The sequence below is a fragment of the Williamwhitmania taraxaci genome, from assembly GCF_900096565.1.
Taxonomy (GTDB): domain Bacteria; phylum Bacteroidota; class Bacteroidia; order Bacteroidales; family Williamwhitmaniaceae; genus Williamwhitmania; species Williamwhitmania taraxaci.
In genome coordinates this window covers 1-43,576 of the sequence record NZ_FMYP01000034.1, presented here as the reverse complement: position 1 = coordinate 43,576, position 43,576 = coordinate 1, and the positions used below count along the sequence as shown (strand labels likewise).

Below are 43,576 nucleotides of genomic sequence, written 5' to 3'. Positions count from 1 at the left end.
CAGTAATCCTGCCAAAGTGAAACCTTTTTCAACCCGTGTATGGGCGTTCCGGTAAGCATAGTAAAGGTCTTGCCGCACGTTTTGCACTTGGAGCGCTGCCTCCCATTGAACATGCTGTGCTTAATGATCCTGCTGCTCGAGCAGTGGGGGCAGACTTTCGCCTCCCCCAGCTGAGCCGTAAGTGATGCATCCGTATTTTTCAGCTCCCGCATTACCGTAACGCGCTCTTGTTCTGTCAACTGTTTTGCGAGTTCTCGGATTTGTTCAATTATTGTCATATCATAGAGACTTTCCACTAAGATAAGCAAATTTTTGCAACAACATTATCACTGAATAGAGCCAACCAAATTAAAAAAGAATTGGAAGTTAGCATTAAGCCTTCCCTATTTAGGTAGCGGAGAGGACGTGGATACGATCGAGAGCAAACAATGTAGCATTAGCTATCAAGAAGACGCCCGTTCTTTTAACACAGTGGAGTACAAGAGTCCCATGGCTGAAAAGAAAACCAATGACTCAAACACGTAGTTCTTTCTAAAACACAAACGAACTAGTTCTATTTCTGGACCTTTGAGGTTAACGGGTATTTTAGGTTTTTCATTCCGATTACCCTTCCTCTTACAGTTCCAACCTTAATGGGCGATTCAATATAAATTGGAATTTTATTATCGTCGTCGGTAACCCATAGCGTTAACTCTTCTTTACCACTAAAGACAGATCCTTTTACAAGGCCAATCCCAAACTTCAAACAACGAAAACGTCCCAATCCTTTCACATCAATCTCCTCCTTACCTTGATAACGGTATAATACAGTATACAGTTCGTCGTCGAGTGCTAACGAAATTGGGAACTTCTGATTAATCTTAGCGCTTGAATAATCGATATTCCGGCAATAGTAGAGAACGCTAACAATATCGATGGAGCAAGGAAGCACGGCAAGCGTATCATGCTTTTCCGGTCTATTCTTACGTTTGATATAGGCGTAAAGTAAGTTAGTTTTCCAATCGAAGGTGTAGATATTATTAATGGTATACCCTCCCTCATCGACCTCCCTATTGAAATAAAACGGTTTTAAGGTTTTGGGATGTACCCATGCCTCATACACATCTCTAACTTTGAAAAAATTATCGTAAAATGGATACGATTTGCCAACCGCACGAAAGTGAAGCGCATCCTTTCCTAGGTAAGTATCGTCGGTAGCGGTAAAAGTAACTTCCCCAACGTCGGTCCAAATAAACATAAGCGTATAGCTCATAGCGTAAGTTAACGACTCGCCCGAAGCAAAAGAACTATTGGCGAAGGTATAGTTTACGCAGGTGTTTTTGGGTGGAGTAGTCTTTTTCGACCCAGTGGTTTGTCCTGAGCAAAAGATCACAAGACCGAGGGCTATGGCAAGAAGGCTAATTTTTTTTTCCATGGTCAACTTATCTGACTAAAATCGTAAGAATCTCGCCCTTTAAAGCGAGTTAATTCGGCCTTTAATATACGATTTTTATCCATATCGAGCAGTGGGTCCTCATCCACAATCTCTTCGGCCACATTGCGAGCCCAACTAAGTATTTGTCCATCCTTGGCGATGTTGGCTATTTTGAGATCGAAGGCCATTCCGCTCTGCATGGTTCCTTCCATATCGCCGGGGCCACGTAAGGCAAGATCCACCTCCGCAATCTCAAATCCATCGTTGGTGCTTACCATGGTGGACATGCGTTTTCGGGAATCGGAAGAGAGTTTATTGCCAGTCATCAGGATACAGAAGGATTGATCAGCCCCACGACCGACTCTTCCACGAAGCTGGTGGAGCTGCGACAGGCCAAAACGCTCGGCGCTCTCAATAATCATCACAGAGGCGTTTGGAACATTTACTCCAACTTCAATCACCGTTGTAGCCACCATAATCTGGGCCTTACCTGCAGCAAACTGCCCCATGGAGAAGTCTTTCTCATCGGGTTTCATTTGTCCGTGGACAACAACTACTGTGTATTCGGGCGGAGGAAATTCCAAAACAATGCTCGCATAACCATCTTGAAGATCCTTGAAATCCATCTTCTCCGACTCCTTAATAAGCGGATAAACAAGATAGATTTGCCGTCCCAGTTTTATCTGTTCACGCATAAAGCCAAAGACTTTTAGGCGCTTGCTATCGAAGTAGTGCATAGTCCTGATTGGCTTTCGCCCAGGAGGAAGTTCATCAATTACAGACACCTCCAAATCGCCATAAACGGTCATGGCCAACGTGCGAGGTATCGGAGTAGCAGTCATCACCAGCACGTGGGGAGGATTTGTATTCTTCTCCCACAACTTTGCCCGTTGAGCCACACCAAAGCGCTGTTGTTCATCAACGATAACCAGCCCCAAATCTTTAAACTGAACAGTATCCTCAAGAAGAGCATGAGTGCCAATAAGCAGTTGCAATTCGCCACTCTCAAGTAGCGCAAATAGTTTTCGCCTCTCCGCTTTTTTAGTCGAGCCCGTCAGCAAACCAACCGAAACGCCTAGTCCATCGAGGAAGTCTACAATAGTTTTATAGTGCTGATTGGCTAATATTTCCGTAGGTGCCATCAAGCACGATTGAAAACTATTATCACTAGCCAGTAGCATGGCCATTAGCCCCACGAGTGTTTTTCCGCTACCCACATCGCCCTGCAAGAGTCTATTCATCTGGCGGCCCGAACCAAGGTCTTTTCGGATTTCCCTTAATACGCGCTTTTGAGCCTCCGTTAAGGAAAAAGGAAGATTGCTAGAATAAAAATTATTAAAGGACTCCCCAACCTTAGAGAATACGTGACCATTAATCTTCTTTTGACGATATTTTTTTTGGGCGAGAAGGTTTAGTTGTATGTAAAACAACTCCTCGAATTTGAGCCTAAGCTGAGCTTTCCGTAGAAGATCGGCACTTCGTGGAAAATGAATATTCAGGAGAGCATCCCGCAACGGCATCAACTTGAGAGAGCCAACCAAATCCTCCGGCATGCGCTCCACTATCTTTGGCCCAATAAGTTTCTGCAAATTCTCCTGTAATTTTGCAACTGCCTTGGAATTCAAGAAGGCAGATTTCATCTTTTCCGAAGTATTATAGTAAGGTTGCAAACCACCCGATATGGTTCCATCCTCCTTAAGAACAACCTCCACATCGGGATGCACAAAACTAACCCTGCCATTGAATATGGTTGGTTTCCCAAAAACTATGTATGGCGTATTTACAGCAACCTTTTGCTGAATCCATTTAATACCCTTAAACCAAACCAACTCCGCGATGCCTACCCCATCCGAAAAAAAGGCAACTAACCGCTTCCGATTCCCTTCGCCGGCAAAGCTAAAACTAGTAATGCGCCCCTTGACCTGAACAAACGACATATCCTCCTCTATTTGAGCAATAGTCAAGAAACGGGAACGGTCGATATACTTAAAGGGGAAATAGTACAGCAAATCGCCAAAGGTGGCTAACTTCAACTCTTTTTTGAGAAGTTCAGCCTTCTTTGGTCCCACACCCGGAAGAAATTTCAAATCGCTATCCTGTAACTTATCCACACTACAAAAATAAGGGATTTCCAATGCAAAAACAGGCGAAATCCTAACGCTCATAAATTATATCCAAAACTAAGTAGAATAAGGGTTCATTAAAACCTAAATATAGGAAAACAGAAGCATCAATTGGAAGTTTTACAAAAAGCAGTAGAAATGTCCTGCATTTTTTACCTTTACTGCCAAATTGATCAACATGACTAGAGCAAAAAACCGTTTTAAACTATTTCGGAAACTAATTGTCTATAAACTGAAATCACGCCATCGCAAGGGGTTTGGAATTCACTCTCCTGCCATTTTTTCGCTGGTGAACAAAGGCTTCAGCGAAGATTGCGATATCTCAGTAAAGATTGGTGCTACAGCCTATAAGCAAACATTGAAACGCGTAACCAAAAGCATCCCACGCAGCACCTTTGGAGCAGGTTCTTTGTTATCGCCAAACACAAAGCCCACAACACCGGCAGCAATAAACCGGGAGATTGGGATTTCTAAGAAGCATGGAGAGTTGCTTTATAAGCTCTCTACGTTTTATGGAAGGGATGGAATTCTTGAACTAGGAACTGGGCTAGGAAGCGCAACTTACTACCTTGCATCGGGATCGCCAACCTCAAGAGTTATAACGGTGGAAGGCCACCGCGATTATGCCGAAACGGCCAAAGCAGTTTTGGAACAAATAGGTATTACGAATATAGACATTCGCGTAGAAACGTTCACAAATGAGACAAAAAGGATAAAGGAAGAAAACGGTCGTTTGGGGCTGTTTTTTATTGACGGGGACCACAGTTACACTCCAACACTCGAACACTTCAAGCAGTGCACAGAAATAGGCACAGAGGACGCAGTTATTATTATTGATGATATCCACTGGAGCGACGATATGGATAGAGCGTGGAAGTCCATCAAAGAATACTCCAGTTGCAGAGTTTCAGTAGATTTGTTTAGATTTGGGATAATTTTCACCAACAAGAAGTTGCAAAAGCAGCATTACACTGTACGCTACTAACACATTAATGATATGTCACGAAAAAATTTGATTTCAATAGAAGGAATTACAAAATACTACAAAGTTGGGACACAAGTAGTAAAGGCTCTTAACGGGGTTACCATTTCTATCTCGACCAACGAATACGTAGCCATAATGGGACCATCCGGCTCGGGAAAATCAACCCTTATGAATATTCTGGGATGCCTTGACACCCCCACCTCGGGTGTATATATCCTAAACAATACGGATGTGAGCAAAATGAGCGATGACCAGCTTGCCGACATTCGAAATAAGGAAATTGGATTTGTATTCCAAACATTCAACTTATTACCACGCTACACCTCTCTTGAGAATGTAATGCTCCCGCTTATTTACGCTGGCATTCCTAAAGCAGAACGAGAAAAGAAAGCCACGGTGGTTTTGGGTAACGTTAGCCTATCGGACAGAATGGACCACAAACCAAACGAACTTTCCGGTGGTCAACGCCAACGGGTTGCGGTTGCCAGGGCACTGGTGAACGATCCGTCAATTATTCTTGCCGACGAGCCCACAGGTAACCTCGACTCAAAGACCTCAATCGATATTATGAATCTCTTTGAGGACATCTACAATCAAGGAAATACCATAATTGTAGTTACCCATGAAGAGGAGATTGCCATGCATGCGCGTCGCATCATTCGCCTCCGAGATGGATTAATTGAATCGGATAAAATAAACAACGAACCCGTGGGAATTCGTAAAGTTAAACAAATGATGTAATCTTGCGCTTCAAAAAATCACCAATTAGCATCAATGAAGATATACACTAAAACTGGAGACAAGGGAACAACTTCATTAATTGGGGGAGTGCGTGTTCCTAAATACCACCCACGGATTGAGGCTTACGGAACGGTAGATGAACTCAATTCTTATCTTGGTCTTATACGCGATCAAACCATTGACGAACACAGTTTCAACGTTATCGTAGAAATACAGGAAAGGCGAATGGCTTGTGCCTCGATTCTTGCGGCCGATTGCGAAAACTGCAATGCAAAAATCCCGCTAATTTCCGATGAAGACGTGCTCGCACTAGAGCAGGAGATTGACGTTATGGATCAGCAACTGCCACCGTTAACTTCATTCATTCTTCCGGGAGGCCATACAACAGTTTCGTTCTGCCACATTGCACGAAATGTATGCCGACGCTGCGAAAGGATCACCATAAAGCTGGCCGAGGACACTCCAATTCAAGAAAATGTAATTCGATACCTAAATCGACTCTCCGATTATCTTTTTATATTGGCTCGATATCAGTCACTTAAGTTAAATGCAAAAGAAAATTTATGGAAACCAAACATATAAGAAAAAAAAATTTATATTTTTGCGAGCTTATAACTGAAAAATCATAAAAAAATATCTATAAAAACAGAGCGCTATGTATTGGACACTAGAATTGGCATCAAAGCTTGAAGATGCTCCTTGGCCTGCAACAAAGGAGGAGCTTATTGACTATGCAGTTCGTTCTGGAGCACCTATGGAGGTCATTGAAAACCTCGAAGAAGTTGAGGATGAGGGTGAGATATACGAAAGCATCGAAGACATTTGGCCGGATTACCCCAGCAAAGATGACTTTTTCTTCAACGAAGAAGAGTATTAAGGTTTAAAAAAAATCCCGCTTAGGCGGGATTTTTTATGTTCGTCTCCAATAACTTATTTTTTTTGCTTTTTCTTGTTATCGTCTTTTACATTCTTAGGCGTTACCACTTCACTCTTCTGCTTAACGGCAACCCCAGGCATGGTAACCACATCACCTACATTCCTTATTGTTCGTAGCGTGACATCTCTTTTCGACTGAGGTCTTCGACTGCCTCTCCAATTTAGCCCTTTTAGTTGCGCTTCATCCTTATTGAGTTTATCTAAAGGCATCATGCGCGAATCGGGCTTAGAACGAAAAGATATCTTCTTAATTTTACTGTCGGCAAAATACAGGGAAAGATTTTGGCTTTCAGTGATATTCACTGCAACCACCTTCTCCTTATCCTGCATATAGTAAACAGTTTGCCCATTTCCGATGGCATCAAGCCTCGTTATTTGATTTTTGGCAAAGAAAGCAGTCATTGTCTTTCCTCTAACTTGATTAAAGCTAATACTATCTACCCGCTGTGCAATAAATGGATCGCCGATAAACTCACCTCGAACAAGTTGCTTGTCTTTGGAGATAAACTTAAGTTCATTCGCCGAAATCTGGGTAATATCGCTCCATATCAATGGCTCATAGAACATGGTAACAGTAGAGTCGATTCCGGAAACAAACATCGAATCACAACTCGACTGCATATCTTTCCCATAACTTCTCACATTTCGATAGGCAATCATGCTACGAATGGTATCCCCAAGAGCGTTGAAAGAGATCACCGACATTAAGGTATCAGCACGCAAATAAACAGAATCACTCTTCTCGGAAATCGAAATCATTACCGGATTATCCGTAACAAACATCTCTTCTGGCTTTCGATTGAAACGGGCAAAATCGCCTAAAAGATAATTTTTACGTGCCGAATCGGCAATTTGAACATTCCCAAAGAGTTTTGCCAATCCATTATCACGATAGTACTCAATAGAATCGGAAAGCACTTCGCGGTTATGCTCATCGAGCAGGTAAACCGAACCAGAGGCAATCATCAACCCCGATTTCCGAAAGTATCGTCCCCTGTTGAACGTCATATGCTCCTTGGGTGTTGTTACATCGGTGGGAGCAATAAAAACAGCGGTTTGTGTCGCGACCAAATACATTAATGAGTCCGACTTAATAATGCTCTCCCCCGTTTTCAGCACTACACTCCCCTTAAAAACAGCCTTCTTTTGTTCTCTATAGTAATACCCGTATTGACTCACAAGATCACCATCGGGACTGGTAATGGTACCACCTGTAGTATATTCAGCAACGTTTAACTTAGTATCAAATTTGATGGAATTGGTAACCAAAACGGTTGAATCGTCAACCAGTTTAACCACTCTCCCGGTTACTACCCCTTGTCGAGTGATAGCATCGTAAACCAACTGCTCGCCGGTAAGGGTAACGCCATCCCGAATAACCCGAACATTCCCATTTGCAGTAATCCTATCTGAACTATAACGATTGGCAACGTCGCAAAGCATAACCGTTCCATCATGAATAAGACGTACGTTGCCCGTTAATCTTTCTACCGACTGTCCACTTGCATCTGATTGTGAGGTTAAATAGTCGGCATAATCAATACGTAATCTACTCTGTGCAGCGCCCACAAACGCCACTCCCGCCACTGCAACTATTGCTAAAACAACAACCTTACCAATTTGCATACTAAAGAATAAAGATCAAAAAAACTACTACTTCACCCAACCTTCTCCTTTGAAATCACATTTGGCAAACTGGGGATCAATACGAATAAACATGCCCTTTTTCTTCTGATCGAGCCACTTAAGGAAGAATTCTTGTTGAAGTTTCCGAAGGGCAATACCCTGAATTACATCATAGTCGTCCTTAATATTGGCCTTGTGCGCAGGGAGAATCCGCTTTACAGAAACTATTTTATAAACAACATTTGCTGTTTCATCGCGTGATTCAAAGGCCGATGAGATTTCTCCCTCCTTCAATTCCTTTAGTGCGAAATAATCGGCAGGCATCAATTGATCCTTCTCGAATTTAGAAGATCCTGCTTGACTATTCACCAACAGACCACCATTAACCTTGGTGTTTTTGTCATCGGAATACTTCATAGCTGCACGAGCAAAGGTAATGCTATCGTGACGAATAGCAGTGGCGATACTGTCGAGTGATCGAATAGCCTCCATCTCCTCGCCAGGAGCAAATTTTACCTTCATTAGGATATGGCGCACATTCACCTTGTCATCCTTCTTTTCGATGAGTTGAATAATATGGTAACCATATTCCGATTCCACAATTTGTGAAACCTGACCTGGTTTTAGGTTAAATCCTGCATCGGCAAACGGTTTTACCAACTCGCCCCGAGAACGAAAACCCAGCTCACCACCACGGCGGGCAGAACCTGGATCTTCAGAATAAAGTATAGCCAAGGAGGAGAATTTTTCCCCATCCACAATACGCTGCCTTAGTTCCAGCAACTTCTCCTTTACATTAAATTTTGCCTGCGAAGCAGCAGAGGGAGTTTTAACTATTTGAAGTATCTCATATTGTTGGTTAATCATTGGCAAAGAATCCGATGGCATCTGCTTGTAAAAAGCCTTCACCTCCGAAGGGGTAATGGTTACCTTTTCAGAAACTTTCGACTGCATTTGCTGCGTTTGGATTTGATCGCGGAGCGACTCCTTCAAATCGGCCTTAATATCATAGATAGACTTTTTGAAATACTCCTCAACAGCCTTTTGCGATCCCAACTGGTTCGAAAAGAAAGCCAAGCGCTGCTCCAGTTGAGACTCCACCTGTGCCATATTCGGAATAATCGAGTCAATCCGAGCTTGATTTAGAAGTATTTTCTGAATCATCATATTCTCTAGAATAGTGCATCGGCTGGTTTCATTCACCGGTAAACCTTCGGCCCGCATCTGCATTACTTCCTGCTCAATTTCGGAAAGTAGAATAGCGTCGGAGCCGACCACGGCGACAACTTGGTCTACCGAGACTTTCTGAGCCACTGCAATAGCAGCCGTTGAAAGAAGTGCTAATGCAAAGCAAGAGCTAACTAATACTTTTGTAACTTTATTCATATTTTTCTCCTCTATTGAACAAACACTTTCAACTGACCGCGATTAAGTGCCTCGTTATACATTTTAATTTCAAGATCTTTAATAAGAACTTGTTTTCGCTGATTTAGAATAATGGACTTAATATTTTCTCTCTCATAACCCAAAGGAGCCAATTCTCCCTTCAGCTTATAATCTTTAATATTCAAAAGATAGGTAAAAAGGCTATCCTTAAACTCCAAACTTTGATTTTTTCGTAGAAAATCTTCCTGACTGTCGGGCTGATACGGAACCTCACCCAAAACATAATTAAATGACACCCACTGCTCGTTGAAGTAATCGTATTTTGCTGCTCCCTGTAAGCATAAATCATCTAGGGCTTTAATCTCCTCATCCTTATTCGATCGATAAAGTTCTTTCACTTTTTCCAACGCTTGTGAACTATTACTTATCTTAACAAAAAGTGCTTTTACGATAGAGTTCATCAGCACAAGATTATCCTTATTGCTATCATAAAAAGTGCGAACCTGATCTTCGGAAATAATCGTATCGAGCTTCTGCGACAAGTATTTCTGTTCATACTTATAAATAAGCAACGAAGTACGGTAATCCTCTATCAATTGATCCACATTCTTTTGATCGCTGGTGAGATTACTTTCGGCACGCTGCAAAATCACTTGTTTGCGAACCCATCCTTCAAGGTAGTTCTTAAGAATCTGAACAGAATCCTCTTTCCCCATTCCTGGAGGAAATATCTCTAGAATTTGGGAAAGATAGAGTTCCTTACCATAAGCCTTTGCCACCGGTTTCTCTGATTCCTTTCCGGAAAGCAAACTACAACTTGCAAAAATCGAGAGCATAAGAAAACTGAACAAACAGGTTTTCATTCTAATGTGATTTTTAGCACTAACCAACCCTGACAGAAATATCTGATAACGGAACCAATCCGTTTTACTACTATTTACAGTTAAAAATTTCATGGTAACTATTTCTTTACTAGTGTGGAGATCACAGCCCAATTGACTACAACCGGATACTGCAACCTCAACTGCTTCACCCAAAGATGGTCGAGTTCATCCTGATAACCTGAAATAACGACTCCACGAATTTCATCAAGAGCAGGAACATAATCTTTTTCGACACTTTTTACAATTATCAAGCAACTCGTTTGGTTGCCGGTTTCCAAGAAATGAATTCCGGGAACTAAAGGAATAACCTTCGAAATAAGTTGATGATCGCTAGGGTTATAACTTCCACTTGAGAAATTGGTCGCTTGATATTTATTCAGCATAAGTCCCTTCAATGAATCCAGAACCATCGAATTTAAATCCATCTCCATTAAGTCTGCCTTTGCATACATGGCAGTGGTGCTATCGGAGAATATTGCAACCGCAGCATTAGCAATCAAGGGGCGAAGGTAATTTGCCTTGTTCCGCTCATAAAATGCCACTAGACCCGAACTATCCTTTGATGCTTTGCTCCAAACGGTTTTGTCCGATATATCAAAAAGCAAAATACCATCGTGGTACTCGTTCATCAAGAAGCGAAAGTTCGGATAAGTCTTTTCCAGTTTCTCCGATTGGTAGGCTAATAACTTCTCAGCCGACAGGCCAATTAACGCCTCGTTTGCAAACAATTTTGCATCTTCAATAGGCTGACCTTGCTTGGTTTGTAGATATTGAGCAAACTGATACTGCGATACCTTCTGATTTGCAAATGCGAACACGATTTTCTTCATCTTCAGTGCCGCCTCAGCACTCCATTTACCTACTGAGAATGTTGTATCGAGAAGATTGGCAACGGCATCGATGTTTTGCTGGTTCATCTTATAACCATATTTCTTCTTCAGCGTGGCAACAAAACTAGTTTGCCCTGCAAGAATACGCTCATCACGCGATATTTTTTCCTTCAACTCTCCCTTCACGTCACTAAATGAGCCAACAGGATGCTTTTCGAGTAATTTAATTAAATGCCAACCCGCCTGTGAGCGAATAGGCATGCTAACCTCGCCAATGGTGGTAAGCGCAAAAGCCCCATCCGCAAACGTGGGCAATATACGACCAATCCCAAATTGCGGAAGAACGCCCCCACTCTGTGCAGTTCCTTTATCATCGGACACTTCTGCAGCCAGCTGGCCGAAATCGGCACCCCGCATTATCTTTTCTCTAACCGAACTAATGCGAGCCAGCCCATTGTCCCAATCGGTCTCACTGCCAGTTCTTGGAATTAGAACCATAATATGGGCAACTTTCACCTCGCCCCTAGCCTTACGCTTATCTGTTAATTTAATAATATGATACCCGAACTTAGTCCTCACTGGAGGCGACACTTCACCAACCGATAACCGATAGGCCGCGCGTTCGAAAGGATATACCATACGGAATGCAGTAAAATATCCAAGATCACCTCCGTTGGATTTTGCCGATGGATCGGTTGAAAATGCTCTTGCGAGTGAATCGAAAGGAGCATTGGCCAGAATCATTGCGCGAAGTTCAAGAGTTCGGTTATATGCGGTCAAAGTATCGGAAGGTGTTGCCCCAGGACTTAATGCAACAAGGATGTGCGACGCCCTTAGATCATACTGCATAAAACCATACGCTTCGTTGAGCACCCTAGCGTCCGCGGTGGTATCAGTAAGGTATTGTGACGCCAGTTGCACCCGATATCCTGCCAGTTCGCTGCGAAAGGCCGAGGTGGTATCCATCTTTTTAGATAAAACTGCCTCAACCTTAAGCTTGTAGTCAACAAAAAGTTTAACATAATCGGCCAACTGTTGGCTATCGACTGCTGCGTTTGCTGCTCTATTTTTGGTAAAAAGGTAGTTGAACTCACCAAGAGTAATAGGTTTTCCATTAATCTTCAGGGCTATCTTATCCAAAGACTGAGACCGAGCAATTACTGCTAGGCTAAAGGTCAAAATAGTGACTACAAGAATTTTCTTAATCATATCCAATTATCTAAACGATCCAGCTTAGGTAACGCTGGAATTAAGAATTAATTCTACTAACGAGAATAATTTGGTGCTTCCCGGGTGATAGTTACATCGTGGGGATGGCTTTCCAATATTCCGGAGTTAGTGATACGCACGAATCGAGCACTCATTAAGGCTGTAACATTAGCAGCACCGCAGTAGCCCATGCCTGCACGTAATCCACCAATAAGTTGGTAGAGAACTTCGCTGAGCGTTCCCTTGTATGGAACCTGTGCTGCAATACCTTCGGGAACTAACTTGCTTACATCATCCTCCACATCTTGGAAGTAACGGTCCTTAGATCCTTGCTGCATGGCCTCAACGGAACCCATCCCTCTATATGACTTAAACTTTCGTCCATTAAAAATAATCGTCTCGCCCGGTGACTCCTCTGTCCCTGCAAATAACGATCCAGCCATTATGGTACTGGCACCAGCAGCAATTGCCTTAACAATATCACCAGAGTAGCGAATCCCTCCGTCGGCAATGATAGGAACATTTTTACCCCTAAGCGCCTTTGCCACATCGTAAATGGCTGTAAGCTGCGGTACACCAACACCTGCAATAATGCGGGTGGTGCAAATAGAACCTGGTCCAATGCCCACCTTTACCGCATCGGCACCCGCCTCAGCAAGCATAAGGGCGGCCTCGGCTGTAGCAATATTCCCTACCACCACGTCAATGTTAGGGTATTTAGCCTTAACCTCCTTGAGCATGGTTACCACGCCCATAGTATGGCCGTGTGCAGTATCAATAACAAGAGCATCAACCTGAGCATCGGCAAGTGCATCAACGCGGAGCATGGTATCGAAAGTAACTCCCACACCAGCAGCCACTCTTAAACGTCCCTTTGAATCTTTACTAGCCCGTGGATTATCCTTAATTTTAGTAATATCCTTAAAGGTAAGAAGCCCTACCAACTTATTATTTTCATCGACAACCGGCAACTTCTCGATTTTATGGCGCTGAAGAATTGCCGAGGCACGAACTAAATCCGTTTCAATACCGGTAGTAATAATATTCTCCTTAGTCATTACATCGATAATAGGACACTTAAAGTCCTCCTGGAACCGCAAATCGCGGTTGGTGACAATACCAATTAGCCGTTTGTTTTCGTCGACAACCGGTATTCCACCAATTTTGTAGTCGCGCATAAGCGCAATGGCGTCGCCAACATTGGAATCTTTATTAATAGTAATTGGATCGTAAATCATTCCGTTTTCGGCACGCTTCACAGCACGAACCTGAGCAGCTTGCTTTTCGATGCTCATATTCTTGTGAATCACACCAATACCACCTTCCCGAGCAATAGCAATGGCCAAGGCCGATTCGGTAACAGTATCCATTGCTGCGGAAACAATGGGAGCCATAAGCTCAATATTGCGGCTAAACCGTGTTGATACATCAACGTTTCGCGGCAAAACCTCTGAGTAGGCAGGAACAAGCAGTACATCATCGAAGGTGAGTCCTTCGCCTACCAGCTTATCGTTTAGGAATGACATGGCGTAGCGTTATTATTGTTTAAAAATTGCGCTAAAGTACAAAAAAATACCCAAAGGAATTGGCCTTGCGCTTCAAATAGCACTCCAACCATGGAAAATAGCTGTTTTTAACGGAAAATAGTAAGAACAAAAAAAGTAAAAAGGCAAAGTTAAAAACAGGAAAAACAAACAACCTGACGGGCGAATTGCAAAAATGAAAGCACAATAATGAGAGCGAAATAAACAAAATCAATCAGAACCCGATCAATTGAAAACACCATTTAAAGCTGAATATGTAGCAAATGGTAAGATAGATAGGCAAAGAAAAGACTAAAGGGCATGTTATAACGGCAAAAAAAGCCTTTTAAATTATTCATCAATCAAATCAATATTCTTTTTGTAGTAAAAAGTCTTGCCTCACAGCAGTTCGATTCTTCTTGCAGATTACGTCAGCAAGCAATACATTTGTGAACGATGGAACAATTCAACGAAATTCTTCTCCGCTATTGGGGATACTCCCAATTTAGGCCTATGCAAAAGGAGATTATCCAATCTGTGTTCGAAGGAAAGGATACGCTGGCCTTACTGCCAACCGGCGGAGGAAAATCCATTTGCTTTCAAGTGCCAGCAATGGCAATGGAGGGTATTTGCCTTGTGGTATCCCCACTTATTGCACTCATGAAGGATCAGGTTGAGAATCTGGAAAAGAAGGGAATAAAGGCACTCTCAGTTCATTCGGGCATGAGCCGACGGGAGATTGATATTATTTTGGAAAATGCTACCACCCAGCGCTATAAATTTCTTTACCTCTCACCGGAACGTCTGAGCACCCAACTATTCACCGACAAACTTCGGGGGATGACCGTAAGCATGATTGCCGTAGACGAAGCGCATTGCATATCACAATGGGGCTACGACTTCAGGCCAAACTACATGAAGATTTCCGAAATACGTGAATTGCTGCCCAATGTCCCCATCCTTGCACTAACAGCAACGGCTACGCCTGCCGTGGTAGAAGATATTCAGGAAAAGCTCAGGTTTCGAAAGAAAAATATAATAAAGAAGAGTTTCGAACGAAAAAACTTGGTTTACGTGGTTCGGGAAACCGAGGACAAGCAGAAGTTGCTCGTGAAGCTCATTGAGAAGATTCCTGGTTGCGGTATTGTGTATGTTCGCAACCGGCAATCGGCAAAGGAAACGGCAGCACTCTTGGTAAAGAATGGTTTTTCGGCCGACTACTACCATGCAGGACTTGGCTATGAAGCGCGAAGCACAAAGCAAAACAACTGGAAGCAAGGAAAAACCCGAATCATAGTTTCCACTAACGCCTTCGGGATGGGAATCGATAAATCGGATGTGCGGTTTGTGGTCCACACCGATCTACCTGACTCTCCCGAAGCCTACTTTCAAGAGGCTGGAAGAGCTGGCCGTGATGAAAAAACAGCCTTTGCCATTTTACTATTCAGCCCATCGGACCGAAACAAGTTGGAGCAGCGCATCGAAACCTCCTTTCCTCCCATTGAAGAGATCAAACTCACTTACCAATCGCTGTGCAACTACCTCCAAATCCCCATTGGAGCAGGAAAAGATTCGGTGCACGACTTTAAATTACAAGATTTTGCAGCCCACTACAAATTCAATGCGCTGCGAGCCTACAATTCCTTGAAAATACTCCAAATGGAGGGCTACCTCGAACTCACGGATGAGGTAAATAATCCATCGAAACTCATGTTTATTATGGAGCGTGATGAGCTCTATAAGCTGCAAGTGGCCAACCCCGACATCGATAAAATAATAAAACTCCTACTGCGCACCTACCCCGGACTATTCTCTGGTTTTGTTAAAATAGAGGAAGAGACATTGGGCAAACGAGCCGGCATTGCCGGCGAAAAGATGCAAGAACTGCTAAAACAGATGGAGCGGATGCGTGTAATTTACTATTTTCCAAAGAAGCGTACACCACTGCTCATCATGATGGAGGAGCGGCTCGATCAGAAAAACATAAGAATTTCCCCTGAAACCTATCTCGACCGCAAAACAAGGTTTAAGCAGCGTATTGAAGCCACCCTTCAGTATGCCGAGTGCACAACCGTATGCCGAAGCCAACAGTTACTTGCATACTTTGGGGAAACTAGCGGCAAACCTTGCGGGCTTTGCGATGTGTGCAAGGCATTGGCAACGGTAGGTTTAACAGCAGAAGAGGAGCGTCAGATTAAATCCGCTATACAGAAATTACTCCTAGACCAACCTATATCGGCAGAAGCACTAGTAGATAGCATACCATTTTCGCCCGAAAAAAGTTTGGAAATAATACGCTGGCTGCTCGACAAGAGCATGATAAAAACCGATAACGGGCTACTTTATTGGAGCGATGCACAATAGTTTATATCTTTGCAGCGATAAAACCGATTAATCTATGACAGAATTAGAGGATGCAGGACAGGTTGTTTATTCCAAACCCGTTCTGGAATTCACTACCGTGGCAAACGAGGTGTGTAAATTTTTAGAGGCTCCGTCCTCCACCGAAGTTCAGCCGCTGCTTAGCACCCTGCAGAAAGTATTGCCTTTTCTTTACATGAAGGCAACACTTTTGCCCAACACACAACTCCTATTTGACGATGGTAATGAGAAGTTTGTCACTGAGGAGGATTGGAATGCAGTAAGGGATCGACTTCAATCCATTATTGGAAGGCACGACGCATATCCAGAGACAGTAGCCGAGGAGGGACAAACGGATGAAATGCGCACTGCCAGCATTTCGGAAAACCTCGCCGATATATACCAAGATACTAAGGACTATAGCCTGCTGTTTCAAGTAGGGGCAGCCGAGATAATGAACGATGCCCTATATGAGGTAAAACAAAACTTCGACCAATACTGGGGACTAAAAGTATTATCAACACTCACCGCCATTCACCGACTCCTCGCATTGCCAGAAGGGTTAGACAATGCCGATGAGGACGAAAATTCCGAACTGAATACGAAAGACTGGATCATAACAAAACGGCAAGAAGAATTTAGGAAGTCACTGGACGAAAAGGATGTTTAAACAAAGTATTAGTAAAGAGGACATTGAACGCCTACCTGGCTTTCATTTTGAAGGGAAGATTGTAACCATCAACACCCCAGAACAAGCAGAACAAGTTGCCCAGTTCCTCCTTGCCCAAAAAGTGCTAGGATTCGACACAGAAACGAGACCGTCGTTCCGCAAAGGGAGCAGCAATAAGGTAGCATTACTGCAAATCTCGACCGCCAACGAAGCATTCCTATTTCGCTTGGGATCAACGGGGCTACCCATATCATTAAAACAAGTGCTATCGAGAGCAATCCCCTTGAAAATTGGCGTTGGAATCACAGACGACATTCGGTATCTCCGAAAATTATCGGAATTCAATGCATCCGGATTCGTTGAATTGCAGAACTTTGTAGTGAAGTATGGAATTGAAGACAAGAGTCTTAAAAAACTCTCTGCCATTGTGTTGGGCATAAAAGTTTCCAAGTCACAACAACTCTCAAATTGGGAAAACCCCATTCTTACTGAAGCGCAGCAACGATATGCCGCAACGGACGCATACGTATGCCTTCAAATATTTAACAAGCTAAATCATCTCAAACCAATAGAAAAAGCGCAATGGGATCAAGAATAATACTTAAAAAAGGCAAAGACCAATCACTACTTAGATTCCACCCTTGGGTGTTTTCTGGTGCCATTGCCCGCATGGAGGGAAGCCCCGCCGAAGGAGATGTGGTGGAAGTGATCTCGGCCGAAGGCACACTTATTGGCTCAGGCCACTACCAAATTGGTTCGATTACGGTGAGAATGCTTTGCTTCGAGCCAGAGAAATACACCCCAGAATACTGGAACATAAGAATTAACGAGGCCTTCCTAGTTCGAAAATCGTTGGGATTGGCAGGCAACGCTCATACAAATTCGTATCGTTTAATTCATGGTGAAGGCGATGGGCTACCTGGCCTTATCGTCGATATCTACGACACCACAGCGGTAATGCAAGCCCATACCGTAGGAATGTACCTAAATCGAATGTCCATAGCAGAGGCAATATTGGCTATTCCCGATGCTAAAATTACGGCTATTTACGATAAGAGTTCAACTACCGTTCCATACAACGCAGGGTTGAATGCGGTAGATGGTTACCTTGTGGGAGAATCCCTCTCAACGTGGGCTACCGAAAACGATCTTCAGTTCAGCATCGATTGGGCCGAGGGTCAAAAGACAGGGTTCTTTATTGACCAACGCGAGAACCGAATGCTCCTTGAAAAATACAGCAAGGGAAGGAATGTGCTTAACATGTTCTGCTATTCTGGAGCATTTTCCGTTTACGCCATGCGGGGTGGTGCCAATTTAGTGCACAGTGTGGATAGTTCGAAAAGGGCTATCGAATTCACCAATGCCAATATGGAGAAGAACTTTGGCCAGGACAACCGCCATCAAGCATTTGCCGAGGATGTATTCAACTACTTCCGTAAGGATGAGGAGAAATACAACCTAATGATACTCGACCCGCCGGCGTTTGCAAAGCACAACAAGGTTCTTGGAAACGCATTACAAGGCTATAAGCGTCTGAACACTATCGCTTTTTTAAAAATCGAACCGCGCAGCATACTTTTCACTTTCAGCTGCTCACAGGTTGTGACTAAAGAGCAATTCCGCAATACCATTTTTACAGCAGCGGCCATTGCCGGTAGGAAAGTTAGGATTCTCCACCAGCTGTCACAGCCGGGCGATCACCCAATAAATATTTACCACCCCGAAGGAGAATACCTCAAAGGGCTGGTAGTATATGTAGAGTAGTAAGAAGTTGTGATGAAATATATAAATGGGGTAGCATGCGCTACCCCGTTTCTTTTTATCGAACAAATGCCCATTGGTCTCCTTTTGACAAAGGCTCACTAAAAAGATAACCCTCAGAGGTAAACGCCTTCAGGTGGTCAGGATTGGTAATCCTTTCCTCTATAACAAATCGGGTCATGAGGCCACGTGCTCGCTTAGCATGAATAGCCACCATCTTGGCCTTCCCTGAAGATGTTTCATAAAAAGATGGCGTAATGACCCTCACCAGCTCCGAAATAGATTCCACAGCCTTAAAATACTCCTGAGAAGCAAGATTAACAATCACGTTCGACGGTCGCCCATTTAGTTCGGACAACAGATATGAGGCAATTTGCTTGTCCCAATACCGGTATAGGTTATGGCCCTCACCAACCTTTAATTTAGAGCCCATCTCCAACCGGTAGGCTTGCATCAGATCGAATGGGCGCAAAACGCCATACAAACCAGAAAGTATCCTAACCGATGACTGAGCAAAAAGCGCTTCATCTTTCGAGAAAGAAGCGGCATCCAAACCCTTGTAAACATCGCCCATAAAGGTCCATAGTGCAGGCGTTGCATTTGCCTCAGTAATCGGCAACGTCCACTGATGAAATCGTTCGTAATTAAGTTGAGCCAATGCAGGACTGATAGCCATTAAATGACTAATTTCTTCGAGACTGAGTTCCTTCATTCGGTCAACAATAACCTTAGATTGATCTAAGAAAACAGGCAATCCCCAAACAATTTTAAAATCTATCGGTGTAAATTTTAAAGTTTTTGCAGGCGATAACAGTATTAACATTGCTTTTTTCACTATTTTGCATCATAAATTTAACAGGAACTACTTTCATCATGGTAAACCAATTTCCATTCCGAAAGTTAACGAAAACCAAACAATTGAAAACTTATCTCTTTCAAAAGTGCCAACCTTCCATTTTGCTGATTATTGTCTTACTTCTGAGTTTTTCATCAACCCAAGCAGAAGAGAAGGTGAAATTACTTTTAAAATGGAAGCACCAATTTCAATTTGCCGGCTACTACATGGCAAAAGAAAAGGGCTATTATCAGGAGGCTGGTTTAGATGTTGAGATCAAAGAGGCAGAATCAGAAGCCTATACTATTGAGAAAGTGCTTAAGGGCGATTATGATTTTGGGATTTCCAATTCGGGTATCGTTGTTCACTACCTCAATGGAGAGCCAGTAGTCGTTCTTTGTGCCATCTGTCAACGCTCACCGTCGGTCCTTATTGTAAAGAAATCATCGGGAATCACTACAGCAAAGGATCTTAAGAACAAAAACATAATGCTAGGCGAAACGGCCTATGCTGGAGAGATTTACGCTATGCTTAAATCGTCCGGATTGACGATGAAAGATTACAACATTTCTGCTCCATCCTTCAGCCTCAACGAACTACTATCTGGAAAAATAGATGCGCTAAACGCATACCTTTCCAACGAACCATATTTCCTACAAAAATTCGACATCGATTATACGGTTATTTCACCAGAAGATAATGGCATTAACTTTTACGCCGACTGTCTCTTTTCATCAGAATCCTATATAACAAATAATAAAGCCACAACAGATAAATTCCTCGAAGCCAGCTTAAAGGGCTGGAAGTATGCACTAAAACATAAGGATGAAACGGCAAACCTCATTCTCGAAAAATATAACCCAACCAAAATAAAGGAGCATCTACTCTTCGAGGCCCAAATCCTAAACACGATGATTATGCCGGACTTGATAAAGATTGGGCATATGGATGGAGAGCGTTGGCGGAGCATCGCGGAAAGTTATGTAAAGCTAGGTTTATCCAAGCAAATAAAACCCTTAGAAAATTTCATATACACGCCACAAATAAGCGAAAAAAGCACGAATCCAATATTTCTCATCATACTTGGCATTCTGTTCCTAGCAGCCGCTGTAACATCGGGTTACTTTCTATACTTCCTTCAAAAGGCAAAAAAAGACCTTAGGCACGCCATCGCACTGTTTAAGGTTGAGCGGAAAGACCGAGAGAAATCGTCGGCAGAACTATTGGAAACAAGAACTCAACTTAGCCTCCATCTGCATGAGGGGAAAAAATTCGCCGAACAACGAGACGTTTTTTTGGCCAACTTATCGCATGAAATCCGAACCCCGATGAATGCAATTGTTGGTTTTTCAAACCTAGTTCAAAAGGGGCAGATTGAAGAAGAAAAATACAACGAAGTTTTCGAAATCATTCAAAAAAATAGTCTAAACCTGCTAAAGGTTATTGACAATCTCGTTGATCTCTCTAAAATACAAACTGGAAGTTTAAAAATTGCATCGACCCGAGTAAATATTGCTAAGTTATTGCAGGAGAGTATTGAAACCTTGCAAGGGGAAATACTGCCCAATCTGCGAGAAAAAATACGGTTCAAAGTGGAAATGCCGTCCACTTCCATCTTTATTAGAACCGATGAGAAAAAACTAAAACAAGCAATTTGCGGCTTAGCGGGTTCATTTTCACGCATACTCGAGGAGGGAGAGATCACCATTTTTGTAAAAGAAGAAGGCGGAACCCTACTTTTTGTACTCCGAGAGGAAAATAAGGAGATCTCGGAAAACGAAATGAGACAGTTAATTGAAGATCAAGACGTTTATACCGACTCTTTTCAGCCACTATCGGAGGGAATTAGCCTCAACATCTCCCTTTCGCGAGAGATTATCAAACTGCTAAATGGTAACCTTTGGTTTGAGGTGAGTAGAGACGATGGCACCTCAATTTACATTTCCATTCCATTTATTGCAGTTGCACCAATACGAACGAACAACAGCGAAACCATTCAAACATATAAGATGCTTGAAAAGTTAGTCGTTCTTGTAGTTGAAGACGACCCCAGTAATAGTTTACTACTAAAAGCCATACTGGAGAAGAGAGGTGCCACTGTTATTATTGCCCGAAATGGTCGCGAGGCCATTAATTTGGCATTAAACAACTCACAAATTCAGCTTGTGCTAATGGACATCAAGTTGCCAGAGGTGAACGGTCTGGAGGCGACAAAAGCCATAAAAAAGGAGAAGCCGAACCTTCCAATTATTGCGCAAACTGCATATGCCATGGAGGAAGATCGCTACCGATGCCTAGAAGCTGGCTGCGACGATTACATTGTAAAGCCGATTATCCAAGAAGAGTTATTCCAAAAACTTCAAGAGTTCTCAAAAAAGATTTAACACACTAAAAAACCATGCGAGCCAGTGGGGCGATATCAAGGCTCGCCCTATTACCTTTAAGATAACTATAGTATCCAGCGATGGCAATCATGGCAGCATTATCTGTTGTATATCTAAAATCAGGTATATACACATTCCAGCCGCGCTTCGCACCTTCGTCAATCATTCGTTGCCGCAAGCCTGAATTAGCGGACACACCGCCAGCCACCGCAATCTCAGTAACGCCATATTCCTTAGCAAGTTTAATAAGTTTATCCATTAAGATATCAATAATGGTTGCTTGCAGGGAGGCGCAAAGATCTGCCTGATTTTCCTCAATAAAGTTTGGGTTCAGCACTAATGCATCGCGTAAAAAGTAGAGAAACGATGTCTTTAGTCCACTAAAACTATAATTATACCCTTGAATTACAGGCTTATTGAATTTAAACGCCTTTGGATTTCCCTCTTTGGCCAACTTATCAATGAGGGGCCCACCGGGATAGGGCAGACCCATAACCTTGGCACACTTATCGAATGCTTCGCCGGCGGCATCATCGAGGGTTTGACCAACAACCGTCATTTCGAGATAATCTTTCACCAAAACAAGCTGGCTATTTCCACCCGATACAAGCAAGCAAAGGAAAGGAAAAGCGGGATAACGCATCGGCTTACCCTCCTCACGAAGGAAATGAGCCAAAACATGTCCTTGCAAATGGTTCACCTCCACCATGGGAATATTCAATCCTAATGAAAAGCCCTTTGCAAAAGAAGTACCAACAAGCAAAGAGCCCAGCAGCCCAGGACCACGCGTGAAAGCCACAACATCAATCTCCTTACGGGTTACCCCAGCAACAGACAACGCCCTATCCACCACAGGAATAATACTCTGCTGGTGAGCACGAGAGGCCAACTCAGGAATTACGCCACCATATAACTTATGCACATCCTGATTTGCAATAATATTTGAAAGTATATACTCATTCCGGATCACCGAAGCCGAGGTGTCGTCGCACGAACTCTCGATACCTAGTATTACTAAACTCTTTTCGGCACTGCTCATAGCTCGGATTAGTATTTTTGTGCTTATTTTGTAACAGATTAATGAGGCGAAATTATCAAAAAATTCCTTAAAATAACAGGGTTATCCATTGGCGCTCTATTCCTGCTGCTAGCAGGAGCTGGTATTATTATACTCAATAGTGCTCGTGTTCAAACTTTTCTGACCCAAACTATTGCCGCACGACTAAGTGATAACTTGCACACATCCATCACTATTGGTGCTGTTCAATTTCGCCCGTTCAATAGCATTCTCCTCAAAAATGTATTTATTGCAGACCAGACAGGCGATACTCTTTTATTTACAAAGGAACTCGAAGTAAAAATTTCCCGATTCAGTTTTGGGAAACAAACGCTTACGATAAGTAATCTTTCCCTTTCGGAAACCACCGGAAAACTTTATTCAGATTCGCTAGGCCACGCAAATTTCGATTTTCTGACAGAGAAATTTTCATCTACCGATACAACAACAACTTCACCGGACAGTACAAACTGGAAAATAAAGGTTGAGAACCTTACCATTTATAACCTAGCATTTCAATACAAGCAAGAAAATAACGAGATACAAACCAAAGGCGTGAACTACTCCGACTTGAGAGTTGATAATTTAAACCTGTTAGTATCCAACTGCAAAATTGAAAACGACAGCCTAACGGCCAACATCGACCGCTTAAACTTCATCGAAAAATCAGGATTTCAGTTAAACGATCTCAGCGGCAAGTTTATAAAAACGGCAAAATCGATGGAACTAAATGAATCACAACTAATTGCCGGAAGAACAACCCTTCACCTACCGCAGGTAAAGTTTAGCTACGAACGCATGTCCTGCTTCAGCAGTTTTGTGGATAGCATCAATATGTCGGTCAAGATTAAGCAATCGGTTTTAGACATAAAAACACTTGGTTATTTCGTGCCCCCTTTCCTATCCATCAAGGGGCTATTTTTCGTAGATATAGAGACTGAGGGCCCAGTGTCTAACCTAAATGCCAAGAGGGTTCACGTTGGAACAGAGAAGTATACGCGACTCGAAACCTCCTTTATGATGAGAGGACTGCCCGACATTGATAGTACGCTTATCCTATGCAAGATAGAGTCGTTAAAAACCACTCCGTTGGAAGTGGAGCAGATACTCAACAATCTAATGCCTGGAACATCCATTAAGTTTGCAGAAACATTACAAAAAGATAGTCCCATAGACATAGCCTGGAGCTTTAACGGATATCTTGAAAATTTCCTAACTTTTGGAAGCCTATCCAGTCAGGCGGGTGTTGTAAGCGCTGATCTTTATATGAAGCCCAAGAATAATCGAACTGTTTTTGATGGTAGCTTTCAATTCAGAGATCTGGATGCAGCGAAACTTTTAGCAGACTCACTGCTTGGTAAAGTATCAGCAAAAGTAAAAGCAAATGGGTCTTATGATCGGAAAGGCCATATTGAAGGAAATATTTTAGCCGAGGTAGAAAGAATCGACTTTCATGGCTACAGATACAATCAGATCACCTTTAATGGCAAAGCAACGGAGAAATCCTTCGATGGAAACATCGAAAGCAAAGATCAAAACTGTAAATTTGTTCTTGCAGGAAAAATAGACTTCTCACAAACCCTACCTGTTTTCGACTTCTCCCTGTTTCTTGCTCGCGTAGACTTATTTAAGCTTAAACTTTACGAAAAAGACTCTATCGCGCTACTCTCCCTTTCACTCAAATCGAAAATAACAGGCAATAACCTTGACAACCTAAATGGCGAATTGAGCATACTTAACCCAATTTACCGCTCCTCCACCGCCATTCATAAGTTAGGCAACATTAATATAAATGCAGTAAGCAGCAAATATAGCCGGAGCCTTTTCATTAAATCGGACATGGCCGACGCCGAATTGAGAGGAAAATATAGCTATCAAAACATCACGATTTCCCTAACTAAATTGCTGGAGAAATATATCCCGGCCATCAAAGACGAGGGTCTAGCAACGGCTTCAACGTTTGAGGAAACCGACACAGATAGTGATGCCACCAATCAGAGCTATATCCTTAAGGTTAAAGTTAAAAAAGCTGGCAGCGACTTTCTTGCCGATATTATACCAACCCTCTTAGTTGGAAACAACTCTACGATCTTCTCCATCTACAATCCTGTTCTTCAAACCGTCAATATCCGGGCACGATTTCCGGAAATAGGCTATGGCGAGAATAAGATGAAGGAACTTTCGATAATAGCACAAACGTCCGATTCATTGCTCGAAATTGGCCTTACCGCAAACCAGTTCAATGCAGGTGGATTAGAGATGGATCAACTTACATTTTCGGCAATTACAGGGAATAACCTTACAAAATTCGACTTCAGTTGGAACAACCAAAGCGAGAGAAAAAATTTAGGTCAAATTGCAGGAATAGCGACGATTTTCCCGCATAGTGATTCTACACTTATATCAGCGCAGATTAAGTTCACCCCAACAACCTTCGCGATAAACGACACACTCTGGAGTATTGGCTCCTCTAATATCATGGTAAGTAAAAACAAGATAGTGATAAATAACTTTAACCTTTTCAATAAAAATCAGAGCGTAAACATTTCGGGGAAATCGTCAGGCAGTAAATCCGACTCCATCAGAGTTTCATTAAACAACATTGATATTTCTAACATTAACTTTATCACCCAACCAAACGGGTATAAGCTCAACGGTTTAATATCCGGTATGGCGCAAATTTCTAATATGGTGGAGAATCCCATCTTCATCTCCGACATCTTCCTTAAAGATCTAACAATCAACGATAGACTTGTAGGAACAACCCAAGTGAACAGTACTTGGAACAACCAATCTGAACAATTCGACGTGGGCATAAATACCCAGCGCAACGACACCTCCATCTTTAAAATGGAAGGCTACTACAAACCAAAAGAAGACTATTTAAAACTAAAGGTCGATCTTAATTCGTTAATGTTCGAACGGTTTAGTCCATTCCTTGAAGGTGTTCTCTCAAAGGCGGAAGGTTATCTCACTGGGAATATCGACATAACCGGAAAACTCAAAAAACCGCACATTAATGGAAAACTGCATGCAAACAACGTTGGTTTTACCGTTGATTTCTTAAATACTCACTTCTTATTAAACTCCCAAATCGACATCAAGGAAGGCCAAGCCACCATAAGAAATGGAGAATTAAGCGATTTAAAGGGAGGCACTGCCACCCTCGATGCATCATTCAATCACAATCAATTTAAGGATATCAAATACAAGATCAATGTGTATCCGGACAATCTCCTTTGCTTAAAAACTACGCAGAAGGAGAATGAACTCTTCTATGGAACAGCCTATGTAACGGGATCGGCAACCATTGCCGGAAGTGGTGATGCGTTAAGTATCGACGTGAATGCAGTGACAGAAAAGAACACTAACATGATGATTCCCCTTAATACGGCAAATGAAGTAAGCTCCTCCGATTTTCTAATCATTAAAAAGCCCAAAACGGATGAAATCATAATTGAAGAAAAAAAACAAGAGGAGATTGACAAACAGATGCAGTTGGATATTAATATTCAGTTGAAGATCAACACGAATGCTGAGGCACAAATCATTATCGATCCAAAGGTGGGCGATATTATCAAGGCAAAAGGAAACGGGAACCTTAAGATGGAAATTAATCCCAACCAAAATATTTTCAAAATATTTGGGGATTACACCATCTCAGAGGGAGATTACCTTTTCACGCTTCAAAATATTATTAACAAACACTTCAAGATCGATAACGGTAGCACCCTTAGGTGGAATGGAGATGCAGCCAATGCGAATATTGACATTAAGGCAGTTTACAAATTGAAAGCGGCCCTGAGTGAACTACTAAACGATACGAGTGCCCAGTACAAGCGAAGAATTCCTGTTGAATGCCAAATATTGATGACCGAGAAATTACTCCAACCTACCATAAAATTCAACATCGAAATACCAAACCTTGATGCTGAAACCAATGGAAAGGTAAGAAATGCGCTAAATACCGAGGAAAAGATAAGCAAACAGTTCTTATCGCTACTCGTAATTAATAACTTTTTTCCCGACTTGGCCTTTGCAGAAATGTCGAGCCAAAATGGTCAATCGAGCCAAAGTTTTGGTTCTGCAAGCGTGAGCGTTACTGCCAGCGAATTCCTATCCAACCAACTTAGCAACTGGCTATCACAACTCAGTAAAACTTTCGATATTGGGTTTAAATACCGACCCGGCGACCAAGTTACCAACAATGAGGTGGAAGTGGCTATTTCTACCCAACTCTTCAACGACAGGGTAACGGTAAACGGCAACGTAGACATGGGAGGTAACAAGCGAACAGCTAGTAATGCCATAGCCGGAGATTTTGACATTGAATACAAAATTACGCCGAAAATGAGCGTAAAAGGCTTTACTAGAGCCAACGACAATTTGATTTATGAGCGCTCGCCATACACGCAAGGAGTTGGAATTTCATACCGAGAGGAGTTCGACAATTTTAAAGAACTTTACCGAAAACTCATTGGGGCCTGGACAAGCAAAAAAGAGAAAAAAACGATACCACTAAACGATACCACTAATAGAGAAGGTTATCTTCCGCTGGAAATTATACCTACCAAGATAAAGAATACCGATACAACCAATGTCCATGTGAAATAAAAGCGACAGAGTTGCGTTTTTTTTGTAATTTCGGGGAATTAAAATATTACTTTAAAATTCAAGTTTACAATTCGAACCGAAACAGTTCGGTCAACCACAAGTTGCAACACAAGGTTAGGTCATCACTTTATAAACATTTTTATTATGATGAATATTTCGTTACTATTACTACAAGCGCAGCCCCTAGCAGCCACAGAGCAAAGCACCGAATCGCTAGGATTGTGGGACCTCGCCGTAAAAGGTGGATGGATAATGGTATTACTCGCAATTCTTTCCATAATCGCTGTATATATTTTTAGCGAACGATTTTCGGCCATCCGCCGTGCGCAAAAGGTTGATGTGAACTTCATGAACCAAATAAAGGAATATATCCACGAAGACAAGATAGATGCAGCAAAAGCACTCTGCAACGCTCAAAACACTCCCGTTTCGCGCATGATTCTTAAGGGAATTGAGCGCATTGGACGACCTGTATCCGACGTGAACACAGCCATCGAGAATGTAGGGAACTTAGAAATCTCCAAGTTGGAATCGGGACTACCAACGCTGGCATCCATTGCGGGCGGTTCGCCGATGCTCGGGTTCCTAGGAACGGTAATTGGTCTTATTCAGGCCTTTTATGAGATGTCCAAAGCGGGCGGCAACCTCGAAATGGGATTGCTTTCAGGTGGTATTTACACTGCAATGGTTACAACGGTAGGCGGTTTATTTGTTGGTATAGCAGCCTACTTTGGCTACAATATACTCGTTGCTAAAATTGAGAAGGTTGTGTTTAACATGGAGCACAACACAATTGAGTTCATGGATCTATTAAACGAACCTGTTGAGTAAAACTTTTTCAAATGGCACTAAAACGAAGCGTCAAGATCGATAGCGGATTTAGCATGTCGGCGATGTCGGACATTGTATTTCAGGTACTCCTGTTTTTCATGATATCATCCACCCTAGTTTCTCCTAATGCCTTGCCGCTGCAACTTCCACGCAGCAATAGCCAGGTTAAGGGCAAACCAATAACAACCATTTCCATCACCAAGGAGTTGACCTACTACGTGGAATCAACACCCGTTCTCTTTTCGAATTTAGAAGTCGTGCTTCAGCAGAAAATGGTGAACGAGCCTGAGCCAACATTTGCTCTCCATGCAGACAAAACTGTTCCGATTGAAGAGGTGGTTAAGGTAATGAACATTGCACGCAATAATCGCTACAAATTAATTTTGGCCACAAGCCCTGAACAATAGATATGAATGAAGTAACTACAGCTGATAGAATCAGAGCCGTTGCAATTGCCGTGATCGTTCACGTAGCAATGCTACTGCTTCTGCTATTCCTCGGACTCAACGCTACCATTCCACCTACGAGCGACGCTGGCATCCTCATCAACTTTGGAACCGATCTTGACGGACAAGGTCGGCTGGAACCAGCTACTGATGTAAAAGTAAATTCCTCAATGCCACAGGTCACTGATGCTGCAGATAAAGAGAATCTCCTGACCCAAGATTTTGAAGAGGCACCCGCTATTGAGAAACAAAAAGAAAAGAAAAAACCAGTCACCGAAAAGCCAACACCGAAAACAGAAAAAACTGAGGTAAAAACTAAAACGGAACAAAAAAGTGTAGAACCTCAGCAAAAGGTGAACCAGAAAGCACTTTTCCCAGGAAAGAAGAGCGACGGAGGAGATCAAGGCGAAGGTGAAACTGGAAAAGCGGGAAATCAAGGAGACCCAAACGGATCGCCATTATCAGGCAACCGAATAGGTGGAGGTAACGGCAATGGCAATATCCCATCATTCAGTCTCGCCGGAAGAGGAAGCCTTACCCTTCCAACACCCAAATACTCATCCCAAACGGAGGGAAAAGTTGTAGTAGAAATCACCGTAGACAGAGAAGGAAATGTAGTTAAAGCCAACCCTACAATCAAAGGCTCAACGGTACAAGATGACAAACTATTTGAGGCTGCAAAGGATGCAGCACTGAAGGCCAAATTCAACGTAAAATCAGATGCTCCTGCTTATCAAGTAGGGACGATTACCTATAACTTCCGACTTCAATAATGAGAGAACTCTATAAAAATAGGGTGCTTCAGACTAATGGAGCACCCCCTTTTATATATTACTTGACACAAAGAAACGGAGCCCCTTCTTAATGGCCAACTGAGCCGCAAACCATAAATCAGCCACACTTCCTACAAATAATTACACCTACAAGGCAATCGACTCTGGAACAGCACATTTATCCTATTGGTTCCGTTCGCACATTTGCAGGCAACCCAATAAAAATGAGAACAGGCAAAATAATTAACGATCCCGCTCTAATAAATTAATAAAGCCGGCATAAAAGCCGGCAAATACCATTGAAACGTATAGATCCCGCTCCTATTTATACTCCTTTGGCTTCCTTCGAGGTGAAATGATTTCCTTTCCTTCATCATCAATTATTCCGTAACGTCCGTTTAGCAATACCTTTGCGCGACCATTCTTAATAAAATTAATTTTCTGATAACGGAGAGGTACAACAATTCGCCCATCGTCAGCAATTATACCACATAGGCCGTTCTTGTGCATAATAGCCTTGCCGTTCTCAAATTTCCCAATTTTATCGTAGATAGGTGGAATAATCTCCTTATTGTCCTGAGAAAGTAGACCAAATTTACCGCCCTTCACAATTACCGCCTTGCCGTTAACATATTCGCCTATTTTGTTGTAAGCCGAGGGCACTAACTCTTTTCCAGCCTCATCAATAACGCCAACCCTACCTTCAATGTAAACCAACGCCTTACCTCCTTTAAAATCGGATATTTTATCGTATTGAGGAGAAACAATTTCCTTGCCGTATACATCTACAATTCCCATTTTTGAGTTTAAGAAGACCTCGGCATAGCCATTCTTAAAATTACCGATTTTATCATATTTAGCGGGGATAATCTCCTTTCCCGTGCTATCAATCATTCCAAAGAGTTCATCCTTATATACAAGCGCACGACCTGCCATAAACGGTTCAATCCGCACATAAATAAGGGGAACGATAATTTTGCCAGAAGTATCTATTATACCAACTTTACCTTGAGCCAACACCTGCGCTCTTCCTTTTTCAAAATCGTATATTTTAGAATAGATTGGCGAAATGATTTCCTTCCCATCTTCTGAAATCACGCCCCATAAACTATTCACCTGAACGCTGGCACGACCATTATAAAACGGATATATTTTATGGTATTTAGGAGGTACTATTTCGTTTCCGTTCTCATCAATAACACCCCAAAATCCTTCGGAGTAAACAGTTGCTCTACCATTGACAAACTCACTGAAATAGTCATACCCATACCCCTTATTACTCTGAGCATCAGCAACCCCTTGAATTACCAGGAGTAATAGAAAAATAATTGCGTTTCGTATCATGCGCCTCGGCAGTATATTGCCTTTCTAAGTTAGCATTATGGCACTAAATTATCGAAAAAAACGGTTGGTTGTTTACGGTTCCCTTTTAAAGGCCAATAATAATTCATTTTGCAAACGTCTCTAAATAAAAGTCCATCAATTCAGCAAGTATACCCACACCAAGTGAATCATCCCTTAACATTGGGAGTTATAACAAAATATAGGAAACAAAGTTGGGCGAGTAAAATAGCCCAGAAAAGGAAAACCGGGAAACAAATCCCGGTTTTCACAAAATATTAAGTTTAGATTACCACGCAAAAAGAGGGAAATCCTTCATCATTCTGTTTACCTCCATCCTTACGGCATCAATTGTTGCTTGGTTATCGACATTACAGAGCACGGTATCAATAAGTTCCACAATTTGACCCATGTGCGCTTCTTTTAAACCACGAGTGGTAATAGCAGGAGTACCCACACGTAGACCCGATGTTTGGAATGGCGAACGGCTATCGAACGGCACCATGTTTTTGTTGATAGTAATATCAGCAAGCACGAGGGTGTTTTCGACCTTCTTTCCAGTAAGATCCGGGAATTTAGTGCGCAGATCAATCAGCATTGAGTGGTTATCGGTTCCGCCCGAAACAACCTTATAGCCCTTGTCCATAAACGCCTTTGCCATGGCGGCAGCATTCTTCTGAACGAGTGCTTGGTATACCTTATACTCAGGAAGCAATGCCTCTCCAAACGAAACTGCCTTAGCCGCAATTACGTGCTCGAGTGGTCCACCCTGAATACCAGGAAATACCGAACTGTTTAGTATCTGTGACATCATTTTAATCTCCCCCTTAGGCGTAGTCAAGCTCCATGGATTAGGGAAATCCTTGCCCATAAGAATAATACCGCCACGAGGTCCGCGTAGGGTTTTATGGGTTGTAGAAGTTACAATGTGCGCATACTTTAATGGGTTCTCAAGAAGAGTTGCAGCAATCAACCCGGCAGGGTGTGCCATATCAATCATCAGAATAGCGCCAACTTTATCGGCAATCGCACGCATACGCTTGTAGTCCCACTCACGGGAATATGCTGAAGCACCACCCACGAGCAACTTTGGCTTATGTTCAATGGCCATACGCTCCATCATATCGTAATCCACACGGCCGCTCTCTTCCTTTACGCAGTAGGAAACGGCGTTGTAAAGAATACCGGACATGTTAACTGGAGAGCCGTGGGAAAGGTGACCGCCATGCGACAAGTCTAGACCTAGAAAGGTTTCGCCCGGTTTAAGGCAAGCCATAAAAACGGCCATGTTTGCCTGAGCACCGGAGTGAGGCTGAACGTTGGCATACTCTGCATTAAAAAGGAGCTTAAGCCTATCAATAGCCAATTGTTCGGTTTGATCCACAATCTGGCATCCACCATAGTAGCGGGCACCGGGATATCCTTCGGCATATTTATTAGTAAGCACCGAACCCATAGCTTCAAGCACCTGATCGCTAACAAAGTTTTCAGAGGCAATAAGCTCAACACCGTGCATTTGGCGCTCGCGCTCTTTGGCAATAAGATCAAATATTTGAGTATCTCTTTTCATGGTTTCAACATATGAATTTGTGGTAAAAGTATGGATTTTGGTTTGAGTTTGAACCGATAAAAAGATTTTCTACAACAGGTTATTATCTTATTTTAATCGTTTGCGCAATTTATTAACCTGATTGAGGAAAAGATGATGAAAAGTTAAAAACTAAAACAACTCCACTACCGGAGTATTAAAAGACAGATGCCGGCAATAACAGCCAGCATCTGATTCTCTTATCGGGAATAAATCTAATTGGTTTTTTCGAGTAGATAGAGCATAAAAGCGTAGTTCAAAGCTACTTCATGTAACGATTTAAATCTACCAGATGCTCCACCATGTCCTGCTTCCATATCAATCTTAAATAGCAGTAAATTATCGTCAGTCTTCATATCTCGAAGCTTAGCAACCCACTTCTGTGGTTCAAAGTATTGCACTTGAGAATCGTAGTAGCCCGAAGTAACGAGCATGTTCGGATAATCTTTGGCAGTCACATTATCGTATGGTGAGTAGGATTTCATATAGTCGTAGTACTCCTTTATTTTAGGATTACCCCACTCGTCAAATTCCCCCGTGGTTAATGGAATACTCTCATCAAGCATGGTAGTAACAACATCGACAAATGGAACTTCGGCAATTATTCCCTTATAAAGATCGGGGCGCATATTGGCTATAGCACCCATAAGCAAGCCCCCTGCACTCCCACCTTGGGCAAAGAGCATAGATGGGCTAGTGTACCCCTCTTTGATAAGAAACTCCGAGCAGGCAATAAAATCGGTAAACGTATTCTTCTTCTTCAATAGTTTACCATCCTCATACCACTGCCTACCCAACTCTTGGCCACCTCTAACGTGGGCAATTGCATAGACAAAGCCCCTATCCAAAAGACTTAAGCGTGCTGTGCTAAAGTAAGGATCCATTGAAGCGCCATACGAACCGTAAGCATAAATAAGGCTCGGATTACTGCCATCGAGCTTTATTCCTTTTTTGTAAACAAGGCTTATGGGTATTAATACTCCATCCGAAGCTTTGGCCCATAGTCTTTTGGCCTCATAATTTTCCGGATTAAAATCAGCCCCAAGAACTTCTTGTCGCTTGAGCAATATTTTTGTTTGGGTGGCCACATCATAATCGTAAACCGACACGGGAGTGGTTAAAGAGGTATATCGAAACCGAACCTTTGTAGCGTAAAAATCGGGATTGTAATCTAAACTGGCAGTATAGGTTTCCTCGCCAAAATCAATTACATGCTCAGTGTTGGTTTTCCAATCTACTATTCGAATATTGGTTAAACCCTGCTTTCTCTCTTGTACTGTGTAGAAACTTTTATACACGTCAAACCCTTCAAGTAATACATCCGCCCGATGGGGTATAACCTCTTTCCAATTTAATTTTGAGGGAATGGTAATAGGCGCAGCCATCAACCTGAAATTTTTGGCATTATAATTCGTAACAAAATAAAACTTACCATCAAAGTCTGTAACGTTATACTCCAGACCACGCTCCCGGGGCTGAACAATCTTAAAGGAGGCATCCGGGGTATTGGCATTTAAATACTGATATTCAGTAGCCAGAGTAGAGATAGAAGCGATATAAATGAAATCGTTTGTTTTCGATTTATCCAATGTAAGGCTAAAGGTCAAGTCCTTTTCCTGAAAGACAACTGGATCTTCGGTCTCGTCTAGGTTACTCAACTTATGCTTCAACACTTTATATGGCCGCAAAGAAGAATCCTTAATCGTATAAAAGATGGTATTATTATCATTTGCCCAAACGGTTTCACCTGTGGTGTTCGATATCTTTGTGGGCAACAACTTCCCAGAAACCAAGTCTTTAAAATAGATTGTATACTTTCGTCGGCTAAGGGTATCCACGCCATAGGCAATAATCTTATTGTTTGAACTTACCGAAACATCGGCAACATTAAAGAAACTATACTTATCCGCCAGTTCATTCACATTTAAGAGTATCTCCTCCGAAGTATTCAGGGTTCCTTTCTTTCGACAGTAAATTGGGTATTCCTGATTTTTCTCGAATCGAGTATAGTAAAAGTAGCCGTTATCAAAGTAAGGAGCTGTCACATCCTCCTCCTTAATCCGCCCCTTCATCTCATTAAAAAGTTTTTCCTGAAGGGCCTCAGTTGGTTTTAATACAGAGTTGGCATAAGCATTCTCAGCGTGTAGATTGGCTAAGACAGCAGGTGTATCGCGCTCTTGCATCCAGAAATACGGATCGATTCGTGTGTCGCCAAAGGCAGTTATTTCATATGGCTTTTTTTCCGCAATAGGAGGTTTTACTCGACTACACGAGATGATGGTAGCAACAAACAATGTGGCTAAAAACAGTCTAAATAAACGAATACTCATAGTTATTTCGGTTTTAAACAAATTACGTTCCATCCAAAGAGGAAATTGTGCTATCAAATTTAGAACATACCACGTCACCGATCAACTATTTAGCACATTTATTTGTGTAAATTTTTAAAAACAAAGAATCCATAAGGTCCAGAGTCTCATTAAAGAGGTTAACTATAGTCAAAAAACGATTCCTCAGATAAAGATGCCCATCACTTCACTAATGAACTCAAGCCCAAAAAGTGGTTGTCGACAATTCCTTCACTATAACATTGTCAATACGTCATTAGTCACTATTGCGACTCCCTTTGCCAAACGCAAGGCTGATGATCGGTAAGAGTAACATATATCAACGTTTTCCAGCGAACATACTATTACTTTTACCGTTCTAAGAATGACTGCAAGCATGGAAAATTCTACAAAACACAATACTGTTACCTCTAGTGCTTGGAATTGGAAATTAGTATTCAATGCCTATTCAAAAAAATTTGCAAATTCAGAAAAATGACTCCAATAGATAACATAAAAATAATAGAGAAATTGGAGGCGGAGATTGTTGCGCTTAAGATGCAGAACCAATGGCTTTCCTTGGCAGTAAACGATTGCCCTGAAGCTATACTTATTACAGACAAAGAAGGGAAAATTGACTCTGTAAATCCTGCATTTACCACGATAACCGGATATACTCATCGAGACATAATTGGAAAAAAACCTTCGATTCTAAAAAGCGATATACATGGTGATGCACTATATGCCGATCTTTGGACCACCGTGCTTGCCGGACATCGCTGGGAGGGTGAAATATGCAATAAGCGTAAGGACGGATCCCTATACTGGGAGAAAAACTCCATAGCCCCCATCAAAAATGAACACGGGGAGATTACCCATTTTGTTTCTACGAAGGTAGATATTAGCCATTTCAAAGAAAAGGAATCGAGCCAATTGGAATTACTGTATTGGAAACGAAAAGTTTTGGAAACGCTACCCGCAGGAGTTGCAATCGAATCGAACGGTAAAATCATTTGGATTAACAAAACTCTTTCGAAAATTACCGGGATCGAAGAACAGGAAATTCTTAATCATCCCATTGAATCAATGTTTCCTTCCATAGAAAGAGATGAAAGCCTAAGCATTAGAGCCATAGAAGAACAATCAAAAGGGATAATATTCGATATTGATTTGAGATTACGCCAAGTTGGAAAACGAAAGATTTGGTGCAACCTAAAAGCGCAAAGTTTCTCTTACTCCAATGGGAACATGGAGCTTGTCTGGTTGTTTCAAGATATATCCTTGCATAAGACTGCGGAAAAGAAATTGCGCGAAAACGAGGAACTGTTCCAAAACGCATTCAGTAGCAATGCCAGCCTAATGTTTATCGCATCCTACCCCGCTGGAAAGATTGAGGAAATTAACCCTTCCTTTGAAAAAAGAACCGGATTCACCAAGGAAGAAGTACTCGGAAGAACTAGTGATACCATTCACCTTTGGAAGTCAAAAACGAAAGAAAAGATATACACCCTACTGGCTGAGAAAGGGTCTGTAACCGATCTCGACACATACTACTTTACAAAAGAGGGCACTCGTCGAAATTGCCTGATAAATATTGCGCTAATTGAGAGCACAAAAGGAAGTTCAACCTTCATTACACTTACTGATACCACTACAAGCAAGCAAGCACTTCGCTCGCTAAAAGAAAACGAGGAACGATTCCGCTTTATGGCAGAAGGAATTAATGATATAATCAGCCTGCACAGTCCAACACCGGAACTTACTATTCAATATATCTCCCCCGTTGTTAAGCAAATCTTAGGAATCACATCCAGCAAACTTATTGGATTATCGCCAAGAGAATTAATCGCTCCAATCAATTCATTAAACGAAATTGACGGCGCCATAAGTAGAATATTAGGAAAAGAGAGTATGAGGGAAATTGTGCAGTATAAATTCGATTCCATTTATAAGGAAACATGGATTGAAACTAGCATGAAACCAATGATGGGAAGCGATGGCAGCATCATAAGAATTGCGGCAGTATCGAGAGACATTACGCATCGTAAGAAAATAGAGCAACAACTCCTCGAGGTAAGTGAAATGAAGGATAAATTTCTTTCGATAATTGCACACGATCTTAAAAACCCTTTCAATACGCTTCTAGGGTTCTCATCCTTACTTAAGGACAATGCCGATCACTATTCCCTGAAACGAATAAAAGACTTTGCTGGTGATATTTACAATGCGGCTCTTGGAGGAGTAACCCTTCTCGATGAACTACTGGAGTGGGCATTGCTTCAATCTGGTCGCCTAACTTCATTCCCCACTAAGTTCAACTTGTATGACAACAGCAAAGACGTCTTCGAACTTGTCAACATTCAAGCGGTATCAAAACACATTATCCTAATAAACAGCATTCCACCTGACATTATGGTATACGCCGACAAGAGAATGGACTCTACCGTATTGCGTAATCTCATCAGCAATGCATTAAAATTCACCCCTAGCGGCGGGATTGTCCGAGTATCAGTGAAACAAATTCAAAATTTCGTAGAAGTAAGTGTTTCCGACACAGGCGAAGGGATTCCTGAACAGGACATCCAAAAACTATTTCGAATAGATGTAAAACCAAGCGAAATAGGTGTCAGTTCCGAACAGAAAGGATCCGGATTAGGGTTAATCCTCTGCCAAGAATTTGTGAAAAAAAATGGAGGAACAATTTCCGCTAAAAGTGTTTTTGGGCAAGGGTCTGAATTCACCTATACCATACCGGCCCCATTAAGTGATCTCGCTACAATGTAGTTTGCATGAGGGAATACAATTTTTCATCACCTTGCATTCTAAGACTGTAATAAACTATTTAGACAATGCAAACGCACGGCAAAGTATGCCGTGCGTTTCCATTAGAGCCACTGCGTAATATAAGTATATCAAAGCATCCCGTCTCCTTCAAAATTGCAAAACCTTGCGAAATAAACTTTGAACTAGTAAACTTTAAACAAGTATAGTTGTTTGATATTTATATAAAAATGCGTGACAAACAATAATCGGATATACTAATCGTATTAAAAACAACGATCTATGGCCTTTGATATTGAAATGATAAAGTTGGTTTATAGCAATTATCCTTCGAAAATTGCAAAGGCACGGCAACTGCTTAACCGCCCACTTACCCTTACCGAAAAGATACTATATACGCATTTATGGGACGAAATACCTGCCACTCCTTACGAGAAGGGTACAGACTATGTAGATTTCGCTCCCGATAGAGTTGCTATGCAGGATGCAACCGCCCAAATGGCCTTACTACAATTCATGCAGGCAGGGCGGAGTAGTGTTGCAGTACCATCGACGGTTCATTGCGACCACCTTATACAAGCAAAGCATGGAGCTATCGCCGATCTTGCTACTGCCCTTCAAGGAAATGAAGAGGTTTACAATTTCCTTTCATCGGTAAGCAACAAATACGGCATTGGTTTTTGGAAACCAGGAGCAGGAATTATCCACCAAGTATTGCTCGAAAACTATGCCTTTCCCGGAGGAATGATGATTGGAACCGATTCACATACCGTAAATGCCGGCGGATTAGGAATGATTGCGATTGGCGTGGGAGGTGCCGATGCCGTAGATGTAATGGCCAGCATGGCATGGGAACTTAAATTCCCCCAACTTATTGGAGTAAAGTTAAAAGGAAAGCTCAATGGTTGGGCTACAGCAAAAGATGTCATTCTAAAAGTTGCAGGAATACTTACCGTAAAGGGAGGCACCGGCTACATTCTGGAATACTTTGGCGACGGAGCCGAAACCATTTCGGCAACAGGAAAGGGAACAATATGCAACATGGGTGCCGAAATTGGTGCCACTACCTCGGTGTTTGGCTACGACAACAAAATGAAGGAATACTTAGTTGGAACCGATCGCGCCGAAATTGCCGCTATGGCAGACCAGATCAAGGTACATTTAACTGGTGATAGCGAAGTTTACGCACATCCAGAGAAATTTTTCGATCAACTTATAGAAATCGACCTATCTACCCTCGAACCACACATCAATGGTCCATTCACCCCAGATAAAGCATGGCCCATTTCCGAATTTGCACAGGCCGTTAAAGACAACAACTGGCCAGCGAAACTAGAGGTAGGTCTAATTGGCTCCTGCACCAACTCCTCCTACGAGGATATTACGAGAGCCGCCTCCATAGCAAAACAAGCCTTAGATAAAGGATTTAAAGTGAAAGCGGAGTTTACCGTAACACCTGGGTCGGAACTAGTGCGATACACCATTGAAAGAGATGGGCTTCTTGGCACCTTCGAAAACATTGGTGGTATGGTTTTGGCGAATGCTTGCGGGCCTTGCATAGGTCAATGGTCACGACATAACGCAGAGAAGGGGGAGAAAAATTCCATTATCACCTCTTTTAATCGGAATTTCGCAAAAAGAAATGATGGTAATCCAAACACCCACGCATTTGTTGCCTCACCCGAAATTGTGACAGCACTCGCCATTGCAGGTGATCTCTGCTTTAACCCACTCACAGATACGCTGACCAATGAGAATGGGAATCAAATTAAATTTAATGAACCAACCGGAATAGAACTACCGCCTGCCGGATTTGCTGTAAAGGATAATGGGTTTCAAGCACCTGCTGCTGATGGAAGTAACATACAGGTAGTTGTAGATCCTTCATCGAAGCGTCTTCAACTCCTTGAACCATTTATACCATGGAACCAAAAGGATTACACGGGTCTAAAATTACTAATTAAGGCAAAGGGGAAATGTACCACTGACCACATATCAATGGCAGGTCCTTGGCTAAAATACAGAGGCCACCTTGAGAACATTTCTCGAAACATGCTCATTGGCGCCACCAACGCCTTTAATGATTTGCCCAACAAGGTTAAGAATCAACTCACCGGACAATATACCGAAGTCCCCGATTCTGCATTGGCATACAAGAAAGCCGCGTTTGGCTCCATAGTTATTGGTGATGAAAACTACGGTGAAGGATCCTCTCGCGAGCATGCGGCCATGGAACCACGATTCCTAGGAGTGAAGGTGATTTTAGTAAAATCGTTTGCGCGAATCCACGAGACTAACCTTAAAAAGCAAGGAATGCTTGGCCTTACTTTTGCCAACAAGAACGACTACGATAAGGTATTAGAGGACGACAGCATTGATGTATTAGGACTTACTAGCATTTCTCCGGGAAAGAATCTTACAATTGTTTTGCACCACGCCAACAGAACAACAGATCAATTCGAAGCAATACACACCTATAATCAAAATCAACTGGAATGGTTTAAGGCAGGAAGTGCTCTTAACCAAATAAAGAGAAATAATAACCCAAAAAAGTAACCCAAAATACTACTACCCATGAGTAAAATTGAACAATGGACGAAATTAGCTGAAAATGCCAGCAACATCGACAATGAACTTTATACTAAGTTCGACGTAAAGAGAGGCCTAAGAAACGCTGACCAAACGGGTGTTTTAGTTGGACTGACCAACGTTGGAACGGTTATAGGTGTTGAAAAGAACGAAAAAGGCACTACTCCTGTTGAAGGCCGATTGGAGTATAGAGGCATTACGATTGACAAACTCGTGGATGGCTTTCAATCCGATAAACGCCAAGGCTACGACGAAACAGTATACCTACTTTTATATGGAAAACTTCCAAACCGCCAAGAGTTGGAGGATTTCACCGCCTACATGGCTCAACAACGATACCTACCACAATACTTTACAAAAGATATAATTCTTTCATTCAGGGGCAAGGATGTAATGAATATGCTGGCACGATCGGTGCTGGCATTGTATACTACTGAAGATAATCCGGACGATGTTTCCACAAAGAATGTATTGGAACAAAGTCTTAGCCTTATCGCCAAATTCCCCGCAATTGTAGCATATTCCTTCCATGGCATGCGCTACCACCATATGAACAAGGCTCTGGTAATACGACATCCAAAACCAGAATTGAGCACAGCAGAAAACTTCCTCTACATGCTCAAAGGTGGAAACAGATATACACCGCTGGAGGTGGAAATCCTTGATTTAATGCTCGTGCTACACGCCGAACATGGAGGAGGAAACAACTCTTCTTTTACCACCCATGTGGTCTCCAGCACCCTTACAGATACCTATTCTGCCATCTCCGCCGCTCTTGGAGCACTCAAAGGCCCACTTCATGGTGGTGCCAACATAAAAGTAATGGCGATGGTAGATGATATTAAAAATAACGTGAGAGATTGGGCTAGTGAGCGTGAGGTAGGTGCATATCTGCATAAAATACTTGACAAAAAAGCCTTTGACGGCTCAGGAAAACTGTATGGGCTAGGACATGCTGTCTATACCCTTTCCGACCCACGAGCTATACTTCTTAAAAATAAGGCTCGCGAAGTAGCAATCGAAAAAAATAAACTCGACGAATTTGAATTATATGCACTGATTGAAAAAATAGGACCTGGCATTTTTGCCGAGAGCAAAGGCGACAATAAAGTTATTGCTCCTAATGTTGACTTCTACTCAGGATTCGTCAACTGCTCACTTGATATGCCACCTGCCATCTATACACCTCTGTTTGCAATGTCGCGTATTGCCGGCTGGAGTGCACACAGGATAGAGGAGATAAATAGCGCAAAACGCATCATTCGTCCTGCCTATAAAGCAGTAGGACCAAAAACAGAGTATATACCTCTCCACAACCGATAAATTAAATATTTTTTTTGGGGATTGACGTTGGTCAGTCCCCAACCTCATCGAATTAAATTTAGAGTATGACAACAAGAATAACAATGACAAACCCGTTGGTCGAAATTGATGGAGATGAGATGACACGGGTATTGTGGCCAATCATTAAAGAAAAGTTGATCGTCCCATTTGTTGATTTAAAGACCGATTACTATGACCTTGGTATCGAAAACAGAGATGCAACCGACGACCAAGTCACTACCGACGCAGCAAATGCCATAAAAAAGTGGGGCGTTGGTGTTAAGAATGCCACCATTACGCCAAATGGAGCTAGGGTAAAGGAATACAACTTAAAAAAACAATGGAAATCGCCCAATGGCACCATTAGGGCACTACTTGATGGGACCGTATTCCGCAAACCTATTTTGGTAAAAAATATTGAACCCTCCATAAAAAGTTGGAAAAAACCAATCATTGTAGGCCGTCATGCCTACGGAGACCTCTACAAATCGGTGGAGACATATGCATGCCATCCAGGAAAAGCAGAATTAGTATTTACCGAAACTAATGGCAAAGAAAAACGGATAACCATCCATGATTTTGAGGGTGCAGGAGTGCTTCAAGCGATGCACAATACAGAAGAAAGCATACAAAGTTTTGCACACAGTTGCTTTCGATTTGCCCTTGATCAGCAATTAGATGTTTGGTTTGCCACAAAGGATACCATATCAAAAACCTACGATCAGCGTTTCAAAATAGTGTTCCAACGAATATTCGATAAGCATTATCAACAAGATTTCGAGAAAAAGAATATTCATTATTACTACACCCTTATCGACGACATGGTGGCCAAACTCGTAAAAAGTGAAGGTGGATTCCTTTGGGCATGTAAGAATTACGATGGCGATGTAATGAGCGATCTTGTGGCCTCTGCCTTTGGTTCCTTGGCAATGATGACATCAGTTTTAGTTTCGCCAAACGGATATTTTGAGTACGAGGCGGCACATGGAACTGTTCAGCAGCATTATTATAAACACTTAAGAGGAGAAAAGACATCAACAAACCCCACTGCACTAATATTTGCTTGGACAGGTGCTCTGCGAAAAAGAGGAGAATTAGATTTTAATGCCAACCTTCAACTCTTTGCCGACAAACTCGACAGAGTGCTTATTGAAACAGTTGAGGAAGGATTTATGACCGGAGATCTAGCCCTATTGGCAAATCCACCAGCACAACGAATACTTTCGTCAGTGGAATTCATTGAGGAGTTATCGAAACGATTGCAACGATAAATATACTTAAGACAAAAGAGCAACGACCGACAGGTTGTTGCTCTTTTGTGTGTAAAAAGGGATTCAAAAACAACTGCGTCCCATAGTGGCGCGACAGTTACCACAACAGACAAGAGTAATATAGATAGGCTGATTCGGAACAATCTAACCTTTCGATCCATAAAAAAGGTGCCGCACCTACGGCGCTCAAAAAGACGCAAGCGGTAAGTTTTTTTTACCATAATGTGGTGCCTACGGCACCGTTCTGCAAACACCTTAAGTGGCAAGTTGCACTGGTTGTAACCACAAAAATGCTTCCGGTTAATTATTTTACCTACTCACCATACCTCACAAATCCCACCGGCTCCGTCGGAGCCATACGTTGGTAGAAACGAAAACAGCAAGACATATTTGCGCTCCGTAGGTGCGCAACAGTAACGACAACGGACAAAAGGAACAGGACAATAGAGGTAGTTCAATTAGAAACGATCGCCTCTGCGTTTAAAAAAAAGTGCCGCACCTACGGCGCTCAAAAAGACGCAAGCGGTAAGTTTTTTTTACCATAATGTGGTGGCTACGGCACCGTTCAGCAAAAACCTTAAGATGTGAGTTGCACTGGTTGTAACCACGAAAACGCTTACGGTTGCCGAATTTATTCACGCACCATACCTCCAATATGCCTACGGCTCCATAGGAGCCAAACGTTGGTAGAATCGATAATAGCATTACCAATTTGCGCTCCGTAGTTGCGCCACATCAACCACAACAGGCAAGCGGAAAAATCAATACCCAACTGTCGTGCAGGTTCAGCCTTTGATCAGCACATAACACATCCAAGATCATCCGCTTCCTGATGAGGCACACGCTGGTAAATGGGCTTGGCCCCGGTTAGCGGAGAGCGAGCGCTTTTTCGGTGGGGTATAAACAAAAAAATCCCGGCCTCTTGCGAGACCGGGATTGAAGAACGGCGGCGACCTACTCTCCCACC

General features: G+C 42.4%; 30 protein-coding genes. 17 read left to right on the top strand and 13 right to left on the bottom strand.

Features of this window, described 5'->3' with window-relative positions:
• The 3 genes from BLS65_RS10065 to recG all read right to left on the bottom strand — a co-directional run.
• A partial coding sequence (locus BLS65_RS10065; RefSeq protein WP_139180963.1) for an IS1 family transposase occupies nt 1–278 on the bottom strand: 278 nt, incomplete at its 3' end.
• 275 nt (nt 279–553) lie between these two features.
• Nucleotides 554–1,414 carry a DUF3108 domain-containing protein gene (locus BLS65_RS10060; protein ID WP_092438552.1) on the bottom strand — a complete coding sequence of 287 codons (861 nt, stop codon included), beginning with the start codon at nt 1,412–1,414 and terminating at the stop codon, nt 554–556.
• Nucleotides 1,415–1,416: 2 nt separating this feature from the next.
• Nucleotides 1,417–3,525 carry an ATP-dependent DNA helicase RecG gene (gene recG / locus BLS65_RS10055; protein ID WP_244500686.1) on the bottom strand — a complete coding sequence of 703 codons (2,109 nt, stop codon included), beginning with the start codon at nt 3,523–3,525 and terminating at the stop codon, nt 1,417–1,419.
• A 190-nt stretch (nt 3,526–3,715) separates the two neighbouring features.
• Between recG and BLS65_RS10050 the strand changes: the two genes are divergently transcribed.
• The 4 genes from BLS65_RS10050 (at nt 3,716) to BLS65_RS10035 (ending at nt 6,140) form a co-directional block, all read left to right on the top strand.
• Nucleotides 3,716–4,522 (top strand): O-methyltransferase, encoded by an 807-nt coding sequence (locus BLS65_RS10050; RefSeq protein ID WP_092438548.1) that lies wholly within the window; start codon nt 3,716–3,718, stop codon nt 4,520–4,522.
• A gap of 12 nt (nt 4,523–4,534) precedes the next feature.
• Nucleotides 4,535–5,263, top strand: coding sequence for an ABC transporter ATP-binding protein (locus tag BLS65_RS10045; RefSeq protein WP_092438546.1), 729 nt, complete (start codon nt 4,535–4,537; stop codon nt 5,261–5,263).
• 33 nt (nt 5,264–5,296) lie between these two features.
• Nucleotides 5,297–5,845, top strand: a complete 549-nt coding sequence (locus tag BLS65_RS10040) for a cob(I)yrinic acid a,c-diamide adenosyltransferase (RefSeq protein ID WP_092438544.1) — start codon at nt 5,297–5,299, stop codon at nt 5,843–5,845.
• A 73-nt stretch (nt 5,846–5,918) separates the two neighbouring features.
• Nucleotides 5,919–6,140, top strand: a complete 222-nt coding sequence (locus BLS65_RS10035; protein WP_092438541.1) for a DUF2795 domain-containing protein — start codon at nt 5,919–5,921, stop codon at nt 6,138–6,140.
• Between the two features lie 53 nt (nt 6,141–6,193).
• Here BLS65_RS10035 and BLS65_RS10030 read toward each other — a convergent pair whose 3' ends face one another.
• The 5 genes from BLS65_RS10030 to guaB all read right to left on the bottom strand — a co-directional run bounded on the left by BLS65_RS10030 (nt 6,194) and on the right by guaB (nt 13,660).
• Nucleotides 6,194–7,825, bottom strand: a complete 1,632-nt coding sequence (locus tag BLS65_RS10030; RefSeq protein ID WP_092438539.1) for an OstA-like protein — start codon at nt 7,823–7,825, stop codon at nt 6,194–6,196.
• Nucleotides 7,826–7,852: 27 nt separating this feature from the next.
• Nucleotides 7,853–9,211, bottom strand: a complete 1,359-nt coding sequence (locus BLS65_RS10025) for a peptidylprolyl isomerase (protein ID WP_092438537.1) — start codon at nt 9,209–9,211, stop codon at nt 7,853–7,855.
• Between the two features lie 11 nt (nt 9,212–9,222).
• A complete protein-coding gene (locus BLS65_RS10020) occupies nt 9,223–10,074 on the bottom strand; it encodes a hypothetical protein (protein WP_125869827.1) in 852 nt (283 codons plus the stop codon).
• Between the two features lie 98 nt (nt 10,075–10,172).
• Nucleotides 10,173–12,134, bottom strand: coding sequence for a peptidylprolyl isomerase (locus BLS65_RS10015; RefSeq protein WP_092438533.1), 1,962 nt, complete (start codon nt 12,132–12,134; stop codon nt 10,173–10,175).
• A 56-nt stretch (nt 12,135–12,190) separates the two neighbouring features.
• Nucleotides 12,191–13,660: an IMP dehydrogenase gene (gene guaB / locus BLS65_RS10010; RefSeq protein WP_092438531.1), complete on the bottom strand. Its 1,470-nt coding sequence runs from the start codon at nt 13,658–13,660 to the stop codon at nt 12,191–12,193.
• 453 nt (nt 13,661–14,113) lie between these two features.
• Here guaB and BLS65_RS10005 point away from each other — a divergent pair, with 453 nt between their 5' ends.
• Genes BLS65_RS10005 through BLS65_RS09990 form a run of 4 tightly spaced genes read left to right on the top strand, consistent with a single transcriptional unit; the run spans nt 14,114 to nt 18,452 of the window.
• Complete coding sequence (locus BLS65_RS10005) at nt 14,114–16,021, top strand: RecQ family ATP-dependent DNA helicase (protein ID WP_092438529.1); 1,908 nt, start codon at nt 14,114–14,116, stop codon at nt 16,019–16,021.
• Nucleotides 16,022–16,055: 34 nt separating this feature from the next.
• Nucleotides 16,056–16,688: a DUF5063 domain-containing protein gene (locus tag BLS65_RS10000; protein WP_092438527.1), complete on the top strand. Its 633-nt coding sequence runs from the start codon at nt 16,056–16,058 to the stop codon at nt 16,686–16,688.
• Nucleotides 16,681–17,286 carry a 3'-5' exonuclease gene (locus tag BLS65_RS09995; RefSeq protein ID WP_092438525.1) on the top strand — a complete coding sequence of 202 codons (606 nt, stop codon included), beginning with the start codon at nt 16,681–16,683 and terminating at the stop codon, nt 17,284–17,286. Before BLS65_RS10000 ends, BLS65_RS09995 begins: the two co-directional genes overlap by 8 nt.
• Nucleotides 17,271–18,452, top strand: a complete 1,182-nt coding sequence (locus tag BLS65_RS09990) for a class I SAM-dependent rRNA methyltransferase (RefSeq protein ID WP_092438524.1) — start codon at nt 17,271–17,273, stop codon at nt 18,450–18,452. The genes BLS65_RS09995 and BLS65_RS09990 overlap by 16 nt, the downstream gene beginning before the upstream one ends.
• Before the next feature lie 55 nt (nt 18,453–18,507).
• Here BLS65_RS09990 and yaaA read toward each other — a convergent pair whose 3' ends face one another.
• Nucleotides 18,508–19,272: a peroxide stress protein YaaA gene (yaaA, locus tag BLS65_RS09985; protein ID WP_092438522.1), complete on the bottom strand. Its 765-nt coding sequence runs from the start codon at nt 19,270–19,272 to the stop codon at nt 18,508–18,510.
• A 95-nt stretch (nt 19,273–19,367) separates the two neighbouring features.
• Here yaaA and BLS65_RS09980 point away from each other — a divergent pair, with 95 nt between their 5' ends.
• Complete coding sequence (locus tag BLS65_RS09980; protein WP_212590529.1) at nt 19,368–21,668, top strand: ABC transporter substrate-binding protein; 2,301 nt, start codon at nt 19,368–19,370, stop codon at nt 21,666–21,668.
• A 4-nt stretch (nt 21,669–21,672) separates the two neighbouring features.
• Here the strand turns inward: BLS65_RS09980 and tsaD are convergent, their stop codons facing one another.
• On the bottom strand, nt 21,673–22,707 hold the full coding sequence (tsaD, locus tag BLS65_RS09975; protein ID WP_092438518.1) for a tRNA (adenosine(37)-N6)-threonylcarbamoyltransferase complex transferase subunit TsaD: 1,035 nt from the start codon (nt 22,705–22,707) through the stop codon (nt 21,673–21,675).
• A gap of 195 nt (nt 22,708–22,902) precedes the next feature.
• Between tsaD and BLS65_RS09970 the strand changes: the two genes are divergently transcribed.
• The 4 genes from BLS65_RS09970 to BLS65_RS09955 all read left to right on the top strand — a co-directional run bounded on the left by BLS65_RS09970 (nt 22,903) and on the right by BLS65_RS09955 (nt 29,389).
• Nucleotides 22,903–27,339 carry a translocation/assembly module TamB domain-containing protein gene (locus BLS65_RS09970; RefSeq protein WP_092438516.1) on the top strand — a complete coding sequence of 1,479 codons (4,437 nt, stop codon included), beginning with the start codon at nt 22,903–22,905 and terminating at the stop codon, nt 27,337–27,339.
• A gap of 144 nt (nt 27,340–27,483) precedes the next feature.
• Nucleotides 27,484–28,170: a MotA/TolQ/ExbB proton channel family protein gene (locus tag BLS65_RS09965; protein WP_212590528.1), complete on the top strand. Its 687-nt coding sequence runs from the start codon at nt 27,484–27,486 to the stop codon at nt 28,168–28,170.
• An 11-nt stretch (nt 28,171–28,181) separates the two neighbouring features.
• The gene (locus BLS65_RS09960) at nt 28,182–28,577 is read left to right on the top strand and encodes an ExbD/TolR family protein (protein ID WP_092438514.1); all 396 of its coding nucleotides are present in this window, start codon (nt 28,182–28,184) and stop codon (nt 28,575–28,577) included.
• Between the two features lie 2 nt (nt 28,578–28,579).
• Nucleotides 28,580–29,389: a hypothetical protein gene (locus BLS65_RS09955; protein WP_092438512.1), complete on the top strand. Its 810-nt coding sequence runs from the start codon at nt 28,580–28,582 to the stop codon at nt 29,387–29,389.
• A gap of 321 nt (nt 29,390–29,710) precedes the next feature.
• Here BLS65_RS09955 and BLS65_RS09950 read toward each other — a convergent pair whose 3' ends face one another.
• The 3 genes from BLS65_RS09950 to BLS65_RS09940 form a co-directional block, all read right to left on the bottom strand.
• Complete coding sequence (locus BLS65_RS09950; protein ID WP_092438510.1) at nt 29,711–30,733, bottom strand: WG repeat-containing protein; 1,023 nt, start codon at nt 30,731–30,733, stop codon at nt 29,711–29,713.
• Between the two features lie 286 nt (nt 30,734–31,019).
• Nucleotides 31,020–32,300, bottom strand: a complete 1,281-nt coding sequence (glyA, locus tag BLS65_RS09945) for a serine hydroxymethyltransferase (RefSeq protein ID WP_092438508.1) — start codon at nt 32,298–32,300, stop codon at nt 31,020–31,022.
• A 233-nt stretch (nt 32,301–32,533) separates the two neighbouring features.
• A complete protein-coding gene (locus BLS65_RS09940; protein ID WP_212590527.1) occupies nt 32,534–34,648 on the bottom strand; it encodes a S9 family peptidase in 2,115 nt (704 codons plus the stop codon).
• A gap of 492 nt (nt 34,649–35,140) precedes the next feature.
• On the opposite strand from BLS65_RS09940, the gene BLS65_RS09935 reads away from it, so the two are divergent.
• The 4 genes from BLS65_RS09935 (at nt 35,141) to BLS65_RS09920 (ending at nt 42,609) form a co-directional block, all read left to right on the top strand.
• The gene (locus BLS65_RS09935; protein WP_092438504.1) at nt 35,141–37,429 is read left to right on the top strand and encodes a PAS domain-containing sensor histidine kinase; all 2,289 of its coding nucleotides are present in this window, start codon (nt 35,141–35,143) and stop codon (nt 37,427–37,429) included.
• A gap of 279 nt (nt 37,430–37,708) precedes the next feature.
• On the top strand, nt 37,709–39,982 hold the full coding sequence (locus tag BLS65_RS09930; protein WP_092438502.1) for an aconitate hydratase: 2,274 nt from the start codon (nt 37,709–37,711) through the stop codon (nt 39,980–39,982).
• A gap of 18 nt (nt 39,983–40,000) precedes the next feature.
• Nucleotides 40,001–41,338, top strand: coding sequence for a citrate synthase (locus BLS65_RS09925; RefSeq protein WP_092438500.1), 1,338 nt, complete (start codon nt 40,001–40,003; stop codon nt 41,336–41,338).
• A 65-nt stretch (nt 41,339–41,403) separates the two neighbouring features.
• Nucleotides 41,404–42,609 carry an NADP-dependent isocitrate dehydrogenase gene (locus BLS65_RS09920; RefSeq protein WP_092438498.1) on the top strand — a complete coding sequence of 402 codons (1,206 nt, stop codon included), beginning with the start codon at nt 41,404–41,406 and terminating at the stop codon, nt 42,607–42,609.
• The last annotated feature ends 967 nt before the right edge of the window (nt 42,610–43,576 follow it).

Coding starts and splice junctions, on each gene's coding strand:
- BLS65_RS10060 (WP_092438552.1), bottom strand. CDS start 1,414: ATGGAAAAAAAAATTAGCCTTCTTGCCATAGCCCTCGGTCTTGTGATC.
- BLS65_RS10050 (WP_092438548.1), top strand. CDS start 3,716: ATGACTAGAGCAAAAAACCGTTTTAAACTATTTCGGAAACTAATTGTC.
- BLS65_RS10045 (WP_092438546.1), top strand. CDS start 4,535: ATGTCACGAAAAAATTTGATTTCAATAGAAGGAATTACAAAATACTAC.
- BLS65_RS10040 (WP_092438544.1), top strand. CDS start 5,297: ATGAAGATATACACTAAAACTGGAGACAAGGGAACAACTTCATTAATT.
- BLS65_RS10035 (WP_092438541.1), top strand. CDS start 5,919: ATGTATTGGACACTAGAATTGGCATCAAAGCTTGAAGATGCTCCTTGG.
- BLS65_RS10030 (WP_092438539.1), bottom strand. CDS start 7,825: ATGCAAATTGGTAAGGTTGTTGTTTTAGCAATAGTTGCAGTGGCGGGA.
- BLS65_RS10025 (WP_092438537.1), bottom strand. CDS start 9,211: ATGAATAAAGTTACAAAAGTATTAGTTAGCTCTTGCTTTGCATTAGCA.
- BLS65_RS10020 (WP_125869827.1), bottom strand. CDS start 10,074: ATGAAAACCTGTTTGTTCAGTTTTCTTATGCTCTCGATTTTTGCAAGT.
- BLS65_RS10015 (WP_092438533.1), bottom strand. CDS start 12,134: ATGATTAAGAAAATTCTTGTAGTCACTATTTTGACCTTTAGCCTAGCA.
- guaB (WP_092438531.1), bottom strand. CDS start 13,660: ATGTCATTCCTAAACGATAAGCTGGTAGGCGAAGGACTCACCTTCGAT.
- BLS65_RS10005 (WP_092438529.1), top strand. CDS start 14,114: ATGGAACAATTCAACGAAATTCTTCTCCGCTATTGGGGATACTCCCAA.
- BLS65_RS10000 (WP_092438527.1), top strand. CDS start 16,056: ATGACAGAATTAGAGGATGCAGGACAGGTTGTTTATTCCAAACCCGTT.
- BLS65_RS09995 (WP_092438525.1), top strand. CDS start 16,681: ATGTTTAAACAAAGTATTAGTAAAGAGGACATTGAACGCCTACCTGGC.
- BLS65_RS09990 (WP_092438524.1), top strand. CDS start 17,271: ATGGGATCAAGAATAATACTTAAAAAAGGCAAAGACCAATCACTACTT.
- yaaA (WP_092438522.1), bottom strand. CDS start 19,272: ATGTTAATACTGTTATCGCCTGCAAAAACTTTAAAATTTACACCGATA.
- tsaD (WP_092438518.1), bottom strand. CDS start 22,707: ATGAGCAGTGCCGAAAAGAGTTTAGTAATACTAGGTATCGAGAGTTCG.
- BLS65_RS09965 (WP_212590528.1), top strand. CDS start 27,484: ATGATGAATATTTCGTTACTATTACTACAAGCGCAGCCCCTAGCAGCC.
- BLS65_RS09960 (WP_092438514.1), top strand. CDS start 28,182: ATGGCACTAAAACGAAGCGTCAAGATCGATAGCGGATTTAGCATGTCG.
- BLS65_RS09955 (WP_092438512.1), top strand. CDS start 28,580: ATGAATGAAGTAACTACAGCTGATAGAATCAGAGCCGTTGCAATTGCC.
- BLS65_RS09950 (WP_092438510.1), bottom strand. CDS start 30,733: ATGATACGAAACGCAATTATTTTTCTATTACTCCTGGTAATTCAAGGG.
- glyA (WP_092438508.1), bottom strand. CDS start 32,300: ATGAAAAGAGATACTCAAATATTTGATCTTATTGCCAAAGAGCGCGAG.
- BLS65_RS09940 (WP_212590527.1), bottom strand. CDS start 34,648: ATGAGTATTCGTTTATTTAGACTGTTTTTAGCCACATTGTTTGTTGCT.
- BLS65_RS09935 (WP_092438504.1), top strand. CDS start 35,141: ATGACTCCAATAGATAACATAAAAATAATAGAGAAATTGGAGGCGGAG.
- BLS65_RS09930 (WP_092438502.1), top strand. CDS start 37,709: ATGGCCTTTGATATTGAAATGATAAAGTTGGTTTATAGCAATTATCCT.
- BLS65_RS09925 (WP_092438500.1), top strand. CDS start 40,001: ATGAGTAAAATTGAACAATGGACGAAATTAGCTGAAAATGCCAGCAAC.
- BLS65_RS09920 (WP_092438498.1), top strand. CDS start 41,404: ATGACAACAAGAATAACAATGACAAACCCGTTGGTCGAAATTGATGGA.